We start from the raw sequence: 54,444 nt of genomic DNA, 5'->3' as shown, positions 1-54,444 counted from the left end.
CAGCCATCGCCATTTTCAACACCGCCGGCCGTATCATTTTGGGAGCACTATCGGATAAAGTTGGCCGCCTACGGGTTATCAGCTTTACCTTGCTGGTGACGACCTTAGCGGTATCGGTGCTGAGTTTTGTCCCACTGACGCACGCCCTGTTCTTCTTGTGTGTCGGTGCAATTGCTTTTTGTTTCGGCGGCAACATCACCGTGTTCCCGGCCATTGTTGGCGACTTCTTCGGCCTGAAAAATCACAGCAAAAACTACGGGATTATCTATCAAGGGTTTGGTTTGGGCGCACTGGCGGGGTCATTTATTGCGGCGCGACTAGGCGGATACCACGCGACCTTTATTGTTATCGCGGTGCTGTCCGTGCTTTCACTGCTGTTAACCCTAATAATCAAGCCGCCAAAAGGTGCCACTGCCGAAGTCGAAAACACAGCAACCGCCCCATCAAGGGTGGCGGCCAGCAGCCATGCATAATAGTTAATTTTGTCTAACCATAAAAAAAGCAGAGCCGTGGCTCTGCTTTTTTGTTTTACGGGCCTCAAGGATGCAAGGTATGCCCTAACTTCTGACGTAGATAAGCCCCCGCGCCCAGCAAACCGGGCTGCTGATGAGTAATCATGTAGACCGGAATGTCCTGTAAGAAATCTTTGAAGCGGCCTTTATCTTCAAAAGCACCGCGAAAACCAGATGCTCTAAAGAATTCCATAAAGCGGGGCACGATACCGCCGGCGATATATACACCACCAAAAGTGCTGAGATTCAAGGCCAGATTGCCACCAAAGCGCCCCATAATCACACAAAACAGTGATAATGCGCGGCGACAATCTGTGCAACTGTCTGCCAAAGCTCGCTCAGTCACATCTTTCGGGGCCAAGTTCTCAGGCAGTCGCCCATCAGAAATCACAATGGCCCGATATAAATTAAGCAGCCCCGGCCCAGAAAGCACTCGCTCAGCGGATACGTGGCCCAGTTCCTGACGTAATACTGCCAGAATCCGGTCTTCTTCTTCACTATTGGGGGCAAAATCCACATGCCCGCCCTCACCCGGCAAGCTTATCCAACGGCTATCCACATTGACTAAATGCGCCACACCCAAGCCAGTTCCTGCACCATAGACCGCAATCGGCTTACCTGGCTGCGGCGATGTGCCGCCAAATTGCAGTACATCTTGCGCGGACAACATCGGGATAGCCATTGATACAGCCGTGAAATCATTAATGATTTCTAAGTACTGCAACCCCAGATTCTGCTGCATTGCGGCAATAGAAAATGCCCATGTATGATTAGTCATGGCGACCCAATCACCCGTAATCGGACAAGCAATCGCAATACAGGCGTGCTCTACAGTAACCTTATGCTCTGATAAATATTGCTTAATGACAGCTTCCAGACTGTCGTAATCCAACCCTGAATATGTTTTTGCTTGTGATATTTCGCCCGTCGCCACAGCGCAAAGCGCCAAACGGGCATTAGTGCCGCCAACGTCACCCACCAGGGCATAGCTTGTCATCAGAAACTTCTCCGTTACAGGGATTCTTAACTTCAACTATGCTCACTGTAAAATCAGGTTAGGGAAACAACAATCTCAATGCTGGAAACCGTTTCGCTTTGGGATAAAGATCACATAAAAACGTTTCAGCAGCGGAATATTGCCGCTGCTGTTGGATAAAAACTGCGGGGAATATGCCCAATAATCAATTTGAGCCACGGCCTTTATTTACTGCTGGCGTCAATATTTCTGACTGACGTGAGCGGATAATTCGCGCCCGTAAACTGTCATAGGCCCAGTTATAAAACATGGTGTAAGGCAAGAAGAACAAGAAGAAACCAATCTCCAACATAAATGCCTGTAGCAGTGATATCCCCAATGCAAAGGCCGCAATCGGCAAACCAATCAGGATAAATCCACCTTCAAAACCTAACGCGTGGAATGCCCGCACACGTAGAGTCTTGGCCACCCGGCTCACTGGCCAGAAGTAGTCGAATAGACTGTTGTAAATAATATTCCACAGCATCGCCACTGAAGAGAGAAGAACGGACAATGCTCCCATTTGCAATAAGGAGCGATCGAGTAACCATGCCCCGACTGGCGCGCAAATTGCGACGGCAATCACTTCAAAACCAATAGCATGGATAACGCGCTCAAATAAAGATTTGCGATGAACTTGCATAAAAACCCACTTAATTAATCAATAACAGATTGTCGAAGGTGATTATCATCGTTTTTTAAGATAGATTAAAAATAGAACCCATCGATAAAATAGATATTTTATGCATTATTCTCCCGAAGCCCTGATAGCATTTGTCGAAGCCGCAGCACTTGGTTCTTTCTCCGCTGCGGCCCGTAAGCTGCGCAAAAGCCAGTCGACCATCAGCACAGCTATTGCCAATCTGGAAGCAGATTTGGGTTTGACATTATTTGACCGCCAAGCTCGGCTGCCCGTGTTAACTGACCATGGACGCCGCGCACTTTCTCATGTGCAGGAAATTCTGGCCGCCAGTGAACGGCTGGATAATCTATCAATCCGTTTGGCGGGCCAAGTTGAAACCCGGCTGACTTTTGTATTGTCTGATACCTATCAACCCACCCATCATGAAAGTCTGCTGCGCCGCTTTGAGCAGCGCTATCCTGATATCGAATTTGAGTGTTTGATTGCCGAAGATGACGATGTCATAGATTTGCTGCAACTGCGGCGGGCGCATATTGGGGTAGTGGAAGTTCAGCATCACTACCCGCCGGATATTGCTGCAAGCCGGTTATCTGCTCAAACTGAAATGGCGATATTTGTCAGATCTGACCATCCCCTGACACAATTGCCACACGTCCATCAGGAACAATTAGCAACAACCCGACAACTTCGCCTGAATACCTATAACCGTACCGAGCGCAATCAGTCACAAGGGCTGATGTGGTCAGCGCCCAGCTATTTGATGTTGCTGGAAATGGCGGAGCAAGGCTTCGGTTGGGCTATTCTGCCGCGTTGGCTGGTTGAGCAATATAGCCGAGAAAAACTGGTGTCTTTAGTGGTCGTTGGTTGGCCAAAAATGATCTCAATTGATGCTGTTTGGTCGAAGAAAAACCCACCGGGGCCGGCGGGTTATTGGCTGTTGGATCAGTTGACCGGTAATATAAATAGCAATCAGTGAGGTCAGATTGCGGCATTACGGGCCTGAAGAGATTTGGCGACATTGACCAATAATTCAGGGGCATCCATTGGTGGCAAGACCACCTCGATAAATGCCAACTGTTGGCAATTGCCCATTTGTAGCAATACCTGTTGCAGTTCATCTACCCGCGTGACACGACGTGTAAAGGTTTGTTTACCCAAAGCCAATGCCTGCGGTAAGTGCGTCCAATCCCACTGAGCAATATCGTTATAACGTTGATGTGGCCCATGAATAGCCCGCTCAACAGTATATCCTTGATTATTCAGTAAAAATATAATAGGAGTTAATCCGTCGCGTAACATCGACCCCAACTCTTGGACTGTCAATTGAGCTGCTCCGTCGCCGACCAGTAATATCACTCGCCGCTGAGGTTGCGCTACCTGCGCGCCATAAGCCGCCGGCAAACTAAAACCAATTGATCCCCATAATGATTGAGCGACAAACGTGCATCCGGCCGGTAAATTCAAACCTGCAGCACCAAAACAGGAAGTCCCTTGATCCGTAACCACGATATCACCGGGCAATAAAAACTGCTGGATGTGATGCCAAAATGCCTGTTGGCTAAGCAAACTATGTTGCACAACTTCCCTGATGGGATGAGTGATAACTGGCTGTTGCCATTCATTTTGTAAAACCTTACACAATTCATGTAATGCCTGTACCGCGACTACCATCGGGATTTGGTTGAAAACCTTGCGCCCGATACGCACTTGTTCCGGCTGGATATCAATACAATTATCTTGATTAATATGCTGGCTAAATCCGGCAGTAATGGTATCGATAAATTGCACCCCAACCATCACTAAAACATCAGCTTCTTCAATATATTCTTTGACTTTGATATCACTGGCCGCACCGGCATAAGTCCCAAGAAACAAAGGATGAGACTCATCCAACAGCCCTTTGCCCATCAGCAATGTTGAATGCGGCAGATTCACTTCTGTCAGCCAGTTATTGAGCGATTGGCGGGCACCAAATCGGTCGGCCAAAAAATCGGCTAATAGCGCCACGCGGTGTGCTGACTGCAATTTTTCACGGGCATCATCAATAAACGCCTGCAAAGAGGATGGGGATAAAATTGGTTGGGAGAGCGCTAAAATTCCCGAGTGCGTTACCACATCGGCTTCTGCAATATTGCTGGGGAGTTGGAGATAAACCGGGCGTCGCTGATATAGCGCAGCCACCAGCAAGCGGTCAATTTCAGCTACTGCATTTTCAGCCGTTAAACTGGTTTGTGCGCAGCTAATTTCTTTCGCCATGTGAGCAAAATGTCCAAAATCTCCATCACCTAATGAGTGGTGGATCAACTGACCAGCCTTTTGCGAAGATAATGCCGGAGTACCTACAATATGAATGACGGGAAGATATTCAGCATAACTGCCAGCAATACCATTGATAGCACTTAATTCGCCAACACCAACAGTGGTGAGCAATGCCGCAGCGGGCATGACTCGGGCATAGCCATCCGCGGCATAAGCGGCATTAAGCTCATTAGCACATCCCATCCATTGAATGACGGGGTGGCTAATGACATGGTCTAAAAAGTGAAGATTAAAATCACCCGGAACGCCGAAGAGATGTCGGATACCCACTTGTGCCAGTCGATCTAATAAATAATCAGCTACCTTATAGTTACTCTCCATCACGACACCACCTCAATGCTTATTATTGTCAAATAAGTATTAAGTAAATCATCAATAAATCTAATGTTTTTAAATTATTAATTAGCTTGCGTTGTGTAACTATTTTTTGACATCTCTTTTTCGCTACTATTGGATATAAGCTCTGTGATCCCACCCGCTTGCACCATAAGTGGAAACGTATACATTACAGTGTCGTTTACTTTTATTAATAAGGGGCATCATGGTCTATCAGGCAGCGTCCTCCCGCTATCAGGAGATGGAATATCACCGTTGTGGCCGGAGTGGATTAATGCTCCCGGCAATATCTCTGGGCCTGTGGCATAACTTTGGCGATAGCACGCTATATGAAAATAGCCGTAATTTGATTCGTCGCGCTTTTGACCATGGTATTACCCATTTTGATTTAGCCAATAACTACGGCCCGCCGCCCGGTTCTGCCGAGCTGAACTTTGGCCGAATCTTGCATCAAGACCTGCGCCCTTATCGCGACGAACTGATTATTTCGTCCAAAGCGGGCTATACCATGTGGCCCGGCCCTTATGGGGATTGGGGTTCCAAGAAGTATCTGGTTGCCAGCATCAATCAAAGCCTGCAACGTATGGGCCTGGATTATGTTGATATTTTTTATCACCATCGCCCTGACCCTAATACTCCGTTGGAAGAAACCATGGCTGCGCTGGATTTGCTGGTGCGCCAGGGAAAAGCGCTGTATATCGGCCTGTCTAACTACCCAGCAGCACAAATGCGTCAGGCCTGTGAAATCCTCGCGCAACTCGGCACCCCTTGCCTGATTCATCAGCCCAAATACTCAATGTTTGAGCGCTGGATTGAAGCAGACTTGCTGGATACGCTGGATGAATATGGCGTAGGATCTGTTGCCTTCTCACCATTGGCGGGCGGTTTGTTGACAGACCGCTATTTAGCGGGCATCCCACTGGACTCTCGGGCGGCCAGTGACAGTAAATTCCTTAATCCTGAACAACTTTCAGCAGAAAAGCTGGCTAAAGTTCGCCAATTAAATCAACTGGCGCTGGATCGTGGGCAGAAATTGTCACAGATGTCTTTAGCCTGGGTGTTACGGGGTGGCCGAGTGACGTCAGCACTGATTGGGGCCAGTAAAACGAGCCAAATTGATGATGCCGTCGGGATGTTGGCCAATACCGAATTCAGCGATGCAGAAATAAAAACTATTGAAAACATATTAGTGTAAACGCTTTCCTTCCTCCCTCAACAGGGGAGTCATGCCCCCTGTTGCTGCCTTTCATCAAATCAGCCCACAGATAAATCCTAAATCTATATTTTACAGTTTTATCCGAATCTCAGCCGTTAGCTTGCTGTTTAAGATAGCGCCATAGCCTATAAGGCCACGCAAGGATAAATAATGTTTAAATCGACGATGTTAAAGCTCAGTGTCGTGAGACCGAGAAGAATAAGGCCCCTGTTGCTGATAACCATATTAGCCTGGTTCCCTCTTATTCCCATGGCTAATGCCGAGAGTATTGAGTTACTACCCAGTGTTTCTTTACACATTGGCGAACAAGATCGCAGTGGTAATTATTGGGATGGTTATGACTGGCGCGACCGTCAATGGTGGCAAAATCATCAAGGGCGCGACTTAGGCGAGCGAAATCGTCATGGTCATTACTGGGATGGACACCGTTGGCAAGACAGAGATTGGTGGAAAAAGAACTATTACTATCGCGAAGGACGCTATTGGAAATATGACAAGCATTATGACAAACAAGGTAAAAAACATCATCGAGGCAAAAGTCACCATCATCACCATGACGACTAAATAAAATGCTCAGGCGGGTTTGTATCCTTAACCCGCCTGATTGATAAATTAAAGCAGACTAATTAGCAGATAAGCATTTAATCCAATCACTACCAGTACAATCAGTCGCCCCAAAATCTGAATCAGTTTTGAGTTAACCATATCTCCCATCAATTCTTTATTGCCCGTAAAGGCCAGCAATGGCACCAGTGCCAAAGCAATACCAAAACTCAGCAATACTTGGCTCATGACCAATATCCGTGTCGCATCCATTCCCATCAAAATAACAATAAAGGAAGGCAACATGGTCACCGAACGGCGCACCCAAATAGGAATGTAAAACCGGACAAAGCCCTGCATAACCACTTGACCCGCTAGCGTTCCAACCACAGTGGATGACAGCCCGGCAGCCACTAAGCTCAGGCCAAAAATGGTAGCCGCAGCATTACCCAGCAGTGGTTGTAAGGTTAAATAAGCTTGCTCAATCTCAGCAATACTGCCGTAGCCGTTGAAATGGAAAGCGGCCGCTGCGGTCGCCATCATCGCCAGATTAACGAAACCAGCAATCGTCATGGCAATAGCGACATCTAACTTGGTCGAGGCATAACGATCCGCTTTAGAATTTTCACCGGCAGTTTGCGTTAATGATGAATGCAAGTATATGACGTGCGGCATTATAGTGGCGCCCAATACCCCAGCGGCCAAAAATACTGCATCCCGATTAGGCAGGTCCGGGATGAGCATCCCTCTCCCTAATGCCGCCATTTCGGGGCGCGAGAAGACAAGCTCCACAATATAAGCCGCCGCGACAAACAGCAGTAATCCACCGATAACCAACTCTAGTGGTTTTTGTCCGCGTTTTTGCAGCATCAGAATAAGGAAAGTCGCGATACCGGTTAGCACCGCCCCCTCAAGTAGCGTCACTCCCAATAGCAATTTGAACCCAATCGCGGCCCCAATAAACTCAGCCAAGTCAGTTGCCATTGCAATGATTTCGGCTTGTACCCAATAAGCCCATACCGCAGGGCGAGGAAAGCGGTCACGGATATGTTCAGCCAGGTTTTTACCGGTGGCAATACCGAGCTTGGCGGAAAGGAGTTGGATAAGCATGGCCATAAAATTGGCCCAAACTACGACCCATAATAAGGTGTAGCCAAATGAAGCGCCGGCCTGAATATTGGTGGCGAAGTTACCGGGGTCGATATAGCCGATAGCCGCGATAAAAGCAGGCCCCATCAGGGAGAGTTTGATTCTCCTTGATGTACGGGAGGTCGTATCGACAACACGGCTATTCAACATTCAGTATTACCCTTGGAAAATTTACGGCTACTTATTATCGTCAATAATATCTAAATGATAATAATTATCAAGCGCATTTAGAGAGGTGAAACTTATCTCTCTGATAGCTAATACCGCATAATTTGCCGTACTGGCACCGTCAGTTGTTGGTTTCTGAAAAATTGAGCTAAAAGCGGCTTCGCAATTTTTGAGACCGAACGCTACAATTGTTCAAACTAGCATATTTACACTATCTCTGTAGCATATTATTAACATCCTGTTTTTTGTGATCAACTCCGCTAATTTGTTTGCATTTATGAAAGTGAATTTCTATATTTGCAGCCTATATCTCGTTTTTAATGTAGCCGTTACATAAAATGACCACCAAAATCTAGCCTGCCTCTAATTTGGAGCACACATGTCCCATATTCTACAGTTTGCGTTGGCCTTAGTCGTGGTGGCCATATTAGCTCTAGTGATCTGTAAGGATCGTAAAAGCATCCGCATTCGGTTTGTTATTCAATTATTGGTTATTGAGGTATTGTTAGCGTACTTCTTCCTCCATTCGGAAGTTGGATTAGGTTTTGTGAAAGGATTCGCCGGCTTATTCGACAAATTGCTTGGATTCGCTGCAACCGGTACTGATTTTGTCTTCGGCAATATGGGTGATAAAGGTCTCGCGTTCTTCTTCCTAAGAGTGCTGTGCCCTATCGTCTTCATTTCTGCCCTGATTGGTATTCTGCAATACATTAAAGTTCTGCCCGTCGTTATTCGTATCATTGGTACTTTACTGTCCAAAATTAACGGCATGGGTAAGCTGGAATCATTCAACGCAGTCAGTTCATTGATTCTGGGCCAGTCTGAAAACTTCATCGCCTATAAAGATATTTTGGGCAAAATGTCTGAAAAACGCATGTACACCATGGCAGCAACTGCAATGTCGACAGTTTCCATGTCGATTGTGGGTGCTTATATGTCAATGCTGGACGCGAAATTTGTGGTCGCAGCACTGGTGCTTAACATGTTCAGTACCTTTATCGTGTTGTCGTTAATCAACCCGTATAAAGCAGAAGATGAAGAAGAGTTACAACTGAGCAATCTGCATGAAGGCCAAAGCTTCTTTGAAATGCTGGGTGAATACATCCTGGCAGGTTTCAAAGTCGCCATTATCGTTGCGGCAATGTTGATTGGTTTCATTGCATTGATTGCTGCGATGAATGCGCTGTTCAGCTTGCTGTTTGGTATTAGCTTCCAGGGTATTTTGGGTTATGTCTTCTTCCCATTTGCATGGGTGATGGGCATTCCTGCTCACGAAGCCTTGCAAGTTGGCGGCATCATGGCAACCAAACTGGTTTCTAACGAATTTGTGGCAATGATGGACTTGCAGAAAGTAGCATCTGAATTGTCACCGCGCAGTGTGGGTATTTTGTCTGTATTCCTGGTTTCATTCGCTAACTTCTCTTCTATCGGTATCGTAGCCGGTGCGATTAAAGGCCTGAATGAACATCAAGGTAATGTGGTTTCTCGTTTTGGTCTGAAACTGCTGTACGGCTCTACACTGGTCAGTGTGCTGTCCGCCTCCATCGCGGGCCTGGTACTCTAAGTATCAGAAAAAAATCTCTAAAGAGGCGCTACGGCGCCTTTTTTTATGCCTGCAATTCGTGGCCGAACTATTCGTGGTAATGATATTTTCTGGGGAGTTAACAGACTGATATGTGATTTCAGAGTTTGGGGGAAGTTACTTAGGTACTGGATATAATGGTGGGTCGTGCGGGATAACTCGGCCGCTGGCCTCGCCCTTCGGGTCAACGCTGACGCGTTGCTGTCTCGCTCCGCTCGGCTCGAACCTGAACGCAGGATCTCACCCACACGATATTGTGCAGTATGCGGTTTCAGAGTTTGGGGGAAGTTACTTAGGTACTGGATATAATGGTGGGTCGTGCGGGATTCGAACCTGCGACCAATTGATTAAAAGTCAACTGCTCTACCAACTGAGCTAACGACCCATTATATAATACTGAAAGTATAGAAGTGGTGGGCGATACCAGATTCGAACTGATGACCCCCTCCGTGTAAAGGAGATGCTCTACCAACTGAGCTAATCGCCCACTTCATACTACTATTAATGCTTCAAAGCATGTATGACTTCAAAAATGAGTGATGAGTGGTGGGCGATACCAGATTCGAACTGATGACCCCCTCCGTGTAAAGGAGATGCTCTACCAACTGAGCTAATCGCCCTCATCTATCTCATTTAATGCTTTGTATTTCATATACTTTACAACACGTCGAGTTTGGTGGGCGATACCAGATTCGAACTGATGACCCCCTCCGTGTAAAGGAGATGCTCTACCAACTGAGCTAATCGCCCCGCCGTGTTGTTGGAGTCGCATTATAGGGATAGTTCGAAGTGAGTCAACGGTTTTTAAAACGAAAACAATCGTTCGCCGCAAATTTAAACAGGATGCGATATTTATCGCCGCTGTGGGCGCTTCTTTAGCCGGATCTATCAGTAATCATCAATTGCATGCCGGTAACATCGTTGAGGAATTACCTCAGGGTGGTAGAATGTCGCCTACTTTTTCGAATTTCGAGCAACAGCCAGTGTTTGCTGGCCGGCGTAGCGTAATAAGGCATCGAACCCAATGAAAATCAAAACCCGTTTTGCACCCAGTCCTACTGGCTATCTCCACGTAGGCGGCGCACGTACCGCATTGTATTCCTGGCTTTTCACCCGTCACTTAGGGGGTGAATTTATTTTGCGCATTGAAGATACCGATCTTGAACGTTCAACTCAGGAAGCCATCGACGCCATTATGGACGGTATGAACTGGCTAAATCTGGATTGGGATGAAGGCCCGTATTTCCAAACCAAACGTTTCGATCGCTACAATGCGGTGATTGACCAAATGTTAGAAAATGGCACCGCATATAGATGCTATTGCTCTAAAGAGCGTTTGGATGAATTACGCGAAGCCCAAATGGCCAATGGTGAAAAGCCTCGCTACGATGGCCGCTGCCGTGATAGCCAGTGTTCCCATGGTGCCGATGAACCTTCTGTAGTGCGTTTTCGTAACCCGCAGGAAGGCTCCGTTATTTTCGATGATAAAATCCGTGGCCCAATCGAATTTAGTAACCAAGAGCTGGATGATTTAATTATCCGCCGTACCGATGGTTCACCAACGTATAACTTCTGCGTAGTCGTTGATGACTGGGATATGGAAATCACCCATGTTATTCGTGGCGAAGACCATATCAACAATACCCCTCGCCAAATTAATATTCTGAAAGCGCTCGGCGCGCCGATTCCTGAATATGCGCATGTTTCAATGATTCTGGGCGATGATGGCAAAAAACTGTCTAAACGTCATGGTGCGGTCGGCGTGATGCAATACCGTGATGACGGCTATTTGCCAGAAGCACTGTTGAATTATCTGGTGCGCCTAGGTTGGTCTCATGGTGATCAGGAGATTTTCTCTGTTGCTGAAATGACCGAGTTATTCACCTTGGATGCCGTCAGCAAATCTGCCAGTGCTTTCAATACTGAAAAACTACAGTGGCTGAATCATCACTATATCAATAGCTTGCCAGCAGAACAGGTTGCCGTGCACCTATCGTGGCAGGTTGAGCAGTTGGGTATTGATACCCGTAATGGCCCTGAGCTGGCTGAAATAGTTAAACTGCTCGGTGAGCGCTGTAAGACACTAAAAGAAATGGCCGAGTCTTGCCGTTACTTCTATGAAGAGTTTGATGAGTTCGACGCAGATGCCGCGAAAAAACATTTGCGCCCTGTTGCACGCCAGCCACTTGAAGCCGTCAGAGCTAAACTTGCTGCTATCACTAACTGGACCACTGAAAACGTCCACAATGCCATTCAGGGCACTGCAGATGAGCTGGGTGTGGGTATGGGCAAAGTGGGCATGCCACTGCGCGTTGCTGTTACTGGTGCAGGCCAATCTCCAGGAATGGACGTAACTGTTCATGCCATCGGTCAAGCACGCTCACTGGCGCGTATTGATAAAGCTCTGGCCTTTATTGGCGAACGCGAAGCGCAGCAATAAAACCGAGTGTGTTATCAGGCGACTTATTAAAGTCGCCTTTTTTATGTGGTTGCTCACTGATTTGGCGGCTTTTTCAGCGCTTAACGTGAGAAATCGAATTAGCCGTTGACACTGTTTCAGGGGTTTCATATCATGCGCCCCGTTCACACGATTTATTATGTGCACATTGGGGCTATAGCTCAGCTGGGAGAGCGCTTGCATGGCATGCAAGAGGTCGACGGTTCGATCCCGTCTAGCTCCACCAAATTTCTTGTTTGATAAAGTTTTCAAACTCGATAAATGGATGGCATGATAGATAAATCAGTACGAACAACCACATTTGTGGGGCTATAGCTCAGCTGGGAGAGCGCTTGCATGGCATGCAAGAGGTCGACGGTTCGATCCCGTCTAGCTCCACCACTCTTTAAAAAACCGGCTTATAGCCGGTTTTTTGCTTTGCCCCATATGTCATTATTTCTCTCCAATTTATTATTTCCCACTGCTATGCTATTTGCTCTTCAAACATCTTGATTGCCGAGGAAATAGGCGATGAACCCGCAGCAACAAATCATTGAATGGTTACGCGCTGACCCCTACCGGATGCAAGCCCTGTCTATTGCCCGTGAACTTCGGTTAAACCAATGGTGTCTCGCGGCAGGATTTGTCCGTAATTTGGTGTGGGATAAGCTGCATGGGCACCTTTCCCCCACGCCACTTAATGATATTGATTTAGTCTATTTCGATGAGCAAGATGCCAGCGAGCAACATGATTTTCAGCTCGAAGAACAACTCAATCACACCACATCCGCCATGCATAAATCATTCCCGTGGTCAGTCAAAAACCAGGCCAGAATGCATCTTCGCAGTGGTCGATGGCCTTACACCAGCACGGAAGATGCCATCAGCTACTGGGTTGAAGTGGAGACGGCTATTGGTGCCAGCCTTAAAGATAATGGCGATATTGAACTGATAGCCCCGTTTGGCTTAAGTGCTTTATTGAGTAAAACGATTACGTTGAACAGCAAAAATGGCGAGATCGATACATACTACCAGCGGGTCAATAGCAAAGGTTGGCAACAACATTGGCCTGAATTGCAATTGGTGGTTTAGCCCTTCAAAACGCAAATTGTGTGGTCAAAAAAACACCAAGTGATAAGTAAGTGATAAGATTGCGTAAAGTCGCCCCTGAAAGTTAAAGGTTAATATCTGCCAGTCGATAAGCATTACTCCACTCACGTTTTCTAAGGAGTAATGATGTCGAATACAATCTCTACAGCTTCAGTCTCAGTGAGCAGTAGTAGCTCATCAGACAGCAGTACTGCGGCGCAGATTAAATCTCTTAATCAACAAATCCAAAAACTGACCGAAAAGTTAAGCACTTTAAAAGACTCTGGTTTGACCGCTGATGAATTACAAAAGCAACAGCAACAAATTCAGAGTCAAATTGCAGCACTCCAAGCCCAAGTTGCTCGTATTGAAGCGCAGGCAGCGGAGAAAGCCAAAGAGGGTGATGACACCAGTACCACCGCGAGTGCGCCAACCGGTGATGGGGTAAACCGCCCTTCCGCACAAAACCAGATTGACGTTTATATTTAATGAAGTTTATGCCTTATAAAACAAGGTAATGGCGACGATTAAATATTTTTCATCGCCATATTTCAGAATGCAAAATTAGCCGCGTTTAAGTGGCTTAACCAAACTATCCAGCCCCTCAATCTTAATGGCCAGAGTCATTTCCATCAGCATACCCAGCTTGCCTTGCGGAAATTCGCCCTTGCGCGCGAACCAAAGCAGATACTCTTCAGGAAGATCGATTAATACCCGCCCCTGATATTTACCAAAGGGCATACGGGTATTGGCGATCTCCACCAGATTCTCTTTTTCCACACATCCTCCGGCAGTAAGATTATTCACCAAGCAAACGGATCATTTCAGCCTCATCAATGACTGTTATCCCCAGTTCCTGCGCTTTGGCCAGTTTTGAACCTGCAGCTTCTCCCGCAATCACCAGATCAGTTTTTTTGGAAACACTGCCACTGACTTTTGCCCCCAATGCAGTCAGGCGATCTTTGGCTTCGTCCCGTGAAAGGATGGTCAGCGAGCCTGTCAGAACCACAGTTTTGCCCGCGAATGGGCTGTCTATCTCTTCGACAACAATTTGCTGCGGCTCAGGCCAACTGATCACTTTCTCCAGTGCTTCAATCACCTTCTGATTGTGTTCTTCACCAAGGAAGTTAAGTACATGTTTTGCCACCACTTCGCCGACATCTGGCACACTTTTTAATGCTTCAATATCAGCTGCGCGCAGATTTTCCAGATTACGGAAGTGAGCGGCCAAATTAGCGGCAGTTGCCTCACCGACTTCGCGAATGCCCAGCGCATAGAGGAAGCGCGCAAAAGTTGTCTGTTTCGCCTTTTCCAGCGCCACTATCAGGTTTTGGGCCGACTTTGGCCCCATCCGATCCAGCCCCGTCAGCTTACCCGCGGTCAATGTGAATAAGTCAGCCGGGTTTTCAACATACTGTTTTTCCACCAGTTGCTCGATAATTTTATCACCCAAACCCTCAACATCCAGCGCCCGGCGGGAGACAAAATGCTTTAGCGCTTCTTTACGTTGCGCCGCGCAGAATAACCCACCGGTACAGCGGGCGACCGCTTCGCCCTCAACCCGCTCAATATCAGAGCCGCACACCGGGCAGTGATCAGGGAAAGTAATTTCTTTAGCATCCTGTGGGCGTTGTTCCATTACCACACCGACCACCTGTGGAATCACATCCCCGGCACGGCGGACAATCACGGTATCACCAATGCGTAAACCTAAGCGCTCGATTTCATCAGCATTGTGCAAGGTGGCATTGCTGACTATCACCCCCGCCACCTGTACCGGCTCCAGCCGCGCGACAGGCGTAATTGCACCAGTACGCCCAACTTGAAATTCAACTTCACGGACCTGGGTTATCTGCTCTTGTGCCGGGAATTTAAATGCGGTTGCCCAGCGAGGTGCTCGCGCCACAAAGCCCAATTGCTCTTGTAAGTCGAGCGAATCAACTTTAATGACCACACCATCAATATCAAAACCTAAACCAGCACGGTCTTGTTCAATCTGACGATAGAAAGCAATCACCTGCTCGCTGCCCGTGCATAATTTGACCCGTTCACTGACCGGTAAGCCCCAGGACTTAAATGTCATTAGGCGCTGAATATGACTGCGGGGAAGTTCGCCGCCCTCCAGCAAACCGACGCCATAGCAGAAGAAAGTTAAGGGCCGTTTAGCCGTAATACGCGGGTCAAGCTGGCGCAATGAACCCGCCGCCGCATTACGTGGGTTGGCGAAAATTTTCCCCCCTTTGCGGCGCGCCTCTTCATTGAGTTGCTCAAAACCCGCTTGTGGCATAAAGACTTCGCCACGAACCTCGACTCGCAGTGGGATATTATCCCCTTGTAAACGCAGCGGAATTGCACGGATAGTGCGCACATTGGCGGTAATATTCTCGCCAGTTGTGCCATCACCACGGGTTGCCGCCCTGACCAGTTCGCCCTCTTCATACAATAAACTCACTGCCAATCCATCGAGTTTTAGCTCGCAGCAGAAGGTCAGCGGCTCCGCCGTTTTCAGCCGGTCATGCACTCTTTTGTCAAAAGCCAGATAACTTTCTTCATCGAAAACGTTATCCAGAGAGAGCATCGGAACTTCATGTTTAACCTGTTCAAATGCATCAAGCGGGGCGGCTCCCACTCGCTGTGTCGGCGAATCATTGGTAATCAGTTCAGGGTGTTGTGCTTCCAAATCGCGCAATTGCTGCATCAGGCGGTCATATTCAGCATCAGGGATCTCTGGTGCATCCAACACATGGTATTGATGTTCGTGATGGCGCAGTGAGGTTCTTAGTTGATTAATTTGCTGAATTATTGATTCCATGGCTCACCATCAAAGATAAAAAACCCCCGGCATGCGGGGGTTCGGGTTAATTCGATTCATTGCGAGGCAACATTATCAGGCGGTTGCGTTTGCATCCAACACTTCGCGGATGCGGGCCTTATATGTTTCCAATTTTTGCGGGGTCATCATGCGGCGCTCATCATCCAATACCACACCACCGACATCATCGGCAATGCGTTGAGCTGATTGCAGCATCAACTTGAAGTTTTGGTTAGCATCGCCATAAGACGGCACCATCATAAACATTGAGACACCCGGCGTTGAGAAGTCTGACATGGTCTCAGGGTCAAAAGAACCCGGTTTCACCATATTTGCCAAACTGAATAATACTGGGCCGCTGCCTGCAGGGCTAAGATGGCGATGGAAAATCCCCATTTCACCAAACTGGAAACCAGACTGAAGCACACTTTGCAGCAGAACTTCACCGCCAAGAGCACCACCGTGATGTGCAGCAACATGCAACACCAAAACGGTTTCTTTCAGTTTTTGCGGTTTCACCTCGGGAGCAGGAGCAACAAGCTCCGGTTGTGATTCCACATGCTGTGGGGCCACCCGTTCAGCCACATGCTGCGGTTCTTCGTGACGCGGTTGTGAATAAGGTTCTTCAACCGAGCCGAGCAAAGGATCACGCTGTGATTCATGCGGTGGTTGCTCAGCAGTTAGCCCACCCAAAAGAGGGTCGTCATAATCTGCTGGCACTGAAGCAAAAGGTTTCTGGCGAGGCTCCGCCTTGACCTGTACCGGTTTGGTTTCAGTATGCTGAATCACCGGTAATTCATCGTCGTCATCATCAATATGATTAAACGAAGGCTTCTCTTGTGGATGAGCAGTGCGGACGCGCACTTCTCCCACCCCTTCATCGAGACTCTCGATCGGGGTTTCAACACGTTCTTGTTTCGGACGTTTAACTGGGCGATCGCGAAAAAGTGATGAGCGTTCTTTACGGCTGGTCCATAAACCATGCAATAACAACGCTATTATGGCGATCGCGCCAACAACGATTAATATCAGACGCAAATCCTGCATCATTACTATCTCTGTTGTTCCAATACATTGCCACCGCGGCAAACATTCACCCTTTAACTCTATTTCCCAACGAACACAAGTGCAAGTCCGTGCTCAATTTTCTTCGAAGAAAGATGATTATGCTAGATGTTTCGCTCACTTTTCATACAATATGTGACTATGCAGTGGGAAATCATACCGATATGATATGCAGGTCAATAAGCTTATAGAGAACACAATGGCATGGCGTATACGCAAAAAGCGGTAAAAAAGGTCAGTGGTATCCATTATTTTGCCCAAGGGTGGCGGTTAATTTCCCGCCCGGGTATCCGGCGATTTGTGATTTTGCCTTTATTGGTGAATATTCTGCTAATGGGAGGGGCTTTCTGGTGGTTATTCAACCGGATAGGTGACTGGGTTCCCCAATTGATGAGTTATGTCCCTGACTGGTTACAGTGGCTCAGTTACCTATTGTGGCCCGTGATGGTGATTTCAGTGCTACTGGTATTCAGTTATCTATTTAGCACGCTGGCCAATTTTATCGCCGCTCCCTTTAACGGTTTGCTGGCCGAGCAGTTAGAAGCTAGCCTGACCGGGAAACCCTTGCCGGATACCGGTATTCTGGGGATTATGAAGGACTTACCGCGGATTATGGCACGTGAATGGCGTAAATTAACTTACTACTTGCCCCGAGCATTAGTGCTGCTGTTATTGTATTTTGTACCGGGTATCGGTCAAACACTGGCCCCAGTATTATGGTTCCTGTTCAGTGCCTGGATGCTGTCAATTCAATATTGTGACTATCCGTTTGATAATCACAAAGTGAGTTTTCAGCAAATGCGCAGCGCTTTGCGTCAAGATAAGGTAGATAACCTGCAATTTGGCGCACTGGTGAGTGTATTCACTATGATCCCATTCCTTAACTTGGTGATTATGCCAGTGGCAGTCTGCGGTGCGACCGCAATGTGGGTTGATCGCTATCGCGACCAGTTTATTCAACCATCACGATAATTTTGTAGGGGCGTGCCAGTTACGCCCTTGTTATTGGGATTAAAACTTATTTCCTAATAACATATCGATATACCAATTACTTAGATACACCAAAATCCAGCAACCATATGATTAATAAATGGTTATTGGCTTTTTTATTCATTGAAAACATTCAAATATGGGGTTTGTAATCTATTGATTATCAAGTAAAGAAAAATAGTTTTGCAGAAGGACTTTCCAACCGCGATGTAATTTAATACTGTATATATACACAGCAACCAGATAAGGCTAAATCATGGCAAGAAATCCTAAAGACGAGTTTACTGGGATGCGAGAGCTGACTTCTTTTGACACGGATCACAGCGCCTTTGGAGAGTTCATACTCATGCGATCGTCATTCACTGATACTCTCACTGGCTTTAGGCAAATTGAACCAGAGCATTATCCTGACCAGCAAGTCATGATCCGCTTGGATGCCGCCAAGAAGCTTATCCGTGAACTACAGAGGCGTGTGGATTACATCGAATCGGGTATTGAGGACATTAACACCAAAACCCGCTATCACAGTTGAGGAGGGATTAACTGTGCTTGGCGGGATGCCTGACGACAAAGAAGTGATTCAGGATATTTTGCAGGAAACGTGGGAAAGTGCTGATGATTGGTTGCAGGCTTAAGTCACTATTCAAAAACGTAGATAAATAGACCGGGCCATTAAGCCCGGTTTTGTATTTATTATTCTGGCGCCACTGGCCAATCAATCTCCGGTGCCGCGTCAATATCAACACGATTCAACAACACCCGATATTTCTTCCATGATTGAAGCGCCGTAACTTCATCAGCTTTAGCCATATTCAGATCAACTGCATCTTGCAGTGGCGCTATTTCACTATTTGCTTGAGACATCAATTCAGTCTTTTTATATTCAGCCTGCGCGATTAACTCAATTTTGGAGGGCGGTTGGACGTCAACCCAGCGCGGCATACCATCAGCGCCTGCTTTCCTTTCTTTGCCTGCCGGAGCCGTAATAAATTCTTGAAATAATTTATTGCTCACCTCTACAGCATCATCCGGCCAGTTTCCTGCTGCAACATATTGGTCATGTAGTTCATTTGGATAAAAGCTGTTGTCAATTGCACTGTAAAATACTTTCATTTTATTCTCCCTTAGTTAGTAGCCAATAGCCCAGCAAGAGTTTGAAGCCGTGCCCGGATAAGTGCTAGACACTGTCGCACCGGTACGACTTGCTGCCGAAATCGGCCCAATATTTGAGTATTTGCTGTCGCCTGATGAGTTTTCAGTCATGGCAAAATATGAGAGCGCTGCGTTGGGGAATGTGATCGGGAAATTCCATTGCGTACCAATCAAGGCCGCAGTAGTTGTTACGCGGCCCCACTGAAGGATCAATCCACCCGGCAATTTTTGATAACCACTCGCCCCGAATGATGCTCCAAAACTATTCATATCAGGTATCTGATTCGTTCCGGTCCCAACAGCGCGCGTTGCTGCTGTCCCTAGTTCGAGGCTATTTCGAGCTAAAGATTTGTCTGCAAGGTCGCTTAAATTATTTGACTTTTGGGCTGATCCATTAGCTTTGGTCACGACGTCGCTTAGATCAAGATTGGCAAGAGTTGCAGCAACCGCTGTTGCGCCTGCGTTCTTAATTTCAACCAGGTTGTTAGTTGTTTTTAAAAAACCACCGTCAGTGATTAATTTAGCGACGGCGGTTGCGACCTGATTGAACTTCGCGCGGTCTGGCGTGATCCCCGCCAGTGTCAACACACTAATCAATTCACGCTGAATGGTATTAAACCACTCTGCCGGTAATATCGTGGGTGGCACACCACCCGCAACATTGCCATCGGTAAACTCACCATTACTGTCTGCCCGTGTATTAGGAATATCGCCAATTTTTTGCATAGTAAATCCTCGCCAGATAAGGCGCTTAAAAATGAATAAAAGGGTAATGAGTTAGTTCACGTAGCCAAATTTTAGAAGGGTATGAGAGGGGTTTAATGCTGTTAACCGGCATTCAAGCTGTTTGTTGCCCCAAGTACGCAAGGGATCACCGCAATACGTTAAACCACACTGAGCATAATTGATGGTCGTTTCCGGTGCGGTAATCAAACTGGTAAAGGGCCAGTCCTCACCATTCAACGCATCGCCACAAACAGACATGCCTGCACACGCCTGTCGATACTGCGTAATAGAAATGGTGTAGCCCAGCGCCTCAGCAACCCGTATAAAATAAGCGACCGACTGGCCACCAATACCAAATAGCTTGGATACCACCGCCCGTTGCCGTTGAGCAATGCTGTCAATCTCGCCAATGGCGCACAAGTCGGGAAGCCCGAGGGCCGCCTCCCACTCAGGAAGCATGGCGGTGGCGGTGGACGGGAAAGCCGCAGCAAGCAGGTCGCGCGCATCCTCATCACTGCGTTGAAACGATCTTGCCAGTGCGCGTAACGTGCTGGTTTGTACTCCATTAAATCGCTGGGGCCAAACGAGTCCGCCGGGCATCAATGCTTGCAGTGCTGCGGTATATTCATCAACGGAGTATCGGCTCATAGATACGTCACCGTGCCCCGGACAGGCAGTGTACCGGTTTCGAGCTGAATATTGGTTGTTGGCGAATCAAGAATAAAGCCACGGGTGCCATCGACATCACCGATAGCCAGCAGCAGTGATGACAGCAAGATCCGCCCTCCCGGCTCACCCTCAGTGAACAACACTTCATCAATTGCCGCATTGACTGCCTGTAGGGTTGCACTGTCTGCCGCCGCCATTCCGCTAATCACAAAATTCACGGGAGCAGCTACCGGCGCACAGACATAAACTATGGCGATAATGGGCTGTAAGGGGTAGATGTGATCGGCTACCCGTCCTTGATCACCTGTCGCCTTCACCGCCCCCCACGCTTCTAATTGAGAGACCCCATCCGTGCCAACAGGAAAGCCGTCAGAGTCGTTGCCATCACACATGATGTAAACACCTACAGTACCGGCCCCCATCAGACGACGTTTAATCCAGCAGCGGGTTACGCCAGGAACAGCCAGCGCCCATGTTCGATAATCGGTATCGTTGCCACCTTGAGGTGTATTTTGATAAGCCAGCAACATGCGTGAACGAAAAGCATCCTCAGACTCAATATCAGCCCCGCCCGATATTTTCACCATAGCCGTGGAGACAGAAATGACACCATCAATTGCCACATCCAGAGTAAGCGAGGTACCGGCATCCGCATTCCCTGCAATGCCGCCACCAGAGACATCATCAAGAACGCTGGGGAGCACAGCAGTAATTGATCCCGATGCCGTGCCACCTACGGCGATGATGACTTCATCATCAAGGCGGTATTGATACCCATCAGCCCGATTTAAGAGGCTCCCCTCAGCAATGACTCGGTCTGCTGTGCCCGTGAATAACACTGTTGGGCAAGTGGCCGGATTGGCGGATTTTCGAAAGACATCTTTTAATGCTGCCCACGCCGCAAGGTATTCGTCAGTGGCATTGTAGGGCGTGGATTGGAGAGCAATATAATCCAGATAGCCGTAATGCAAATGCGCCATACCTGCGTCCGCATCACTGATAACGCCAATATTGGAAAACCGTAATAAATTTCCACCCGTTTTTAGTTCTGACTGAATATAAGATAAATTGCGCTGACGCAGTTCGCTTAGTGTGGGGCGATTAAATGGCATGAATTATGTCTCCCATACCCATGAATATCGAACAGAAGCCTGTGCCCGACCGGGTTGTTGATAGCTGATAATTAAATTCAGGCGGTTGGGATACACTATTTGCGCATCCGTACTGATGGCAGTAACCACACCATCATCACGTAACCAGTCCAGCGCTTCACTGGCATAGTCTTCAGCCTTTAGCGCAACTTTCGTCGTGAGTTTTTCCCGCCGAAGTAGCCACAAGCGGGAACCTATTGGATACTCTGACCCGGTATCTCCCCACCAACCGCGCCGATCGTCGCCATCGATAACATCATCAACACGGGCCAGCCGATCAGTGAACAGGCTAATTAAAATGGCGGTTTCTAAATCATTGCCATCCACCAGCCCGCCACCGCCGGTTTGCCAGTCACCCAATAACGAGTCCGGTTCCCAAACTGTTTTGATATCGGTTGTCATTTAACCACCTTACCAGTGATTTCACTGGTCAAGGTGGCGCTGCCACCCTGCACATTTTTAAGCTGATGATTGTGCGTGTTATAGGCTTCTCGCAGGGCTTTCAGCGTAGTGCTATTGCTGCCTGCGTTGTCCACAATGTCGCCGCTGATCTCCAGTAGCGGGGTGTTCATCCGCACTTTTTCCGAGGCGTTAATCGTCACCTCAGTCGCATTATTGACCGTCACCGGTTGACCATTAGCCTCAATCACAATGCCCGTCTCAGTGAGTTTGATGTATTGCCCCCACTGGGAGTAAATCACCGTTTCACCGGTATTGAGTCCTGAATGACGGAAAGACTGATGGTTAGTGCCAATAATGACCGCGCTTGACCTGTCGCCCCCCAGAAAACCAATAACCACATCGGTGCCGGCGGGCAGTCCGGATGAAAAGCCAAACTCAGCCAATCGCGGGGTATCATCACGTACCTCAAGCGGGGTCTGATATTGGACGGTTTGAACCGTGCCACCGTCATTGCTGCCAGTAACGCGCCCCACCCCAAGCATCATTTTTATTTGTCGGTATAATTTTGATAGCTGTCCTGATTCACTCATCGCTGGTTCAGCTCCATTACATTGGAATAAAATTCATAAGGTTGGACGGTAAAGGCTTCGGGTGGCATCAGAACCATTTGCGCGGCGGTGCCCTGGTCGTCTTTTAGGTAGGTCACTTCTGACAATAGCCAGAGTTCATCCTTTAAACCGAAGGCAGGTAAATCAATCGGGATCAGCGTGTTGGGTTCCCATAGCTTCCCGTCTTTATCGCGCCAGCTGTCAACCGTCACCAGCAGCTCTCTCGAACGGCCATAGCGACGGTTCATTTCCCAGTCAATACATCGCTGGGCCAGCTTTGGGGATTTCATGGTGCTTTCCACAATAATAATTCTATTGCGATAGCGCATGTGTGCCGCTTCGGGGTCACGACTCCGGGCCAACGTAACAGAGCCGTATCCCGCGTCCTGTACTTGCTCCTGAAGTTGGCTAACGGACATCGACACGCCAATGTAGTCAGAGAAGCGCTGATCCATACCGGAGTTATAGGCCGCATCTTCAATATTGACGCCCTGCGCCACACCACTGGCCGCTTTACGAGTGCCGACGCGGGTCAGTATTAAATTGCCATCCGGCAGGTCGTAATACAGCAATGCGGCCCAGCGGGTAATGCGGTCGATGATTTCCTGAGAGGATTCCCCCCAGTTCAAGGTAAATTGAGGAACAATATCCAGCTCAGTAACATCCGTAGACACGGTAATGCCGTAGGGCATCGCCAGCTTTTGGGCTATCTGTAGCGCGGTTGATTGACTGATCACATTGTTCGGCCATTCAGCGGAACAATCGACCAAATCCTGACACTTACTTCTGCCGGTTGCCCTGACTTCGCGGCGATTGCGGCTGATCATCGGTGCCCATCGGTCTATGTATCCCGTCAATACCACATCATCACCGAGATTAACCACGCAAGGGTCGCCCGGATTAACCCACTGTTGGTTATCGCTCCCTGGGTAGAGATCCATCAATGACAGACTAAAGTCACTGGGTAGCCGCTCAATGCTGCGAGTGACCCGAATGTTATCCCAGCCAGTAATAAGCTTATTACCGATGCGCAACGTCAAATCATCACTCATGAATTCAGTGCCTTAAATCGGGTAGGCATAAATGCCGGGTGAACCGGATCCGCCATTTTCACCAGGGCACCGCCGCGTCGGGCATCCTGATAAATACGATTGGCCAGATTCAGTGCGGGCAATGACCGGTTAAAGCTGACAACCCCTACGCGAGACAGGTTCGCTCCCGTCTGCTGCAATAGCGTCACAATAGAGCCGCGCAACGCCATTAATGCCTGGTACACCTCATCATCCCCTTGGTCAGCAGCAGAAAGTGCCGCACCGTCTACCGCATCACAAACCCGCGTCAGTATGTCTACCGCATCGTCATAGCTTTCGGGTTGGTATTGCGACGCTGCAAACACCATCGCGCCGGCGCACAACACAATAATGAGTTGATAACTGGCGGCAGCGGTAAGGCTATCGCTGGCATTAGGTCGAAAGGTATTGTCATTAATAACGGCTAATTCCTGCATCATCCGAATTAAATCCAGCGTGCTGGCACCACTGTCCAAGATGGCATTCACCACCGCAAGGGTGGCATTCGCATGAGATTCTACCGTTGAGGCTTGTTGCAACGTGTCTGTCGCGGCATTGACTGCGGCGCGTCCCTCAACTGATACCGCCATTTTTTGGGCCACTAACTCAGACAGATCAGTAGTGTCATTTTGTGCGCTAACGACGGCAGTGGCACCGGAAACACTCCCCCCCACCTCACCGTGGTTGAAGCGCCCATAACGGTCACGCCCAAGGGTAGAACGCAGAACGTTGCCAAGATTTGTGGCTTCACTGGTTGTCGAATCAACCATGTTGACCCAGAATGCTGCGGTGCTTTTCAGTGTCTTGATCGTCTGCGTGACCGCACGGATCTCGCCTTTTACTGTCGCAATAAAGGTCGCTACGCTTTTTGTGGCCAAACCAAACCATGAGGATTGAATGGATGACACGGCATCCGCTGAACTGGTGACAGAAAATACTCGCAAGCCAGATTCAATGATGGTGAGCGTAAACTCAAAAACACGTCCCGAATCGGCCCCCTCATTCAAACGAAGCCCACTTTCAGGGACACTGACCGTCATCTCTCCCAGCGTGGGGTGTACCAACGTTCCTGCGTCCAGCATTTCACAGGCCGCTATCAGAGAGTCACGCTGCGTCATGACATCCGGCGCGTTATACAGACCACTGCTTTGAATAAGAAAACCACGAAGCGTCAGCCGGCGAGTGGCGCGGCCTAAATCCTCAATCCACGCGGTATCACGGTAAGGGTACTCATGAATAGCCAGGCGGCGACCAAAAACCCCTTCCCCTGTCATAACAGCAAAGGGGACACCACGAAATGATGCCGGGTGAAGGTGTTCAGACCATTGCCAGCTATCACCGCCCGCCCCTAATAAGTCAGAAAGTGCATTACTGATCAGTGACATTTTTTGCCCCCATAAATGAAAAACCCAGCCATTGGCTGGGTCTATGAATCTAGCTATAGAATTATTGGAACTATGCTAAAGATTAAATCTAAGACTAGTTATTTATTTACCCAGTATTTATATCGTGAAATAAAATCATCTCTCACACTACTGGGTAGTTTATTTTTTAACACCTCGACATCCTTATTATACTTAGTTAGTAAGTTCATAGGATGAACGTTAGGGGATGATTTTTTGATATTTATAACCATATCTTTAACCATGCTATCGTTTATATGATAAGTAGCATTGTGTCTAGTGAAAAATGAGTCAGAAGGTAAGTCCAATACGCTGAAGTCCCTATCCAAAATCGCTGACTTCATATCTTTATTAATATCACTACCGCAATACCTGCACTTAATCGCTTCTTTCTTAATTATCTCAGCACAAAACGGACACTTAACCATACCTTGTTCTAGTTTTATTCTTTCAATCTCTTCATCATCTCTACTTATTAAAATAGAATGAATTAGTGCAACGATGAAAATTAAAGCCCCATATAGCCACCACAATCCAAATGATCGCCCTTTACTTTGTGCAATAAAGGCTGGTATTAATCCAAGAATAGCCGCAATAACTATAAAACTCATCATCTAATCTCCAGACGCAATATTTTGTAAACTATAGCATTAATGCCACAAAAAAATGGGCTCGTCCGAAAATCATAACTAATGATGGTTGATAAACACTTTACATCAGCTTGTGTAATTCATAGATGTTGATATTTTAGCCCCTCTTGGCGCTGTGATTTTTTGACGTTCACCTGTCTTATCAGTAATCAGCGTAATTTCAATTTCTGACTTATCCCCACCAATACCTTGAGTGATATCATTAATGTCTTTCCCGCTTTGTTGGGATGAATTAATCGATGCGGGAGGGGGCGTGTTGATATCAGAGAGGCCGTTAGTTAGCTCACTAGGCTGGGGATGAATGGCAGGTAACCCCGGCATAATCTTATTGAGATAATTGCGCGTTTCAGCTGGCGCTTTCCCTAAACCATACTTTTTGACATTCCCTTGCCCCCAGTTATAGGAGGCTACAGTTGCATTGACATCTCCATTAAAATCCTTGAGCAAGTCAGAAAGGTACTGCGCCGCAGCTTCACTGGATTTATTGAAGTCCATACGGTCTTCTGTGGTGTTTAATCCATAATCCCTGCCCGTTGGCGGCATAAATTGAAATGGGCCTTGGGCACCTTTGGGTGACAATAAATGCTTACCTCGCCCCGATTCCGCCTGATATACGCGGTCAAGGATCGTGGCTGGAAGATGATACTTTGTCTCCAACTGGGTTAGCCTGGCTTGCTGTTGATCTTCACCTGGGAGCATATAAGGCGTATTAACGGGCGTTATTGCCTTTTGTTTTTCTGCTTCAAGCCGTTTCTTTTCTTGCTCTTCCCAGGCTGCACCATATTGTTCATTTAGCTTTTGGGTAAAATCTTTATCCGGGTAGCCCAATGTCAGGTAGGTTTTTTCTTTAAACGATAATGTATCTTTAAATTTCTCATCCACCCGTGCGCGGTGAAGAATATCCTTTTCTTTATTACCATGAGCGAATGAATTTTCATCATCACCGACGTACTTCATGCTGTCCTGAAATGCGGCGGTTGCCGGATCTGCACTTAAGAGTTTTTGCGCAGCCCATGTTTTACCTTTCATCATCAGACCATCAAGCGCAGCGCTGGCTTCATTTAACTGCATGTTCAATTCAACTAATTGCGCGTTTGTTTCTGGATCAACCGTCAAGCCAAATGTATCCGACTGGGCCAATAACTCCTTGTACCTGGCACCCTCCCGCATTAATGCCAGCATAGTGGCATCAAACCCTAAAGCATCAGCCAACGTCTTTTGAGTTTGCGGCGAAAGTTTAGGAAATATTTTTGCCACGTTTTCCAGCGTCTTATACACATCTGCCGTGCCATCTTTGAGACGTTCAATGACAATGCCGTTCTGAGCCAGTAGCGCCTGCGTGGTGTCATTACGCGCCCAAAGTGGGTCATTAAACGTCTTATACAAACCCTCTACTGATTGCCGGGCTGAATCACTGTCCGTTCCCAATATCTGCATTGCGCCACTGACACGGCTAAAATTATCAACGGACATACCGGCATTTTTCGCCGCAACATCAAGTGAATAGGCATTGCCTGCTGCCGCTTTTAGGCCACTCGCCAACTGAGTGATGACATAGCCACCAGCAGCGAGTCCACCAAACTGAAGGGATTTGCTCCCTATTTCACCGACCATTTTTAATGGGGGCACCAGATCACCGATAAACTGAACGCCCTCACGCGCAAACTGCCCCATGCCTTTTAGTCGAGCATTCAAGTCATCAATGCCCTCGGCAGATTCTTGCCCACCCAGCTTGAGGCCTTCACGGGTTTTATCCAGATCGGGAACCAGATTTTTAACCGCCTCTTCGATACGCTGAATAGAAGCGGAGGCCTGATCTGTCGCGGTCAGTTCAAAATCAAATGCATTACCCATCTTTGCCCGCCTTAACCTTGTTAATTCTGACCGCCTGCTGATACCACCATTGCAATCGACTGTACGTCAGGGACAGAGCTTCGCCCGGCCCCCACCCGTAGTAATAGGTCACATCGGCAAGTTCGTTACCCCATTCCCCAGTGGCGGGGAGTAAGCTAAAAAACTCATCATATAGACCTCGCAGGCTTTATAGTCGCTGAAGGCCATTTTCTTGATGGCTTCACGCGGCACATTCGACACCAGCGAGATGAGTAACCCCATTGCACTTAGCGCCCCTGACTTAGCCTGCTCATCATAGAACTGCTGAACCTGAAGCAATATCGGCTCACTGAGGTCAATAGATTCATAGGTTGTTTTGGTGGCATCATGAGAAATGGGTTTAACAAGGGTAATGGTTTTGGTGCGTTCTAATTCCGACATTTTAGTTCTCCGTGACTGACACTGAACCACCTTCCCAACGAATGTCAGCCGTAGCTTCGGTACTGTCCACTTCCTGGGTATTCACCGACCACATACCGCTGCCGATAATCGTTTTCCCGTTAGCCAATTCGCAAACAATATTGACATTGGTTTGCTCATTAAAGTCACTGATCGACGTGCCGCCACTGTCGCGGATTTGGCAGGAAATAAACGGGGCGTTAAAGGATTCTTTATATCCGTGCACCCCATCCATGCCCGTGAGCGTTTCACGCTTAACTTTTGAGGGGCTGTATTTGAATTGTCCTGCCACCATGATAGTCAGGCCGTCAACCGTGACATAGGCTGTTCCGGCAAGACGGTTGGATGTATCACCCATGATAATGAGTCCTTATGCTGATGCCTGGAGGCGGAATTGGTTGAGTACTGCAAAGATGCGTAACTGATTAATCAGGACACCCGTCCACAGCACGTCTACACGGTTAGGGTTACTGGTGCTTTTCTCGACTTTTAGCCCCTTGGCAAAACCCTTGGCATCCTGCACATAGCCGTTAAATTCCAGCGCCTGGTACTGCGCTATCAATTCAGCGCGGATCACGTTTGGGGTAATGATGGCTGAACCCGGTGCAAAACGGGTACCGTCAGCCGCCAGCTTCATCCGGGCAAATTTTGACGTGACCTGAGTACGCAAGAAACGAGTGACAAACATCAGCAGAAACAAGGTTTCAATCTGCAAATAGCTGTCATCTTCTGCCCCGTATTTGTTCTTTTGATAGGTGGTAATGATATTTTCCACCTGCACCGTACCGTCATCAGTGACGGTCACCGTGGAGATCCCGCTGTGCAGCAGGTTATTACGTTCAGTCAGCGTAAAGCGGCTGGCCAGTGGGGGAGCCAGTACGCCACTGATAGCCAAAGTTTGTAATGGGCGGCCGGGGTCGTTACGCAGACTTTGCGCAATAGCACCAACATAAGCCGCTGACCAGATATAACTTGGCGTGGGCGAGCCATTGACCCCCAACAGAGAGGCATGCTGATCATTACGTAATTCCCCTGCGGCTGTCAGTTGGCCATAAGTGCCCGCCTGAGAAGCAAAACTGTGACCATACAATTGCTCGGCATAGCTCCAGCGACCGGTACTGTCTGACAGAAATTCTTTGATTTTATTCAGCGAGGCCGTATCTGTGTACGGATTGATAATGAAATCAAAGGTTCGGTCCTGCAAATTAGCCAGCGCATCATCCAGTTCAGGCGCACCCGCACCGCCCGCCATTGGGGTAAATGTCAGCACTAAACTGTCAGGCGTGGTTTCTCCGCCAGCGTTACCCAGGTAATTCAACCGTAAATCAAGGGTGTTTCCGTGTGCGCCTTTGTTTTTTGCCGTAAGTGTGATGACCCCAGCCGCTGCGGCAGCTGTAACGGGTAAGGCGGTTGCCGTATTGATAGCAGCGGTCAGGGCCGTAGCAATAGCCGTCACGTCATCAGTCGCCACCACCGCCACTTGGACACGAATTCCGGCGATATACAAAGAAATAACCCCGGTCGCTGATGCCTGTGTGGTGACGGTGATTTTGCCCGTGGCGGCAACCATCGATTCAACATCGCTTAACGGCAAAATGTAGATTTCACCGGCGGTATCATTCGCCAGATAAGCCGACATCTGGCCATGCAGCATTGAGCCTGCACCGCACTGACCGGCAACCGTGGCCGCAGAAGAAACCAGCACCGGAATATCCGCAGGTAGCGAGCCGGTAGCCAGCATCTGACCTATGATTAAGGTGCGCTGTGTCGTGGTCGCCGTGTTCGCCTGGGAGTTATCAAACTCAGCGAAGAAAAGCGGCGTCCGAAGATTGCTCGGAATGGTAGTGAATGGAATAGTCATTATTTGGTTTTCTCCGCCTTGGTGGTTTCTGGTGCGGGCTTAATCTCTGTAGGTTGTTCGCGCACCACATCACCGTCGCTTAAACGACGACGCCAAAATGAATTATCAGGAACCTCGGTACCGGATTCAGGCAAAAAGGTGCCCTTAACCGGGTCGCGTACAGTGCGACCGGCTACGGGTTTAACAATCATGGGATTTACTCCGAGAGGTTTATTGAAACCAAAGGTTCGGTGACACCATCAGGCATGGCGATAGTGACATCAATTCCCTCCAGCGTATCTGCAATGATGGGGTAGAAATCTTCCGGCCCCTGGTAATACTCGATATCCAGTTCCATCAATAATTGGGCCAGATGGCCTTCGCCACTGGAGTCCAGATCGATGGTTGAGCGCACTTTGGCAAACTGCTGTATCTGACGGGTGAGGTCATAACTGTTAATGACCGCCCGTTCAATTTGCTCCCGCAATCGCTCGAGTGCCAATTCTGCTTTGTCTGCACCATCGTCGGCATGTTCACCGTCCAGTTCCTGTACGCGACCAGTAATACGCACGGTGGTAATGGTGTTGAACTGCGGAGCATTGCGGCCTAATGACTGTTTTTCCTCAATGAGGGTTTGCACCAAAATAACCGGATACATGTCCTCAGTGGTTGGCCAGTCTCGCGGGGAATAGACACGCGTCTCTGCATCGGTATTCCCCTTGATGGCAGAGACAACCAACTGCCTTATTTGCGCTGTATTCATACTTTTACCCGATTAAGAATAAGCTTGCTTCCGCCATGACTGTCAGGCTGGACATCCGCTACCGCAAACAAGGTGTTGACCGCCGTCCCGCTGACGATACCAATAAATACCCGGTCGCCTTGCTTGGGTGGAGAACGAAACTCACTGTCCCTTACCCCTAAAACAGGGTTGGTGGTGTTAATGGTGCTGCCATCATCCAGCGTATCGATGGTCGTATATGCCCGATCAAAAATGCCACTGAGGGTATAGGTTGGTTTCCCCCCAGCAGGCCGGTAATCAACCTGGTCACCAAACACCGAATGCAAGGGCGCGAGAAGATGCTGATCCCAGTTGATACCCATCAGCTACCCCGATTTATCTTCACACCATCATCGACAGTGACGGAGGGGCCAATAGCACTAGCCGCCTGCTGCCGTAACGCTTTCACATCGGCTACCACACCCAGGTTAATCAGTCGCTCGGCATCACCATAAGGCAGAGATAAGAGACGGTCTTCCGTGTACGTTGTTCCGTTATGGCGCAGGGTCTGGCCTTTTTCGACAACAACTTCCAATTCGTCAGAGTCGTCAGAGTCGTCAGAGTCGTCAGAGTCGTCAGAGTCGTCAGAGTCGTCAGCAGGATTATCTCCCCCCCTTAAATTCTCTGTGTTTTTTTTCTGAACATCAGACTCAACAAGCGCTTTTTCCTCGGTTTGTTCCTGTTCGGTATCCGCTGCGAACTCGGGCGGCAAACCGCCCAGTTTATTGATGCTCGTTTGTTGCTTTGTTAGTTTTGCCATATCACACCACCGTCGCACAAAGTGAGGCATTCACTCGGCTTGGAATAACCAGCGGAGCCGATTGCATCAACAGATAACGTTGCGCGGGGTCAGGCATAATCCATGACTTGGGCGCAAAGGCTAAAGGCCCATAATTAAACGCCGGATCAAGAATGACACCAAAGGCACGCGTCCCCATCAGGTCAGCACCTGACATCAATACCGCGCCATCAGGGATCATTGGTTTTTCGATGCCATCAACCGGGTCAACAAACCAGTCGTTATACAGCCACAAATCAAAGTTGCCCCAGCGCCCTTTATAGACCGCACCTTTTGCGGCTCGCGGCCCCGCATCAACTTGATTACCAAACGGACTCAATGCCGGGAAGGTAATAGCATTGTCCTTAATGGTGGTATCGAGACGGAACGCTTTCCATGAGGAGGTTGTAAATACCAAGTCAGTAGCCACAGCCCCAGACTCTTTCAACATCAGCGTTTGCCAGTCTTCAATATCATCTGAAGGCTGGGTGTTTGTTGTGCCTGCGGCTACAGATAAAGGCCATTTATCTGATCCACTCAGCGTAATAGTCAAGTTACTGGAGCGACCAAAATCAATAACAGTTGTCGGGAAGCCTTCCCCCACTACCGTTATCTGTGATTTGGTTAGCGCACTGGCCGCCATCCATTCCAGGCGACGGTTGAGCATGTCGATCTGGTCTTCCATTTCAAACTGGATATTTAACATTTCGCGCTCTGCGGCGGTGTATTCCCCACCAATGCGCTCCCCCATCTGGCGGCGGATAGGTTTACGCAAATCAGGTGCGCGTTTGTCTTTGATATAAGCCGGTTTAAAGGTGTTGGTTTGGTACTTACGGCTCTCTACCAGCTTCCCTTCAACTAACGGAGAAACAAAAGGAGACATACGACGTTTACCAATATCAACGTCAATGGAAACCTCTTCGGTTTCATAGGCCACCACATTGGGAAAGAAGCGATCGAGTAACCAGTTCTGGCTTGTTTTCAGGTTGGGAACCAGACCCACCAGCACATTGGTATCGTAAATATTCATGTAGTATCTCTTTTAATTTGCTGGCAGCCACAGCCACCAGACAAAGATTGAAGACGAGCATGCCCCTACCAGATGAATGGCATTGGGTGCAAATCAGAAAATAAAGGGAGGTGTTAAACGGGTGCTTGAATACTGTCTTCGAGGAAGATTGAGTAAGGACGAAGCGCGGTTTTTAATTCAGCCAGCGTCCATGAATTATCATAAATGATACTATTCTGGTTAAATTGCCCCATCAGGTAAGCACCACCACGTTGAGCTGCTGCGGTCGAGTCCACATTATCAACAAGGATAGCAACAGGCGTCTCGCTGCCGTCCGTCGCGGTTTTAACCGATTTAATGTACTGGCCCGATGCCTTAATTTTCCCCAATACCGTACCGCGCAAAGAGAGAGTTGCGGCTTGTGCAATAACACCGGTATCCGTCACCAACTGCAACGGCCCTGACACTAACTGATCTGGCGTAAACAATGATGAGCGCATGCCCGGCTGGAAAGCATTTTGTCCAAAGTTATCCATTATTTTTTACCTTTTGCTGAGTCATAAAGACTGGCCATTTTCTGTACCACAGACATTCCCTTGGATGTCGTCGCGGCATCTTGTCCTGGTCGTGGGGTATTAGCCGCCTGCATACGTTCATCCAGTGTCCGTTTGCGGGAAGCTGAAGCCGGCGCTGCCGTGGCTGTGGTTGCCAGAATACGGATAGCAGCAGCAGAACTTATGCCTGAGTGAAGGGCCAGTGTTGCCGCCAAATCTATACGTCCAGCCGCATGTTGACTGCCAAAGATACGAGCACAGCGACTACGTTCGGCACTGCGGCCCTTTTTAACGTTACGGTCTTCTTTATCATCATCGCCGTCGTCGTCTTCTCCTTCTTCTGCGTCAGCATCATCGCTGTCATCATTGGCGTCAGGGTCTTTATTATCCTGATCATCAGGGTTATCGTTTTGGTCGTCATCGTTCTCTTCGGCATCAGGATCTTTTTCATCCTCTTCCGCCTGACGCCCCTTGGCTTTTTTGGACTTTTCCTTATCGTCTTCGGTCTCTTCTGATGCTTTGGTCCCACGACCAAACAGGTGTGAAAAACCTTTAATTTTCGCCATTACTTTTCTCCAACCAATGTTAATAAATCGCGGAATGCGACATCAGGCGAGGCCACTTGATCAGCCAGCCCCAGTTGCACACCATCAGCGGCCAGGAAACAGGCCGCCTCGGTGTCTCTGATGGTTCTCTCTGCTATCCCGCGATTGCGGGAAACCGTACTCACAAACAGGCGGCCCATCTCGTCAACGTCCGACTGAATGGCTTTTTTCGCCTCTTCGCTTAATGCTTCATAGGGATTTGATTCCGCCTTTCTGCTACCAAAAGTAATGATGGTGACCTGTACTCCGTCGCTTTTTATGCGTTGTGACCAGTCAACATGCATCACGATGACGCCAATCGAACCGACGCCCCCCGTTCGCGGGACAATAATCCGATCTGCGGCACTGGCCAGTGCATAAGCGGCTGAATACGCATTTTCGGACAAGATTGACCAAATGGGTTTAGCGCCTCGGGCAGCATAAATTTCATCAACCAAATCAAAACAGCCGGCGACTTCACCGCCCGGTGAATCGATATCAAAACAAATGCCCTTAACTGCGTCATCATTGAGCGCGGTTAAGAAGCTGGCCCTAATGCCGTCATAACCTGTCATGCCGCTATAAGGGCGCAGGGTGCCTAACTTTTGCACTAACGTGCCTTGAATCGGAATGACTGCCACACCCTCTATAACGTCATAGCCACAGTCACGCCCCTTACGTGAAAACGTATCGTCATCATCACAATCCCAATCGGAATTAGACTGAATGCGCGTTAAACCGAACCGGTCAGTCAATGCCGCCATAACTACTTCAGCCTTGTGTGGATGAAGTGCCAGCGGGGTGTTAAATAGCCGCTGGGCTAAATGTGGAAGGTTCACTGTGCCTCCGGTTTTTGTTGTTGGTCAGGTGCAAAGGTTTCTGCTTGCAACCAGGTAGGAATAGGCAATCCGCGCTCGATATAAGCCTCTCGTTCTCGCTGGCGCTGATCCAGCAATTCTTCCCAGTCTTCCCCCACGTTCTCAGCGGCTTCCATTTCGAGAGTAGATAACCCCGCCTCCATCCCGAGAATAGCCCCTTTCTTCTCAGCCACGGGATCAACCCAACCACGACCAGGCCCCATCCACTGAGCACGGCAATAGGCAGCTTTCGCCGCGAGAAAATCAGGCGCACCATCCGGCAAGGGAACCTCGCCTAAATCATGCAACTCTTCGATAAAGCACGACAAAATAGGTTGGGCGAAGCCTGTCGCAAAATCATCACGACGGCGGGTAAGGGTTTTCCAAGCTTCCAACATGGCAGAACGTGCTGAACTGTAGTTAACATCTGACCAGTCTTGGGTCAGTTGTTGGGTAGAAATACCCAGCGAAGCGGCAACGTTTCTTAATGCGGCACTTTCGAAGGCCACAAAGTTGCTAGTTGGTCTAACAGCATTTAGCGCAGTCATACTCTCGCCAGGTGCTAATATAGGAATACGGGCACCACTTTGTAATGAAAGGCGTTTTTCGTCGTGATATTCTCGACGCATTTTCTGATACTTAATCACATCATCACTAGTATCGAGAGATTCAGCAACCAGACCGGGGTCATAAGGCGACGTGATAAAAGCGGCAAAAATGGAGTTCAATATTGAAGATTGCAACTCCACTTCATCGTACTTAATCAGCATTTTCAGGCGCTGAACGATCGGGGTGAAAATACTGATACCCCGGTGTTGGGAGGCGCGGTCACTGTCAAAGTCATGAATGACAATCGGACGTCCCCAGTCTGTTTCACGTGGAATACGTTCCCACGTCATGGTTTCTTGCGCCGCCCACCAGTCCCCCATGTGCGCCTTGCGGATGTGGTAGGCTACTGGCACCCCGTCCTCATCAATTTCAACACCGCCGCGCACATTCAACATGTCGAACTTCTGTTGTGGATTACTCAATCTGTCCGGGTCAATAATTTGCATCGCCGTGGCATACTGCGCTTTACCGTAGCCAAGACGGTCAGGGCGATATTGCATGACACAAAGTGCATCACCGTCAGTCAGTTTGTGGCGAAAACCAAGCCGAAGCAGTTGGGCCACGGTTTTCTTTCTTTCCACATCACAATAACGATTGGGGTCATTGGCCCAAATTCGCCAGCCTGATTCAATGGCCCGTCCGTATTCATCAGCCCATTTCGCGTTAAATTTAGGATTGCCGGTCATCAATGCCAGCGTCCGATAATCGACTTTGGCCAGTGGGCGAAAAGACGCACCAACGGCATTATCCAAAATTCTGGTCACACTGCCCGAGGCCCAGCCATCATTACGCACCATGTCCCGAACACGGGCGACAACCTGATCGCGTGACGTATTGATTTCGTTATCTGGCGACCATAGAGATGGTTGCCAGTTAGCCATCGTGTCACTAAATTGATCAGCGGCATCATAGGGAAGGCCACTGGAGCCATTTAGCATCGATGCCCTTGATTGGGATGGCGGTAATGGGCGACCGTCCGGCCCTAAAATTCTCACTTCATTTTTCATCAGTAACGAAACCTTAGCGCCCTGCGCGGATGCTTAACAACGCCTAACTGAGCCTGAAGAAGCTGAATTAACCCCATGAGTGTCCCAATATCTGTTTGCTGATAGGTAACTGATCGGGTGCCATCTCCTTGTGCATAAGAGAACGAAACGCCCTTCGCACCGGACGATAATTCGATATAGGCTTGTTGTGCTCGGTTTAATGCCTCTTCTAATTGGGCGCGACTCATCGCACCGGCCAGCAGGCTGGTGTTTGCATTGAACATAGAAATCCTTATGCCAGCCGACTGGCGATGCTTTTTGTTACGGGAAGTTCAGATTCCTGAATAATGGCACCAGGTAGACGCAGACTGGTTTTCTCTTTCTGTTCAGGAGGAACAGGATGTAAAATTTTATCGGGTTCGGACTCGATCAGTATTGCGCGGGTATTTAATTTCAACCCCATATGAAACAGTCCGGCTAGTGCCGCGTAAGCGTAGACTCGACAGTCCAGCGCCTCGTTAGCCTTACCATGTGGCAGATCCCAAACGCTGTAACGCTGACCAGCCGCCTCTTTCATGATCAACCGCTCAGCCGTTAACTGGCTGAAATACCCCATATCCCGATCAGTTGAGAAGTGCATATATCCGGGACCGGGTTTATCAAGATGAAGACGGGCGCGAATAGAATCTTTTGCCGAGTTAACCCCAATAATGACCGGACGAAACTGCGACCGATTCTTTGATGTTGGCCGCTTGTTAGGCCAAATAGGAGAACGCTTACCGCCGGTGGCTGACTCTCCTTTAATGGCCCATATCCGACGACCTAAGCGTTCTTTGGCAAACTCATAGACCTTTTGCGTGTGGTTACCGCCGGAGTCATGACAAGCGGCCATGATGGTAAAACCACGTCCATCTGCCCGCCGCCATATCTGCTTCAGATAGGCATCAAGCCGAAGCCAAGGTTCTGCTGTTTCAAGATCTCCCTCAATGACATCAAACGCCACAGACCAACTCTCCTCATCCTTTCCCCAGCCAACCACTTCAATTTCTAACCGGTCGGCCTGAGTATCAATACCCGCCGTCAGGACGGCAACACCATCGGGAACCTCAGCATCAAAGACTTCTCTTCGTGATAGCAACTCATCCACTGGGAGGCGCTTACCGTAGTTGGGTCGATGAGGCAGGCCCATTTGAGTATTCCACCAAGCCAACTCTTTATCTGGATCACTCTTGGCTTTAAGGTATTTAGCCGCGATATCAGACGGTTTATCTTTCTGCCACGGGCTAAATAATTTGGATGCCTGGAAACCTGCGTGAATATTCTCTATCCCCAGCGCCCCACAGTCAGGACAAATAGCCAGATGAACAGCGTGGCGCTCAGACTTGGACCATCGCCACACAACACTGACAGCGGCCTGATCATCAACATGCCATGCCTGGTCATAATTATTCAGCGGAACATGACGCTGGCCGCAGCATTCAAACGGTTTGGTTTGGTGCCACTGAATAGTGCACAGCGCTCTTAGCCGGTCGCCCTCTGACCAACCGGAACCACAGCTTTCACAGTGGATCATGGCTAATTTTGTATTGTGCTTATCCCCCTCAGATGGCCAGTGAACATGCTTGAAGAAATCAGGAAATAGGCGATGGCCACAGTGCGGACATTCCATAGATGCCCGACGCTGATCTGATTCCTCGTAGCTTGCCGCAATGCGGCTTTCATCTTCAACGGTCGGAGAACAGGCGCGAACAGATAACCAGTTCAAGCCAAACGTTGCGGTGCGCTCTTCTGCCAGGGTTATTGGGTCTCCTTCACGGGTAATTGGATATTTATCCACCTCATCTGCCAGCAGCACACGGATCGGACGCCGGGCAAGGTTATCGGGGCTACCCGCCCCAGCCAGCGCCATAAATCCCCCCGTAAAGGATTTGTACAGTAGCGTCTCTTTCGAGTTTTTTTGCTTATTGCCACCTATGATCTGACGCAGAACCGGGGTTACTCGCACCATAGGTGTAATTCGTTCTTTAGAGAACTGCTCTGCCGCATCCTCTTTAGGTTGCAATAACAACATAGGACAAGGATCAAGATGGGCGAAGTAACCAAACAGATTTTCAAGTAATGCGGTCTTCATCAACTGGGTACAGCACATCACGGTAATAATATGAACGCCGGATTCCGTCGCCGCCAGCATAGGGCCTCGGGCAATCTCTACGGTTGAGGTGTCCCAGTCACCGGATGTACTGCCAGCTTCTTTTGCCAGTTTACGGTACCTATCAGCCCAATCGGGCACGCTAATACGGGGTGGTGGTGTCCAGCCCTTACGAACGCTGCGGAGTAGTTTGTCATGTTTGCTCTGCGTTAAACTCAGGTTCGCCGAGGCCAGAGATGTGTTTATGGACATATTCTAATAACACCTCGGTCATTCTATCGGCTGGAACATCCAAGTCAGCCGCCATCAAGGGAGCCACCCTCGACGGCCAGTTCATCCAGGCGTCGCGCTGAGCACGAAAAGCATCAAACAAAATACCCTCTGCGACTGTTAGCTCCACCAGCTGCCCGTCTTCTTTTTCAAACTCCAACTTGGTCAGTAACGCTAGGTAATTCTCTTTTACCCTTGCGGCCTCTTCCCGCGTCATTTTAACACCTGTCGCCAACATGATTTCTTTAACAGTCGCATCAGTACTGTCATCCATATCAGCGGCTTTCACTTTGACTGATTTACTTTTGCTGGCGTTTTTAGTCCGGGGATCTTTGCCGTCTCGTAAAGTCGCTACCGCTTTATCACTTTCCTCAACGTTGACAAGATCACCATCAAGAACAATATATTTTCCGGCCTTGATCCAGCGGCTCACCGTCTTCCGATCAACGCCAGCATGTTTGGCGTAGTCAACCTGCGTCATCGTGCTCATGGTGAAAATTGCCTCTGTGGGACATGGGACATTTACGTGGGACATTTTTTTGTGTCCCATCCACAATGTCCCACGCAGAAAAAGAGCTAAAGCCCCACAGCGCAAGGGCTGTGGATTGTGGTTGCATAACTATGCACATGGGGCATGGGACACAAAATGAAAAATTTATAGCTGGTAAAACTGCACGGCGCGCAATGCCCGTACATTAGAAAAGTCGCAGGAAGGACCCATTTTTTCTGGATGATAATGGTTATCATATAACTGATTACTTTGCTGTCTTCAGTGCCTGTCCTATTGCCAGACTCAATGCTCCTGGCATTAAAGCCTGTGCCATTGCGTTTGATCGGTCGAAGTAACCCAGCGTTGGTTTAACCGCCAGAGCCTCACCAAACTGAATTAGCAGCTTAGGTGCCCTTTGCTTCTCTCTGGCGCGATGCACACCATTAGGTGAGCGCTTCTGGCGTTTCTTAGCCTTTTTACTTTTCTTTGATTTCTTTCGTTGGAAGAAACCACTTACACCATTCACCTCACCTACGAAGACATTCTCTTTAGCTTTTAGCTGTTGAGTTTTGTTACGGGCTAAGTTGCCGAACTTATTTAGCTTTATATTTTTAGGGTTGAGTAGCGCTTGGCCATTGAGCTTGTGTTGGCCTCCAAACTCGAACGGTTCGAGATAACTGGCAGCAATATCACGCACAAATACCTTGGCCTGCAGGCGGTCTTTACGGGCACCAAATGAGCCAACAGAATTAACCGTGAATGGTGTTGGGTTATCCAGATTGCGTTGCATCCCAATCTTCTGAGCGGCGGCAATCTGACGAGCAACGCTTGTTAGCGCCTGAGCAGCAGCAAAGGGAATCTGCTTTTTAATCTGCTGAAGCTGATTGGATAAATCCTTAAGAGTTGCCATGATCTATCCCTAAATAGAAAGCCACCGACTTATTAGGCAGTGGCTTAGATTATGGCTCATCAGTGCTACTGATGTTGACGACCTCGTCAGTTTTATCTTACTTTTCAATGTATTGACAATAAACAAATGCAGTATATGCTTACATTTCGCATACAGTAAATGAACTCACTCCCAAGATCATTAATAAAAGGAAAGCATATAAATGAGTACCCAAGAAACTAAAGAATTTTTATTCACGCAGACCTGTAACGTTATTGCTGGCCACTTAGCGTCGGGTAATATACCAGTTACTAACCAGTACATTGCTGAAAGCTTCGAAGGTATTTTTCTTGCCCTTCAGAATGAATACAACAAAAACGTTAAGAGAAAACCAACACCCCTTAAGGAAATTCTCGGGAAATAAAGCGACTTAAAAAACTCTGATCTATGTTAAGAATCTGGTGGGATGGGACGCCTACCATTTTATAACCCCTTATCACTTTCCCGAGCGTTCTGCCGCCAGCTAATGACTTCATCCAACCGCCCTTTGCAGATCCGCAGTTCACGCTTCAATGCCAATGCATATAGCCCGCTATCACCCCATGTAGTGCCGACGAACTCCGGCACCTCGCATTCAGTGAGTGCTGATTTAGGGGGCCACAACTGGATTAATTCAGCTGACTTATGCGCGGGGCTATTCTTGCAAGATGCTAATGCTAGCGTTAGACAGAGGCTTGATAGAACAATCATCACCCTCTGCCGCAGCTTTGAACCGCCTGAGCCGTTCGTCACTTTCATTGCGTAGTCTCCTTTCGTTATCTAGCTGGCGGGTTGTGGCTGCTCGGTTAGCGGCATCATTCGCCTGGTATGCATCGATGATGTTGCCCAGAGCAACGTTAGTAGCCTGTTCGGTCACCAACTCCGCTTCCGTCTTATCCACCTTGTTTGCCAGATGGTTACGATTCAGAAGTAGTAAAAGGGAAGCAGTAGAGACTAATGTCACTAGAGCAGCGCGCCACGTAGTCATAGCTGTAACTCTTGCTTCGCCAGTTCAAACCGCGCCTTGCGGTCATTAATCCCGTTATTACCGCCATTAATAAGCTGAGTGACACGCTGAATATCATCAGCATATTGACCGCAATTACGGGATTGCCAGAACCAGGCAGCAGAACGAACAGCGTTAACATCGCTTTGCAACTGATCGGGGTTGCTGATTAAATCCAGTTTCAGCGCGGTACCACATGCCCGATAGTTATCTAAGCCGGTAATCTGAATCAAACCACGACCACGGTATTTCCAACCATCATCTACAGCTTTATTACCCATACGGCCTGAATAGACTAGATTTGCAATGGCTCGCTGCCGGTTTACGGGTACAGACTTCTCACCCGGCTGGCGACCTAATGCCGAAGCCTGATCCGCAGACAATCTTTTGCCGAATGTCGCTAGCAAACCGTTAATGCTGTAATTGAACGACTCCACCAGCAGCGTGAAACTGGCCGACTCATGGCCTACTTGAGCAATAAACATTGCCTGTTGTACTGGAGTAGTAATGCCAAATTCTTTCATTGCCAGAGTGATAGGCAGAATCCAGCGCGCAGAAAGCTCGGCGCTTATATTAGCCGCCATTCTGAATTGATAAGGGGTCATTGTCTGAGTCTCACCGGTTTAGCAAAGCGCATGACATTCCCACCAGCAGCAACAATTGCCACGGCCATGCTGATATTAATAAGAGTTTCCGACCAGTCGGCGTGGTGGTAATCGCCAGTCAACACTCGGATAGTAACGGAGGCACTGGCGACCATCAGCCCATAAGCAAAAATTGAAGCTATTGGTCGATAAGTCGCACCATGCCGGCGGTAAGCAAATAAACGAACAGCTATCACCGCACAAGCAATAGCATCAAGCGTCAGCAGATAATCATTCATCTGGCCTTCCCCCACCACTTCTAAAGCGGTCGATTATGTTGCCGGGGTTCTTTGACTCTTTGTTTGCCCACATCAATAGGCGTATGACAACAGCACCAGCAACCATTGCGCCCACCGGTTCGGCGGCTTTAACTTCGCTAGGCGTCAGGAAATTAATAAACGATGTAATAAATGGGGCAGATAAAACGCCTGTACCCCATGAAAGACCAAACAAAAATAGTTTCTTAAATAAAGTAAAGTCCGAGGCAGATAGCACGAATACAGCAGCACCTGCAAAAGCGCCCACGACAACACCAGCATCCAGCCCCGATAACAGCCCGATGAAAGTAACGCCAGTTATAGTTGCAGTGGCGGCTCCGGTGCTGGTGATCGGTTCCGACATGATAGTTTCCTTATGTGTGGGAATTTAGCCCACCAGTGCAGCCACTCATCAGTTAAAAGTGTGTGTGGAGTTGATTGGGTGTCTGGTGGGCTAAAACGAAAAAGGCCCACCGAAGTGAGCCTTAAAATTAAAGGGTTTACTGATTATTCAATTGATAACTCTAAACACTTGCCCAGGGCAGCCAAAGCCGCCTCGATTGTATCAATCTTTGTGTTATGCCCTAACGTGACAATCCTCTGAACTTCCTGCGGCTTAAGCCCCATTCGGCGTGCTAATTCAGCGTTAGTTATTCCAGTCTCCAACATTGCATTGAGCAGTAATACTTTCGCCCACACACTGGCTGGTACTGACACAAAGTCATCACCCAGACCGCTCGGAAGTGGAACCGGGCGGTTATCTTCAAAGTAAAATTCAAACGCAGTCACCAGAGCATCACGCGCCATCTCTAACGCTTCTTCTCTGGTATCGCCTTGAGTTAAGGCCTCAGGTATATCAGGGAAACTAACAAAGTACCCATCACCTTCTTTCTGTAATTTTACTGGATATCGCATATTTAACACGATGAACCTTTGCGAGTAACCAGCCCCTAAGGGCCGGTTTATTATTTGATGCCTAACTGTTTGATTATCGCTTTCCTTAGCGTTTCCCCTATCTCTTTACCGGGGTGTCTCGGCATCACTGACTGTCTGCCTTGGTAGTAGAGTTTCAAGTGGTTGGTGCCATTCTTGAACTCTACCCCTTGAGCTTCGAGCCACCTTCGAAACTCGCTCTGCTTCACCGCCTCCTCCTGTTTGTTTAACTTGAAACTATTATAAGCATTTTTGTTTATAACAACAAGCTAAATATAAACATTTTTGTTTATTTTTTCAGGAGGCATTCGGCTGAGCACCAACCATTGCTGCAACAATGTCCTGAATAGATTGGGATATAAACCCGTTATTCAGTGATGCTCAGGCGAATGTAGGAAAATCACCACTTTTCGCAGTGGCCGCGCTCATGCCTTTGAGTCTCGACGCCTCAGCCGCTAATAACCGGTGCGCATCTGGCGTGTGCGCTGCTTTGCCGGAGCTTATTTTGATATAAGACCTTGACCCGTCACTACACAGGCTCGCGCAACTTTGCGACTCAGGGCAGCATCATTACTGCTGCATTGCCTTTCGGCTGCGGTCTAACCGTTTAGCTACAGCATTTTTCAGTCCTCCATAAATGACAAAACCCCGCCGAAGCGAGGTTATAAATTAAATTAGTGACAACTTATCAAATATGCTCTAAATATGGCTTACTTTGTTCACTTTTGCAAGTATCACGTCGCTAAATGTTGCTATCTTCCTGATTTGTGATTTACAACGCAATTCAGAGAATCCGCATCTAATACTTCAGCCAGCCTTAATAGTGATTCCCAATGCGGCGCATAGTGCATTGTCCAGTTATTACGCTGAACCCCCACTAATCCCGCTAGCTCTGAATATGAATACTCTTTCCCATGTAACAAGTGGCCCACACCAGCCGTTTGTTGCACTGCCAGCCATACAAGGCTTTCAACTCTCCTCCGTACTTTTGCTGTTACTGGTTTTTGTGATAAGTGCGGCTGATACTCATTCCATATATAGCGACATATCTCAACCTGATAATCAAATGTCAGATCGAAGGAATAACAATAGCGAATCCATGCAGCCTGATGAGGCTTTAACTTGAATACCGCCCTACGCCATGCACTGGTGCAATACGTTAGCGGATCTATAGGGGTAACCTGGCTTTTACTAGAGCGGGTTTCTGTGCAACGCACTGGCTCCGTTTCTTGACAAACTCTACGACCACCAACCTCAATACTCCTAATCCTCTGACGCTTAAATCGTGTAGTTCTGGCTAACGCCGCACCATCAAACGCCTCTAATTGTCCCTTGCTGCTTCCGCATATATCAGTAAGGGCAACAGACAATACACCTCGAACATACTGGAGATATTGTTGGTTCATTGTTCTACTCCACACATTAAGACCATCAGGCCATTGCCCCGATCGAGATAGACCGATCCATAAAATGAAACCACAACACTATTTGGCTTCCATGCTCCGCTTCCCACGCCCGCATATCCGCATGCAGTGAATCGTGGCAACCACGACAAAGAGGAATAGTGAAAAGGTCGTGGGCCTTGGTACCCATACCGCCCTGCCCGTGACCAATGATGTGATGAGCGTCGCCAGCTGAGCCACCGCAACCAGAGCAAGCCTGAGATTTAACCCATGTCAGCCACTTGCGGCTTTCCCACCGGTACCGCTTTGGGATGCGCATAAAACTGGCGGGTGGCTCATCATCAATTTTCAGCGCCAGCACCCTCTTAACCTGCTCCACCTTGGATTCAATGATTTGTGTCGGATTTGGCTTCCAAGTGATATCACTTTCCTTTGTTGGTCCGGGCTTGCTCACTTCTGGCAGCATCCGCAGACTCGCCCGAGCAATTGAATCAGGCAATAGGTCGGCAACCTCGTTAACAACTGCCCACCAACATAATTCCGGCATGGTTAGCTGGTGGCCCTCTGGAAAACGGAAATGACTGCATACTGTCGATATGAGCCACGTTATCAAGTTATTCGTCGCCAACGCATTTAGGCGGGAGGTTATATGGTCCCTCAATTTATTATCGTGGTGCCAGCACAGGCAAATTGACCGCTGTCCATAACGCAATATTGTGAGATTACGGTCATGAGTATCATCCGGGCTATGCCATTGGCACTCTTTCAACCGTTTAACCCATGCCTCTAATACTCGAGGCCCACCAGCGACATTGAGAACCCTTTCGTGCTCAAAGAATGGCAATAGGCGCGGATCATTGGCTAATAGCTGATCAGTAACCGGCAACAAGCCAGCGGGTAGAGATTTAAACTCTTCTGGCTCAGTGGCCACCAGCAAACGCCCGGACAAATAAGGCAGCAGATCAGCACCTGGCTTCAATATGACAACACCAAGTTCTTGCTGGATGAATGGGGTTAACAATGCCCTCATGCGGCACCTTTCTTTGCAAGATACTCAGACCATAAACCCCCTATCCACTTAACGCCTTTCGGAGTGAATCTGGCTTGGGTGAATGCGTGATTATTTACGCTGTTAGTACCCGTCTTAACTTCAAATCGCCCTAAATCACTGTGCGGCTGGCGTGGCGTTAATGTGCCATTCAAGCGGTACATGACGTGGTTATCTTGTAGGAAACAGATAAATTCATGCTCTTTAGCATTCAGCAGCTTTGCAACCTGACGGAACGTCATTGAACCATTAGCCTTAACGTAGCGATCGACAAACTCAACTTTTGGCGCAGCAATAGAAAGCTGGTTTTCAAGTTGTTGCTTTTCTTCCGCTAGATCGGCAGCAAGGCGTAAAGCTTCGGGGAGGGTTTGAGGGACTGACGTTTTGTTTTCCAACTCACGAAGGCGGCGAATAACCTTCATACGTAATAACGAGCTATACCCAACAAGCAAACACTCTACGTGATCGCGATCTAAGCAAAACTCTCGATATATCTGGCCGTTTTGGGGGTGTGTCCAATTATGGATATACTGGTCAGCACTTTCATTCAGCTCTTCCAGCATTTTTTCGACATCACGACAAACGTGACCATGTTGCTTTTGGGTTAACTCAGCCACTTCACGGCTGCTCATAGTCACAACAGATTTAGATACGGGGATGCCTACGACAGTTGTCATACGTTTATACTCCACACATTAGCCTTCTCAAGCCTCTCCAATCTAATTTCCGCATAATTAGAGAGGCGATTAACTGCGCAACCACTGTACATTAATACAGAATTAAAGGTGAGCATTTATATTCACCTCGCTGATCTGTATCTCAATCTTTCCTCCCTTGATGATTGGCCCCCATTCAAGCGCCATCTTTTTCACCTGGTTATCATCGACCCAAACACCCGCATGAGTAAGGGCATCCAAGGGCGTTTTCAGATAGTTGTCCATATCCCTGATGCGTTGATCTGGTGGGTAGAAATTAATGGTTACTGCAACATGGCCAGTAATCGATTTTGGTACCCGCCGTAATTGCTCCAGAATGCAGGCTAAAGCCTCAGTTCTGAACTGACGGCCCTTAGCGCTGATAAGATGCTGACCAGCAAGCGGCCCCTTGTTTGGGGCGCGACAGTAGCTGTTTACAGAGGGCGGGAATGGCAGGGTTAGTTTCAAGCCGCCACCTCTTTACGTTCGATACACATTTCAGGCAGATTTGCCCGCACAAGCGCCTCGGCAAACGGTGGTGGTACCGCATTACCACAGCGAGCTACTTGTTTATCTTTCGCGTATTTCGTGCCGGTGTAATCACGGTCGATGATGTACCAGCTCGGGAAGCCCTGCGCGGCGTACAGTTCATGGGGTTGTAGCATACGCATGCCGATATCGACGATTTGATAATCAATCCCTTCAACTGTCACCAGGCCAAAGCGATCATTAGTGGTTACGGTATGTAATGGATCACTGAGGCTTACCCCCTCTTTCTCGTTACCATAATATTTAAGCAAGAAAGCCCGAACCTCTCCGACATGCAGACCACCAGCGGTAATGGTTGGCATCGGCTGAGTTACTGGCTGACCATCTTTGCATGTGCCGCGCAACTTAATCAGATTGGAAGTCACTAGTGCATGATGATCAACCGTTGTCACCGTATGGGCTGGCTGGTCTAGATCTGCGCCGGGGCCGGTATAGTTACCGCCGAAGTGTTTAGCCAGGAACGCAGACACCAACTGAGATTTACCACCACCGCCAGCCGTTACCGTGCCGTTAGGTTTCTCAACACTATGGCCTACGCTGTTCCCAAACTGGCGGGCAATAATCGGGGCGACCAACAGATGTTCAGCCTTGCTTGTGACTGTAGTTAGCGGTTTGCCTGCCTCATATGCCATACGGTCGCCGCCGAAGCCGGTTTGTCCAATGCGGGCAATTACTGGACTAATCAAGGAATATCCGTGGGTTTTAGTGATCGTCTGTAATGGCTGATCCAGAGATTGACCTCGGAAACAGTCGTAAGAAGTCTTATTGCTAGTGTGGTTACACTTCACGATAAATGGCGTGGGGTTATCCATAACAAACCGCTGAATACCGCGCGCAATACGTTTCAGTGTGTTCTCTGCCAGCGGTTTCTTGCGCTCGAAAATACTTGGGCAAGGAATTGACCAGTCAATACACTCGGCTGCTGTTCGCCACGGTTCGCGGTGACCGCTTTGAACATCCAGTGACTTAGGATCACCGTGAGTTGGCTCCGGCCACACCGCCGGTTGCCCGTCACAGCGCATAACCATAAAGAACCGTTTACGAATAGTTGGCGCACCGTAATCACTGGCCCGAAGCTCTCTATGTTCCACAACATAGCCCAAACCAGACTGCAGTCGTTTAGCGTCTATGCTGCTGATATCAAAACCTAATACCTCACAACATTCCAATAGCGCTGGGTGCCCGGCATCAATCCCCGTGGTCAACATGCCAACGAATGCCGCGAATGTCTCACCAGAGCGGGCGGGATCAGGATGTTCGGTACCATCTTCAGCCGTGAGCAGCGGCCCCCACGTTTTAAACTCTTCGACATTTTCCAACATCATTACCCGAGGCTTTTTCGCCAAGGCCCAACGAACAACAATCCACGCTAAACCACGGATCTCTTTTTTAACCGGCTTGCGGCCTTTGGCTTTACTGAAATGACGGCAATCAGGGCTGAACCACGCCAGCCCAACAGGTCGGCCGGCAGTCGCCGCTACAGGATCAATATCGAATACCGATTCACAATAATGCAGCGTATCGGGGTGATTAGTGGTGTGCATGGCGATAGCATTTGGGTCATGGTTAATTGCAATATCAACACTGCGCCCGGTTGCCATTTCGATCCCAGTAGAAGCCCCACCGCCACCGGCAAAATTATCGACAATGATTTCTTTCATGCTGTTGCTCCCATAGCGGCAGTAAGTGTTGTGGCGGCGGCAATAATGGCATCAGACGGTATCCCATCTAATTTCATGCGATTAATGTTGCCTAAGATTTTATGTTGCAGGTCAGTTGGCAATTCGGTGGAACCTGGCACTTGGCTGAAATACAGATTTACTTCAACTGGCCACACTGTGTTGCCGGTTTCCGGTACCGAAATAATTTCAGCAATATTTTGCTGCTGGTTTTGTCGGGCGGTCTGAATGTTGCCGGGGATTAATTCCAGACTATTAATGCACTCGTTACCCCAACTATCCCAGCCCTCAGCCTGTGTTCTGGCAAACAGCTCTATGCGCGGAACATCGCCCAGCAACTGAACCAGCAGATCACGGAAAATATCAGGCTTCGCACTGTGCTCGCCGCGTGGCGCGGTCTGGTGCTGACAAATGGCGGCATTTAGCCGTTCAGGTAACCGACCTTTTACTGCAAATAACATATCTTCACTGTTGGAGCGGGTCATATGGCCCATACCGATCGCGCTATTGCCCTTGTTCTTATTGGTTTTGTGCCAGGTGAAGCCCTTCATGGTCATTAGCCTAAAACCCCAAGCCTCAACAACCTTTAATGCCTCAAGTGGTTGAGTTGGCACCCACCACATTGCCAATAAGCAACTATCACCCGCCAGCTCCCACACAGGCGATCGGCAGATGTCAGCAAGGCTCATGGTCTGATATTTGAAATCAACGCCACGGTTGCCACTCTGGGCTTTATCCCGATATGACCACGGAGGATCAGCGTAAATAATTTGGTAGGTCATGATGCAAGCCTCCGGAGTTCGCTCTCACTGACCAGATCAAGTGCCTTGGCCCAGATTCCGTTCCATTCAATTCGTGCTGAGGTTTCATTCATGCGACCAAGACCGCCAGCCATGGAAAGTGCTGTTTTCTCTACGGTGTTTTGTGCCTTGCCGTGACGTAATATCAGGCGGTCAAACGCTTCTTGTCTGGTCACCGTGTCCATCTTCGGCACTTTTGGCAGGTCGTCTGCTCGCACTTCTTTGACGGCCAGATAGCATTTTTCAGTGATCAGATAATCAAAGTTCTTGCGGCGCCACGTCTTACCCGATGAAGTGTCAGGACGGTCCTCCAGCATCCAACGGCATTTCTTTGAGATGTAGCGCAGATAGGCAGACCATTTTTCCAGATTGAGGTCGTATTTTTTCCAGAGAGTACGGAGCTTTGTTTGACGGTCTTTCGTCATATCCAGCACTCCTGGCATTTCAGGCAGCGTTGCGTGGTAAACCTCCAACACCGCTGAATAATCGATTTGTAAAGAATCAACTGGCTGCGGGTCGGTTGCCGCAGGCGACTGACCAATAGTCTTTTTGATCTGTAAGTAGTGATCTGTGTACTGATCTGTATAGAGATAAGATTCGGCTTCATTGCCGTTTCCGAGTGGCTTTTCTACCGAATCAATTTGGCTGTTCTGCCGTTTTGATTCGTCGATACTGCCGTTTCCATTCGGCAATACTGCCACTTCCACTGCTGGCGGGAATATCTTGGCAATTAATACATCACCATCAAGGCGATAATGTTTCTTTGGGGTACCGTTTACCTTACGAGTTGCAGTTTCGATAACGCCAGGGAGGTAGTTGCTGATGAGTTTGTTTGTTGCCTTACGAACCTGATCAGCAGTAACCCCTCTAATCTCTCCAGCTAATTCGTCATAGCTCTTATAAAACCAACCATCGTTGAGGCTAGATGGTATGCCAGACCAATACACCAACTGGTTCAAAATTGCCCCTAACATGTGGGCCTGCTGATCACCTTTGAAAAAGTCCAAATAAGGTGCAGGAATGACAATGACATTCTTTTGCCCTGAGAGAGCCTGAATAACATCAAATATCCGGCTCATATCACGGCCTTTGGCGCTGGCAGAGCAAGATAACGGAATGTATCCACAACATAATCAGCCGCGCTGTGGGTGACACATATCCAAAGGCCGGGTATTCTCATCACATAACGAAATGACTCTCTCCCAGTAACAGGCAAGCAACGTAGTTGCAGGGATGAGCGTTTAGCCGCTACAATGTTCATGCGTTAATTACTCCACACGTTTAGTTAATGCACCCGACGCCCCGGAACCGCATTCTGGGGCGTCACCCCAAAGCAACTCTGATACCGCAATAATTTCTGCAATAATCGACTGTGCTCTGTAACCTTTCGCTTTTAACCTCTTGCTCTCATCACGATCCAAAACGCCATCAGCAGTAAACTCGTTATGCGCCCTGCCAAATTCACCCAAGGCCACCAGCAATTCGTTAAATTTGATAAGCAATTCTTCATTGCCGATATCATTCACTTCAGGCAACTTCACGAACACGCCACCAGCTCGCTTGCACATAGCTTCGGTAATGTCAGAACGGCCAGAGATTGACTCCATCTCTACCGCCATTCCCAATGGCACCACCTGCCCTGCCAACTGGCGCACCCGGTTACGTAATGCATTCTCGGTACCGGACAGCGGACATAACTGTTTGGCCATGGCGTCATACTTACCCGCCGTTTGGGTGATCAACTGGTGTATCGCATCGCTGATATCCGGTTGAGTTGGAAAGTCTTTGTTATCCACAATGTTTCTCTCTCTTTGGTGGTTTAATTTAGGCTGATGGCAAGATAGGATTTATGTTGTTGGGCTTTTCTGGGTTATCAGGGTTTGCCTCCCCCAAAAGCCAAGCAGCCGTGAATTTTCCACCAGAAGCGCTAGCTAGTTGTTCTGCGTAACTTGTTTTTTTTGTATATTCCGTTCGCGGTAAACACCCATTTTTTACCCACTTATGGATAGCAACAGGAGATTTACCACAGATTTTTGCGGCGACAGTTTGTCCGCCGACTGCCTCCACTGCGAATTCAACAGGGTTCATTAATGTTCCTTAAATTATAAAATTAACCACAAGTTAATATTAATAATTAACTGACAGTAAAGTCAAGTTCTTGGATATTTAACCAATGGTTAAAAGAGATGAATCAAAAGAATCCTTCACGTCCAGATTATTGAAGGCTTGCCAACTGGCGGGTTTAACTGGTCATGGAAAAAATAAGCGGCTCGCAGACGCCCTGAAAAAAATAGGGGTGAGAGTATCTGTACCTGGGGTTTGGAAGTGGTTTAACGCTCAGGCTATTCCAGACACAACCAACATATTGGCATTAAGCAAAGTTCTTGGTGTGCGGGCGGAATGGCTTGAATATGGTGTGGGCGAACCTACCGAAAGTGGTGGGGGGAAAAGCATGGTTTCTTCTGAAATGGATGTTTTCCGTATTGAAGTATTAGATTTATTAGTCAGCGCCGGTCCAGGTAGCTTCATGATCTCCGATTATGTCGAAGTTCTGCATGCAATAGAATTCACCACTGAGCATGCACGGTCACTATTTGGTAACAGAAGCCCTGCTGAAGTCAAAGTTATGACGGTGAATGGAGATAGCATGACTCCTACCTTAGTCTCTGGTGATCGATTGTTTGTAGATATTTCCGTTCGCCACTTCCAAACTGATGGTGTTTACTCCTTCGTATTTGGTAAGACATTTCATGTAAAACGCCTGCAGATGCAAGGTAACAAGCTTGCCGTTCTCTCAGATAATCCAGTTTATGAAAAGTGGTACATCGATCAGGGTACGCAGGATCAGCTTTACATTATGGGTAAGGCTTTGATTCATGAGTCAATTAAATATAATAGACTTTAATGGCGGTAGAGAATGGCTAGTGTTCAAGGCTTTGAAATAATTAGTTTTGATACATTTATTGCATTTCTTGATGCAAAAGGGGCTAGCCTTAAGTGCAACCTCTGTGAAAAAGAACAATTAACAATTCCGCAAGTCTCAGCCTCTTGTTCTATGCCGGTTGGAATGGCGCTAGGGACTTATGTTAATGTTTTCAAAGAAAATAGTATTTATGGTGAGGTTGCTAATAGGTACTATATATCACTTATTTGCAAAAACTGTGGGCACATCATGAAAATTGATGCTCACACTGTTTTGTTGTGGGCTAAAGATTATTACATCTCCATTCAGGAAGGAGAAAAAAATGTCAACTCATGATAGTAATGTTGTACCATTTACCAAAGATGTCCCCCCTCCATCAGCAAGGCATGGTGGAAGTAACGGCGGAGGTGATAATATGCTTGAGGAAAGAGTAAAGCGGATTGAAGAGTCTCTAACTGAAATTCGGACAGATATAGCTGTAATAAAGTCCAATTACGCGACCAAAGAAGATATTGCATCCGTTCGTATCGAAGTCCATCAATCAATCGCCGCTCAAACAAAGTGGCTTGCCGCCACAATGATAGCTATAGCAGGCATCTCCATGGCTGTAGCAAAACTAATTTTCTGACCCGGTCTAGCCCTCCGGGTCTTGCCTTACTTTACATTCCCTATAATATCCTTGCTGCTGACCCCCTTAATATCTTACCCACTAGACCAAAATCTCCTAACACCCAGTAAAAATAAATATCATTTTAATTCAATACATTACGGTACATTAGTAAAATAATTAACCATTGGTTATTTACAAAAATAAATCAATGGTTAATTATATATCCATCAACAACGAAAGGCAGGCCGCCCGAGGCGCAAGAAAATCGGGATGATTCGCTTTATAGGGTTAACAGTGTGGAGTTATAGGCATGAAAGGATACAAATACCAAGGTGACACCATAGGCTTAACAATAGGCAAAATGCGCGTCTTAATGTGCCTAGAAGGTGAAGAGCAAGCAGTACGGGAAGCCGCCGTTAAGTTCGACAAAATCTTCTCGCCAGCTGGTTATGAAGAAAGCCAAAAGCCCGGTGAACTGACCGTATTCTATGTCCCTTTCGTGAAGTATGAAGCTGAATTTATCAAGATGGCACAGGAAATTGATGGCAAACATTGATGGGTTGCAGCGGCGCATCCCTTAACCGGTGACCTAATAATTAGGGCAATCCGCAAAGACCGTGGCCACGGAACTGAGCGCGAGGAATACGGGTGTAACAGTTGGGCCGATGAGAGTCGGGAAAGACCGACACAGTAAGCATCATTTAGCGTCAAGGCTAACTAATGCTGGACTGTTCTGACAAATGAGTAAACAGCATCTATTAAACCTAAGCGATTTGTCTGACGGCCGGGAAAGACCGGCACACAATCGCATGAGCATTACACCGGATATATGGACAGCAGCCGTGTTACCACCGCTGGCGACAAGGTAGTTAGGTCGCAGAGTCTGCGTAACGGCCCACGCGTCGTAAGGTGGTCAAATGTAGTGCTCAGCCGATTGTGGTTTGCCAAAGAGCTGGTCTGCGCAATTGCAGCAGCCGGAGATAAGCGCCGGAAACCACAACCTTGTTCCATTGCTGTGTCTTTAGCGGCTGCGCCAGCCAACACCAGCCGCCCTTTTCACACAGAGAGAAGCACACCGGTCGGGTTATCCCTTTTAACCTGTACAGTATAAAGACCCCGGCTCGGTGTTCTTCTCTGTGTGGAGTAACTAACTAACCTGCAGCGTAAGCTGCATAACAGAGGATCACCCCGATGAGCGAAGAAAGAAAAACCGTGGTGCCGGAATTTCTTGGTGAGCTGGATGCCGGTATTTTCGAAAACAAGTTTTCAGCTGCTTTAAATGCTGCCGCGTTAGGCGTTCTAAATAATGGCGGCAAAGGCAAAGTAACCATTGAATTTGATCTATCTCGCATGAGTAATTCAATGGATGAAAAGCGCGTCATGATCAGCCATAAGCTGAAATTCACTACTCCTACTCCGCGCGGGAAGTCCTCCGAAGAAGATACAACCGAAACGCCTATGTATGTTGGCAAAGGCGGCAAGTTGGCAATTATGCAAGAAGATCAGGGCCAGCTATTTACGATTAAAGGTGAGACGGACGGTAAATTAAAAACCGTTAATTAATTACTCATCACTCGGTAATAATTTATTTATATTCTTAAGGGCTTTATATGTCTCAACAATTAGATTCATCAGCCATCACCGAAATTCGCGACATGGTTTTAACTTCAATAATTGAAAAACAATTAACTGGCATGGCTTGCGATACAATTGCTTTGCCTGCCGGTGTAGTAATTAAAAGCCTAGAACAGTTCCAACTTGAGCGTTATCGCTTTCGTGGTTCTATGGAAACCAGCAGTATTGATGAGTATGTGAAATATTCATCTGGCTATGCTGGTAACGGTGTTCGCTGTTTTATTGATGCTGATGAAATGCGCGCACAAACTATCTTCAATATTGGCACGTTGTCTAGCCCCGGACATGCGGATAACACTGCCAGTCTGTCACTTAAGAAAACAGCTCCATTCCGCGAACTGCTTAATATTGATGGTCGTAAGCAGACTCAAAAAGAACTTGCTGAATGGCTGGAAGATTATCGTGAGTTCTTACTGGTATTTGATGCT

At 48.1% G+C, this 54,444-nt stretch carries 67 protein-coding genes, 6 tRNA genes, 1 other RNA gene and 1 pseudogene (2 of these 75 cut by a window edge); 20 read left to right on the top strand and 55 right to left on the bottom strand.

Annotated features, from left to right (window positions below; translation table 11 throughout):
• Positions 1-473 carry the 3' portion of an L-lactate MFS transporter gene (locus F0T03_RS06775; protein WP_159677533.1) on the top strand. 772 nt of this gene lie to the left of the window's left edge, so 473 of the gene's 1,245 nt are visible here — the last part of the coding sequence; its start codon lies beyond the left edge, outside the window; its stop codon occupies positions 471-473.
• 64 nt (positions 474-537) lie between these two features.
• Here F0T03_RS06775 and glk read toward each other — a convergent pair whose 3' ends face one another.
• On the bottom strand, positions 538-1,509 hold the full coding sequence (gene glk, locus F0T03_RS06770; RefSeq protein ID WP_159677532.1) for a glucokinase: 972 nt from the start codon (positions 1,507-1,509) through the stop codon (positions 538-540).
• A 184-nt stretch (positions 1,510-1,693) separates the two neighbouring features.
• Positions 1,694-2,170, bottom strand: a complete 477-nt coding sequence (locus F0T03_RS06765; protein WP_145554939.1) for a multidrug/biocide efflux PACE transporter — start codon at positions 2,168-2,170, stop codon at positions 1,694-1,696.
• Between the two features lie 100 nt (positions 2,171-2,270).
• Here F0T03_RS06765 and F0T03_RS06760 point away from each other — a divergent pair, with 100 nt between their 5' ends.
• Positions 2,271-3,146, top strand: a complete 876-nt coding sequence (locus tag F0T03_RS06760) for a LysR family transcriptional regulator (protein WP_145554940.1) — start codon at positions 2,271-2,273, stop codon at positions 3,144-3,146.
• A 2-nt stretch (positions 3,147-3,148) separates the two neighbouring features.
• On the opposite strand, the gene F0T03_RS06755 is transcribed toward F0T03_RS06760, so the two are convergent.
• Complete coding sequence (locus F0T03_RS06755) at positions 3,149-4,810, bottom strand: alpha-keto acid decarboxylase family protein (protein WP_162526897.1); 1,662 nt, start codon at positions 4,808-4,810, stop codon at positions 3,149-3,151.
• A gap of 220 nt (positions 4,811-5,030) precedes the next feature.
• Here F0T03_RS06755 and F0T03_RS06750 point away from each other — a divergent pair, with 220 nt between their 5' ends.
• Both F0T03_RS06750 and F0T03_RS06745 read left to right on the top strand, forming a co-directional pair.
• Complete coding sequence (locus F0T03_RS06750) at positions 5,031-6,020, top strand: aldo/keto reductase (RefSeq protein ID WP_159677530.1); 990 nt, start codon at positions 5,031-5,033, stop codon at positions 6,018-6,020.
• Between the two features lie 171 nt (positions 6,021-6,191).
• Positions 6,192-6,605 (top strand): DUF2502 domain-containing protein, encoded by a 414-nt coding sequence (locus F0T03_RS06745; protein ID WP_145554943.1) that lies wholly within the window; start codon positions 6,192-6,194, stop codon positions 6,603-6,605.
• A 48-nt stretch (positions 6,606-6,653) separates the two neighbouring features.
• On the opposite strand, the gene F0T03_RS06740 is transcribed toward F0T03_RS06745, so the two are convergent.
• Positions 6,654-7,883: an Nramp family divalent metal transporter gene (locus F0T03_RS06740; protein WP_159677529.1), complete on the bottom strand. Its 1,230-nt coding sequence runs from the start codon at positions 7,881-7,883 to the stop codon at positions 6,654-6,656.
• Positions 7,884-8,280: 397 nt separating this feature from the next.
• Here F0T03_RS06740 and F0T03_RS06735 point away from each other — a divergent pair, with 397 nt between their 5' ends.
• Positions 8,281-9,465 carry a NupC/NupG family nucleoside CNT transporter gene (locus F0T03_RS06735; RefSeq protein WP_019081724.1) on the top strand — a complete coding sequence of 395 codons (1,185 nt, stop codon included), beginning with the start codon at positions 8,281-8,283 and terminating at the stop codon, positions 9,463-9,465.
• Between the two features lie 156 nt (positions 9,466-9,621).
• Here F0T03_RS06735 and F0T03_RS06730 read toward each other — a convergent pair.
• From F0T03_RS06730 to F0T03_RS06710, 5 genes are all read right to left on the bottom strand, one after another.
• Positions 9,622-9,747, bottom strand: a non-coding RNA gene (locus tag F0T03_RS06730) — RtT sRNA.
• A gap of 45 nt (positions 9,748-9,792) precedes the next feature.
• Positions 9,793-9,868 (bottom strand) — tRNA-Lys (locus F0T03_RS06725).
• 26 nt (positions 9,869-9,894) lie between these two features.
• Positions 9,895-9,970: transfer RNA gene (locus F0T03_RS06720), tRNA-Val, on the bottom strand.
• 57 nt (positions 9,971-10,027) lie between these two features.
• Positions 10,028-10,103 (bottom strand) — tRNA-Val (locus F0T03_RS06715).
• A 54-nt stretch (positions 10,104-10,157) separates the two neighbouring features.
• A tRNA-Val gene (locus tag F0T03_RS06710) sits at positions 10,158-10,233 on the bottom strand.
• Between the two features lie 274 nt (positions 10,234-10,507).
• Here F0T03_RS06710 and gltX point away from each other — a divergent pair.
• The 5 genes from gltX to F0T03_RS06685 all read left to right on the top strand — a co-directional run bounded on the left by gltX (position 10,508) and on the right by F0T03_RS06685 (position 13,498).
• A complete protein-coding gene (gltX, locus tag F0T03_RS06705) occupies positions 10,508-11,923 on the top strand; it encodes a glutamate--tRNA ligase (RefSeq protein WP_159677528.1) in 1,416 nt (471 codons plus the stop codon).
• A 168-nt stretch (positions 11,924-12,091) separates the two neighbouring features.
• Positions 12,092-12,167: transfer RNA gene (locus F0T03_RS06700), tRNA-Ala, on the top strand.
• A gap of 79 nt (positions 12,168-12,246) precedes the next feature.
• A tRNA-Ala gene (locus F0T03_RS06695) sits at positions 12,247-12,322 on the top strand.
• A 129-nt stretch (positions 12,323-12,451) separates the two neighbouring features.
• On the top strand, positions 12,452-13,012 hold the full coding sequence (locus F0T03_RS06690) for a nucleotidyltransferase family protein (RefSeq protein WP_159677527.1): 561 nt from the start codon (positions 12,452-12,454) through the stop codon (positions 13,010-13,012).
• Between the two features lie 144 nt (positions 13,013-13,156).
• Positions 13,157-13,498 (top strand): FlxA-like family protein, encoded by a 342-nt coding sequence (locus tag F0T03_RS06685; protein ID WP_159680743.1) that lies wholly within the window; start codon positions 13,157-13,159, stop codon positions 13,496-13,498.
• Positions 13,499-13,573: 75 nt separating this feature from the next.
• On the opposite strand, the gene F0T03_RS06680 is transcribed toward F0T03_RS06685, so the two are convergent.
• From F0T03_RS06680 to zipA, 3 genes are all read right to left on the bottom strand, one after another.
• The gene (locus F0T03_RS06680; protein ID WP_004703771.1) at positions 13,574-13,789 is read right to left on the bottom strand and encodes a DUF3820 family protein; all 216 of its coding nucleotides are present in this window, start codon (positions 13,787-13,789) and stop codon (positions 13,574-13,576) included.
• 19 nt (positions 13,790-13,808) lie between these two features.
• Positions 13,809-15,821: an NAD-dependent DNA ligase LigA gene (gene ligA, locus F0T03_RS06675; RefSeq protein ID WP_159677526.1), complete on the bottom strand. Its 2,013-nt coding sequence runs from the start codon at positions 15,819-15,821 to the stop codon at positions 13,809-13,811.
• 75 nt (positions 15,822-15,896) lie between these two features.
• Entirely contained in the window at positions 15,897-16,871 is a 975-nt protein-coding gene (zipA, locus tag F0T03_RS06670; protein WP_159677525.1) for a cell division protein ZipA, read from the bottom strand.
• A gap of 219 nt (positions 16,872-17,090) precedes the next feature.
• Here zipA and cysZ point away from each other — a divergent pair, with 219 nt between their 5' ends.
• The 3 genes from cysZ to F0T03_RS21670 all read left to right on the top strand — a co-directional run bounded on the left by cysZ (position 17,091) and on the right by F0T03_RS21670 (position 18,511).
• Positions 17,091-17,858 carry a sulfate transporter CysZ gene (gene cysZ, locus F0T03_RS06665; RefSeq protein WP_145554653.1) on the top strand — a complete coding sequence of 256 codons (768 nt, stop codon included), beginning with the start codon at positions 17,091-17,093 and terminating at the stop codon, positions 17,856-17,858.
• Positions 17,859-18,222: 364 nt separating this feature from the next.
• The gene (locus F0T03_RS06660; RefSeq protein ID WP_231718390.1) at positions 18,223-18,408 is read left to right on the top strand and encodes a hypothetical protein; all 186 of its coding nucleotides are present in this window, start codon (positions 18,223-18,225) and stop codon (positions 18,406-18,408) included.
• 13 nt (positions 18,409-18,421) lie between these two features.
• Positions 18,422-18,511 (top strand): DinI-like family protein, encoded by a 90-nt coding sequence (locus tag F0T03_RS21670; protein WP_425511049.1) that lies wholly within the window; start codon positions 18,422-18,424, stop codon positions 18,509-18,511.
• A gap of 58 nt (positions 18,512-18,569) precedes the next feature.
• Here F0T03_RS21670 and F0T03_RS06650 read toward each other — a convergent pair whose 3' ends face one another.
• From F0T03_RS06650 to F0T03_RS06525, 26 genes are all read right to left on the bottom strand, one after another.
• Positions 18,570-18,989, bottom strand: a complete 420-nt coding sequence (locus F0T03_RS06650) for a tail fiber assembly protein (RefSeq protein ID WP_159677523.1) — start codon at positions 18,987-18,989, stop codon at positions 18,570-18,572.
• Positions 18,990-19,004: 15 nt separating this feature from the next.
• Complete coding sequence (locus F0T03_RS21830) at positions 19,005-19,754, bottom strand: gp53-like domain-containing protein (protein WP_343032874.1); 750 nt, start codon at positions 19,752-19,754, stop codon at positions 19,005-19,007.
• 51 nt (positions 19,755-19,805) lie between these two features.
• On the bottom strand, positions 19,806-20,402 hold the full coding sequence (locus F0T03_RS06640; RefSeq protein ID WP_145490354.1) for a YmfQ family protein: 597 nt from the start codon (positions 20,400-20,402) through the stop codon (positions 19,806-19,808).
• Complete coding sequence (locus F0T03_RS06635) at positions 20,399-21,535, bottom strand: baseplate J/gp47 family protein (protein ID WP_159677522.1); 1,137 nt, start codon at positions 21,533-21,535, stop codon at positions 20,399-20,401. The genes F0T03_RS06640 and F0T03_RS06635 overlap by 4 nt, the downstream gene beginning before the upstream one ends.
• Before the next feature lie 3 nt (positions 21,536-21,538).
• The gene (locus F0T03_RS06630) at positions 21,539-21,976 is read right to left on the bottom strand and encodes a phage GP46 family protein (RefSeq protein ID WP_159677521.1); all 438 of its coding nucleotides are present in this window, start codon (positions 21,974-21,976) and stop codon (positions 21,539-21,541) included.
• Positions 21,973-22,566: a phage baseplate assembly protein domain-containing protein gene (locus tag F0T03_RS06625; RefSeq protein ID WP_145490362.1), complete on the bottom strand. Its 594-nt coding sequence runs from the start codon at positions 22,564-22,566 to the stop codon at positions 21,973-21,975. Before F0T03_RS06625 ends, F0T03_RS06630 begins: the two co-directional genes overlap by 4 nt.
• Positions 22,563-23,636 (bottom strand): phage baseplate assembly protein, encoded by a 1,074-nt coding sequence (locus tag F0T03_RS06620; RefSeq protein WP_159677520.1) that lies wholly within the window; start codon positions 23,634-23,636, stop codon positions 22,563-22,565. The genes F0T03_RS06625 and F0T03_RS06620 overlap by 4 nt, the downstream gene beginning before the upstream one ends.
• Positions 23,633-25,039: a DNA circularization protein gene (locus tag F0T03_RS06615; protein ID WP_159677519.1), complete on the bottom strand. Its 1,407-nt coding sequence runs from the start codon at positions 25,037-25,039 to the stop codon at positions 23,633-23,635. The genes F0T03_RS06620 and F0T03_RS06615 overlap by 4 nt, the downstream gene beginning before the upstream one ends.
• Positions 25,040-25,137: 98 nt before the next feature.
• Positions 25,138-25,671, bottom strand: a complete 534-nt coding sequence (locus F0T03_RS06610; RefSeq protein ID WP_246169935.1) for a zinc ribbon domain-containing protein — start codon at positions 25,669-25,671, stop codon at positions 25,138-25,140.
• A 102-nt stretch (positions 25,672-25,773) separates the two neighbouring features.
• Positions 25,774-27,561, bottom strand: coding sequence for a lytic transglycosylase domain-containing protein (locus tag F0T03_RS06605; RefSeq protein WP_159677518.1), 1,788 nt, complete (start codon positions 27,559-27,561; stop codon positions 25,774-25,776).
• A 108-nt stretch (positions 27,562-27,669) separates the two neighbouring features.
• On the bottom strand, positions 27,670-27,981 hold the full coding sequence (locus F0T03_RS06600; RefSeq protein ID WP_159677517.1) for a phage tail assembly protein: 312 nt from the start codon (positions 27,979-27,981) through the stop codon (positions 27,670-27,672).
• 1 nt (position 27,982) lies between these two features.
• The gene (locus tag F0T03_RS06595) at positions 27,983-28,357 is read right to left on the bottom strand and encodes a phage tail tube protein (RefSeq protein WP_159677516.1); all 375 of its coding nucleotides are present in this window, start codon (positions 28,355-28,357) and stop codon (positions 27,983-27,985) included.
• 12 nt (positions 28,358-28,369) lie between these two features.
• Positions 28,370-29,860 carry a phage tail sheath subtilisin-like domain-containing protein gene (locus tag F0T03_RS06590; RefSeq protein WP_159677515.1) on the bottom strand — a complete coding sequence of 497 codons (1,491 nt, stop codon included), beginning with the start codon at positions 29,858-29,860 and terminating at the stop codon, positions 28,370-28,372.
• Complete coding sequence (locus F0T03_RS06585; protein WP_159677514.1) at positions 29,860-30,051, bottom strand: DUF2635 domain-containing protein; 192 nt, start codon at positions 30,049-30,051, stop codon at positions 29,860-29,862. Before F0T03_RS06585 ends, F0T03_RS06590 begins: the two co-directional genes overlap by 1 nt.
• 5 nt (positions 30,052-30,056) lie before the next feature.
• Complete coding sequence (locus F0T03_RS06580) at positions 30,057-30,602, bottom strand: ATP-binding protein (protein WP_159677513.1); 546 nt, start codon at positions 30,600-30,602, stop codon at positions 30,057-30,059.
• Entirely contained in the window at positions 30,599-30,943 is a 345-nt protein-coding gene (locus F0T03_RS06575; RefSeq protein WP_159677512.1) for a head-tail joining protein, read from the bottom strand. Before F0T03_RS06575 ends, F0T03_RS06580 begins: the two co-directional genes overlap by 4 nt.
• Positions 30,943-31,380 (bottom strand): hypothetical protein, encoded by a 438-nt coding sequence (locus F0T03_RS06570; RefSeq protein ID WP_159677511.1) that lies wholly within the window; start codon positions 31,378-31,380, stop codon positions 30,943-30,945. The genes F0T03_RS06575 and F0T03_RS06570 overlap by 1 nt, the downstream gene beginning before the upstream one ends.
• Position 31,381: 1 nt before the next feature.
• Positions 31,382-32,428, bottom strand: coding sequence for a major capsid protein (locus F0T03_RS06565; RefSeq protein WP_159677510.1), 1,047 nt, complete (start codon positions 32,426-32,428; stop codon positions 31,382-31,384).
• Between the two features lie 113 nt (positions 32,429-32,541).
• Positions 32,542-32,943 carry a head decoration protein gene (locus tag F0T03_RS06560; RefSeq protein ID WP_159677509.1) on the bottom strand — a complete coding sequence of 134 codons (402 nt, stop codon included), beginning with the start codon at positions 32,941-32,943 and terminating at the stop codon, positions 32,542-32,544.
• Positions 32,943-33,527, bottom strand: a complete 585-nt coding sequence (locus F0T03_RS06555; protein ID WP_159677508.1) for a DNA primase — start codon at positions 33,525-33,527, stop codon at positions 32,943-32,945. The genes F0T03_RS06560 and F0T03_RS06555 overlap by 1 nt, the downstream gene beginning before the upstream one ends.
• Positions 33,527-34,384 carry a S49 family peptidase gene (locus F0T03_RS06550; RefSeq protein WP_159677507.1) on the bottom strand — a complete coding sequence of 286 codons (858 nt, stop codon included), beginning with the start codon at positions 34,382-34,384 and terminating at the stop codon, positions 33,527-33,529. The genes F0T03_RS06555 and F0T03_RS06550 overlap by 1 nt, the downstream gene beginning before the upstream one ends.
• Entirely contained in the window at positions 34,381-36,018 is a 1,638-nt protein-coding gene (locus tag F0T03_RS06545; RefSeq protein ID WP_246169934.1) for a phage portal protein, read from the bottom strand. Before F0T03_RS06545 ends, F0T03_RS06550 begins: the two co-directional genes overlap by 4 nt.
• Positions 36,018-36,281, bottom strand: coding sequence for a gpW family head-tail joining protein (gpW, locus tag F0T03_RS06540; protein WP_159677506.1), 264 nt, complete (start codon positions 36,279-36,281; stop codon positions 36,018-36,020). Before gpW ends, F0T03_RS06545 begins: the two co-directional genes overlap by 1 nt.
• 8 nt (positions 36,282-36,289) lie before the next feature.
• Positions 36,290-38,398, bottom strand: coding sequence for a phage terminase large subunit family protein (locus F0T03_RS06535; RefSeq protein ID WP_159677505.1), 2,109 nt, complete (start codon positions 38,396-38,398; stop codon positions 36,290-36,292).
• Complete coding sequence (locus tag F0T03_RS06530; RefSeq protein ID WP_159677504.1) at positions 38,340-38,906, bottom strand: hypothetical protein; 567 nt, start codon at positions 38,904-38,906, stop codon at positions 38,340-38,342. Before F0T03_RS06530 ends, F0T03_RS06535 begins: the two co-directional genes overlap by 59 nt.
• A gap of 265 nt (positions 38,907-39,171) precedes the next feature.
• On the bottom strand, positions 39,172-39,816 hold the full coding sequence (locus F0T03_RS06525; protein WP_159677503.1) for a hypothetical protein: 645 nt from the start codon (positions 39,814-39,816) through the stop codon (positions 39,172-39,174).
• Between the two features lie 202 nt (positions 39,817-40,018).
• Here F0T03_RS06525 and F0T03_RS06520 point away from each other — a divergent pair, with 202 nt between their 5' ends.
• On the top strand, positions 40,019-40,219 hold the full coding sequence (locus tag F0T03_RS06520; RefSeq protein ID WP_159677502.1) for a hypothetical protein: 201 nt from the start codon (positions 40,019-40,021) through the stop codon (positions 40,217-40,219).
• Between the two features lie 59 nt (positions 40,220-40,278).
• Here F0T03_RS06520 and lysC read toward each other — a convergent pair whose 3' ends face one another.
• The 16 genes and pseudogenes from lysC to F0T03_RS06445 form a co-directional block, all read right to left on the bottom strand.
• Positions 40,279-40,545, bottom strand: coding sequence for an Rz1-like lysis system protein LysC (gene lysC, locus F0T03_RS21885; RefSeq protein WP_425511048.1), 267 nt, complete (start codon positions 40,543-40,545; stop codon positions 40,279-40,281).
• A complete protein-coding gene (locus F0T03_RS06515; RefSeq protein WP_159677501.1) occupies positions 40,490-40,822 on the bottom strand; it encodes a DUF2570 domain-containing protein in 333 nt (110 codons plus the stop codon). The genes lysC and F0T03_RS06515 overlap by 56 nt, the downstream gene beginning before the upstream one ends.
• Positions 40,819-41,445 carry a glycoside hydrolase family 19 protein gene (locus F0T03_RS06510; RefSeq protein ID WP_159677500.1) on the bottom strand — a complete coding sequence of 209 codons (627 nt, stop codon included), beginning with the start codon at positions 41,443-41,445 and terminating at the stop codon, positions 40,819-40,821. Before F0T03_RS06510 ends, F0T03_RS06515 begins: the two co-directional genes overlap by 4 nt.
• Entirely contained in the window at positions 41,442-41,723 is a 282-nt protein-coding gene (locus F0T03_RS06505; protein WP_159677499.1) for a phage holin family protein, read from the bottom strand. Before F0T03_RS06505 ends, F0T03_RS06510 begins: the two co-directional genes overlap by 4 nt.
• Positions 41,716-42,105 carry a phage holin family protein gene (locus F0T03_RS06500; protein WP_159677498.1) on the bottom strand — a complete coding sequence of 130 codons (390 nt, stop codon included), beginning with the start codon at positions 42,103-42,105 and terminating at the stop codon, positions 41,716-41,718. The genes F0T03_RS06505 and F0T03_RS06500 overlap by 8 nt, the downstream gene beginning before the upstream one ends.
• 143 nt (positions 42,106-42,248) lie before the next feature.
• Positions 42,249-42,656 (bottom strand): type II toxin-antitoxin system HicB family antitoxin, encoded by a 408-nt coding sequence (locus tag F0T03_RS06495; RefSeq protein WP_159680737.1) that lies wholly within the window; start codon positions 42,654-42,656, stop codon positions 42,249-42,251.
• A gap of 50 nt (positions 42,657-42,706) precedes the next feature.
• A complete protein-coding gene (locus F0T03_RS06490) occupies positions 42,707-42,883 on the bottom strand; it encodes a type II toxin-antitoxin system HicA family toxin (RefSeq protein WP_159677497.1) in 177 nt (58 codons plus the stop codon).
• 543 nt (positions 42,884-43,426) lie between these two features.
• Complete coding sequence (locus tag F0T03_RS06485) at positions 43,427-44,080, bottom strand: bacteriophage antitermination protein Q (protein WP_159677496.1); 654 nt, start codon at positions 44,078-44,080, stop codon at positions 43,427-43,429.
• A gap of 25 nt (positions 44,081-44,105) precedes the next feature.
• Complete coding sequence (locus tag F0T03_RS06480) at positions 44,106-45,107, bottom strand: DUF968 domain-containing protein (protein WP_159677495.1); 1,002 nt, start codon at positions 45,105-45,107, stop codon at positions 44,106-44,108.
• A complete protein-coding gene (locus F0T03_RS06475; protein ID WP_159677494.1) occupies positions 45,104-45,802 on the bottom strand; it encodes a phage antirepressor KilAC domain-containing protein in 699 nt (232 codons plus the stop codon). Before F0T03_RS06475 ends, F0T03_RS06480 begins: the two co-directional genes overlap by 4 nt.
• A gap of 102 nt (positions 45,803-45,904) precedes the next feature.
• Positions 45,905-46,288 (bottom strand): RusA family crossover junction endodeoxyribonuclease, encoded by a 384-nt coding sequence (locus F0T03_RS06470; RefSeq protein WP_159677493.1) that lies wholly within the window; start codon positions 46,286-46,288, stop codon positions 45,905-45,907.
• On the bottom strand, positions 46,285-48,030 hold the full coding sequence (locus F0T03_RS06465; RefSeq protein ID WP_159677492.1) for a DNA cytosine methyltransferase: 1,746 nt from the start codon (positions 48,028-48,030) through the stop codon (positions 46,285-46,287). Before F0T03_RS06465 ends, F0T03_RS06470 begins: the two co-directional genes overlap by 4 nt.
• Before the next feature lie 251 nt (positions 48,031-48,281).
• A pseudogene (locus F0T03_RS06460) lies at positions 48,282-48,830 on the bottom strand (MT-A70 family methyltransferase); the annotation flags it as partial.
• Positions 48,827-49,927, bottom strand: coding sequence for a hypothetical protein (locus F0T03_RS06455; protein ID WP_159677491.1), 1,101 nt, complete (start codon positions 49,925-49,927; stop codon positions 48,827-48,829). The pseudogene F0T03_RS06460 and the gene F0T03_RS06455, both read right to left, overlap by 4 nt.
• A 189-nt stretch (positions 49,928-50,116) precedes the next feature.
• Complete coding sequence (locus tag F0T03_RS06450) at positions 50,117-50,644, bottom strand: YmfL family putative regulatory protein (RefSeq protein WP_159677490.1); 528 nt, start codon at positions 50,642-50,644, stop codon at positions 50,117-50,119.
• A gap of 28 nt (positions 50,645-50,672) precedes the next feature.
• The gene (locus F0T03_RS06445; RefSeq protein ID WP_159677489.1) at positions 50,673-50,936 is read right to left on the bottom strand and encodes a helix-turn-helix domain-containing protein; all 264 of its coding nucleotides are present in this window, start codon (positions 50,934-50,936) and stop codon (positions 50,673-50,675) included.
• An 85-nt stretch (positions 50,937-51,021) separates the two neighbouring features.
• Here F0T03_RS06445 and F0T03_RS06440 point away from each other — a divergent pair, with 85 nt between their 5' ends.
• The 4 genes from F0T03_RS06440 (at position 51,022) to F0T03_RS06425 (ending at position 52,937) form a co-directional block, all read left to right on the top strand.
• Positions 51,022-51,753 carry a LexA family transcriptional regulator gene (locus F0T03_RS06440; protein WP_246169933.1) on the top strand — a complete coding sequence of 244 codons (732 nt, stop codon included), beginning with the start codon at positions 51,022-51,024 and terminating at the stop codon, positions 51,751-51,753.
• 12 nt (positions 51,754-51,765) lie between these two features.
• Positions 51,766-52,107, top strand: coding sequence for a hypothetical protein (locus F0T03_RS06435; RefSeq protein ID WP_159677488.1), 342 nt, complete (start codon positions 51,766-51,768; stop codon positions 52,105-52,107).
• A complete protein-coding gene (locus F0T03_RS06430; RefSeq protein ID WP_246169932.1) occupies positions 52,094-52,399 on the top strand; it encodes a hemolysin XhlA in 306 nt (101 codons plus the stop codon). The genes F0T03_RS06435 and F0T03_RS06430 overlap by 14 nt, the downstream gene beginning before the upstream one ends.
• Before the next feature lie 292 nt (positions 52,400-52,691).
• Positions 52,692-52,937, top strand: a complete 246-nt coding sequence (locus F0T03_RS06425; protein WP_159677487.1) for a hypothetical protein — start codon at positions 52,692-52,694, stop codon at positions 52,935-52,937.
• A gap of 260 nt (positions 52,938-53,197) precedes the next feature.
• Here the strand turns inward: F0T03_RS06425 and F0T03_RS06420 are convergent, their stop codons facing one another.
• Positions 53,198-53,425 carry a hypothetical protein gene (locus tag F0T03_RS06420; RefSeq protein WP_159677486.1) on the bottom strand — a complete coding sequence of 76 codons (228 nt, stop codon included), beginning with the start codon at positions 53,423-53,425 and terminating at the stop codon, positions 53,198-53,200.
• A gap of 147 nt (positions 53,426-53,572) precedes the next feature.
• On the opposite strand from F0T03_RS06420, the gene F0T03_RS06415 reads away from it, so the two are divergent.
• Together F0T03_RS06415 and F0T03_RS06410 are read left to right on the top strand one after the other, a co-directional pair.
• Entirely contained in the window at positions 53,573-53,944 is a 372-nt protein-coding gene (locus F0T03_RS06415; protein WP_159677485.1) for a hypothetical protein, read from the top strand.
• Positions 53,945-53,991: 47 nt separating this feature from the next.
• Positions 53,992-54,444: the 5' portion of a YfdQ family protein gene (locus F0T03_RS06410; RefSeq protein WP_159677484.1), read on the top strand. Its footprint extends 375 nt past the window's final position; only the first 453 of its 828 coding nucleotides appear in the window; it begins with the start codon at positions 53,992-53,994; its stop codon lies off the right edge, out of view.

The sequence above is a fragment of the Yersinia canariae genome (assembly GCF_009831415.1).
Lineage (GTDB): Bacteria > Pseudomonadota > Gammaproteobacteria > Enterobacterales > Enterobacteriaceae > Yersinia > Yersinia canariae.
This window is presented reverse-complemented; position numbering and strand designations above follow the sequence as displayed.

What these genes read in the sequence shown, in the direction of transcription:
- F0T03_RS06495 (WP_159680737.1), bottom strand. Translation starts at nt 42,656, where the DNA reads ATGCGATATCCAGTAAAATTACAGAAAGAAGGTGATGGGTACTTTGTT.
- F0T03_RS06650 (WP_159677523.1), bottom strand. Translation starts at nt 18,989, where the DNA reads ATGAAAGTATTTTACAGTGCAATTGACAACAGCTTTTATCCAAATGAA.
- cysZ (WP_145554653.1), top strand. Translation starts at nt 17,091, where the DNA reads ATGGCGTATACGCAAAAAGCGGTAAAAAAGGTCAGTGGTATCCATTAT.
- gltX (WP_159677528.1), top strand. Translation starts at nt 10,508, where the DNA reads ATGAAAATCAAAACCCGTTTTGCACCCAGTCCTACTGGCTATCTCCAC.
- F0T03_RS06580 (WP_159677513.1), bottom strand. Translation starts at nt 30,602, where the DNA reads ATGAATACAGCGCAAATAAGGCAGTTGGTTGTCTCTGCCATCAAGGGG.
- F0T03_RS06585 (WP_159677514.1), bottom strand. Translation starts at nt 30,051, where the DNA reads ATGATTGTTAAACCCGTAGCCGGTCGCACTGTACGCGACCCGGTTAAG.
- F0T03_RS06435 (WP_159677488.1), top strand. Translation starts at nt 51,766, where the DNA reads ATGGCTAGTGTTCAAGGCTTTGAAATAATTAGTTTTGATACATTTATT.
- gpW (WP_159677506.1), bottom strand. Translation starts at nt 36,281, where the DNA reads ATGTTCAATGCAAACACCAGCCTGCTGGCCGGTGCGATGAGTCGCGCC.
- F0T03_RS06620 (WP_159677520.1), bottom strand. Translation starts at nt 23,636, where the DNA reads ATGAGTGATGATTTGACGTTGCGCATCGGTAATAAGCTTATTACTGGC.
- F0T03_RS06750 (WP_159677530.1), top strand. Translation starts at nt 5,031, where the DNA reads ATGGTCTATCAGGCAGCGTCCTCCCGCTATCAGGAGATGGAATATCAC.
- F0T03_RS06440 (WP_246169933.1), top strand. Translation starts at nt 51,022, where the DNA reads ATGGTTAAAAGAGATGAATCAAAAGAATCCTTCACGTCCAGATTATTG.
- glk (WP_159677532.1), bottom strand. Translation starts at nt 1,509, where the DNA reads ATGACAAGCTATGCCCTGGTGGGTGACGTTGGCGGCACTAATGCCCGT.
- F0T03_RS06745 (WP_145554943.1), top strand. Translation starts at nt 6,192, where the DNA reads ATGTTTAAATCGACGATGTTAAAGCTCAGTGTCGTGAGACCGAGAAGA.
- F0T03_RS06510 (WP_159677500.1), bottom strand. Translation starts at nt 41,445, where the DNA reads ATGACCCCTTATCAATTCAGAATGGCGGCTAATATAAGCGCCGAGCTT.
- F0T03_RS06690 (WP_159677527.1), top strand. Translation starts at nt 12,452, where the DNA reads ATGAACCCGCAGCAACAAATCATTGAATGGTTACGCGCTGACCCCTAC.
- F0T03_RS06560 (WP_159677509.1), bottom strand. Translation starts at nt 32,943, where the DNA reads ATGGATAACTTTGGACAAAATGCTTTCCAGCCGGGCATGCGCTCATCA.
- F0T03_RS06430 (WP_246169932.1), top strand. Translation starts at nt 52,094, where the DNA reads ATGTCAACTCATGATAGTAATGTTGTACCATTTACCAAAGATGTCCCC.
- F0T03_RS06530 (WP_159677504.1), bottom strand. Translation starts at nt 38,906, where the DNA reads ATGAGCACGATGACGCAGGTTGACTACGCCAAACATGCTGGCGTTGAT.
- F0T03_RS06660 (WP_231718390.1), top strand. Translation starts at nt 18,223, where the DNA reads ATGCGATCGTCATTCACTGATACTCTCACTGGCTTTAGGCAAATTGAA.
- F0T03_RS06740 (WP_159677529.1), bottom strand. Translation starts at nt 7,883, where the DNA reads ATGTTGAATAGCCGTGTTGTCGATACGACCTCCCGTACATCAAGGAGA.
- F0T03_RS06565 (WP_159677510.1), bottom strand. Translation starts at nt 32,428, where the DNA reads ATGAATATTTACGATACCAATGTGCTGGTGGGTCTGGTTCCCAACCTG.
- F0T03_RS06765 (WP_145554939.1), bottom strand. Translation starts at nt 2,170, where the DNA reads ATGCAAGTTCATCGCAAATCTTTATTTGAGCGCGTTATCCATGCTATT.
- zipA (WP_159677525.1), bottom strand. Translation starts at nt 16,871, where the DNA reads ATGATGCAGGATTTGCGTCTGATATTAATCGTTGTTGGCGCGATCGCC.
- F0T03_RS06570 (WP_159677511.1), bottom strand. Translation starts at nt 31,380, where the DNA reads ATGGCAAAACTAACAAAGCAACAAACGAGCATCAATAAACTGGGCGGT.
- F0T03_RS06640 (WP_145490354.1), bottom strand. Translation starts at nt 20,402, where the DNA reads ATGAGCCGATACTCCGTTGATGAATATACCGCAGCACTGCAAGCATTG.
- F0T03_RS06425 (WP_159677487.1), top strand. Translation starts at nt 52,692, where the DNA reads ATGAAAGGATACAAATACCAAGGTGACACCATAGGCTTAACAATAGGC.
- F0T03_RS06575 (WP_159677512.1), bottom strand. Translation starts at nt 30,943, where the DNA reads ATGGGTATCAACTGGGATCAGCATCTTCTCGCGCCCTTGCATTCGGTG.
- F0T03_RS06515 (WP_159677501.1), bottom strand. Translation starts at nt 40,822, where the DNA reads ATGACTACGTGGCGCGCTGCTCTAGTGACATTAGTCTCTACTGCTTCC.
- F0T03_RS06485 (WP_159677496.1), bottom strand. Translation starts at nt 44,080, where the DNA reads ATGAACCAACAATATCTCCAGTATGTTCGAGGTGTATTGTCTGTTGCC.
- F0T03_RS06500 (WP_159677498.1), bottom strand. Translation starts at nt 42,105, where the DNA reads ATGTCGGAACCGATCACCAGCACCGGAGCCGCCACTGCAACTATAACT.
- F0T03_RS06735 (WP_019081724.1), top strand. Translation starts at nt 8,281, where the DNA reads ATGTCCCATATTCTACAGTTTGCGTTGGCCTTAGTCGTGGTGGCCATA.
- ligA (WP_159677526.1), bottom strand. Translation starts at nt 15,821, where the DNA reads ATGGAATCAATAATTCAGCAAATTAATCAACTAAGAACCTCACTGCGC.
- F0T03_RS06600 (WP_159677517.1), bottom strand. Translation starts at nt 27,981, where the DNA reads ATGTCGGAATTAGAACGCACCAAAACCATTACCCTTGTTAAACCCATT.
- F0T03_RS06475 (WP_159677494.1), bottom strand. Translation starts at nt 45,802, where the DNA reads ATGACAACTGTCGTAGGCATCCCCGTATCTAAATCTGTTGTGACTATG.
- F0T03_RS06630 (WP_159677521.1), bottom strand. Translation starts at nt 21,976, where the DNA reads ATGACAACCGATATCAAAACAGTTTGGGAACCGGACTCGTTATTGGGT.
- F0T03_RS06610 (WP_246169935.1), bottom strand. Translation starts at nt 25,671, where the DNA reads ATGATGAGTTTTATAGTTATTGCGGCTATTCTTGGATTAATACCAGCC.
- F0T03_RS06535 (WP_159677505.1), bottom strand. Translation starts at nt 38,398, where the DNA reads ATGTCCATAAACACATCTCTGGCCTCGGCGAACCTGAGTTTAACGCAG.
- F0T03_RS06455 (WP_159677491.1), bottom strand. Translation starts at nt 49,927, where the DNA reads ATGAGCCGGATATTTGATGTTATTCAGGCTCTCTCAGGGCAAAAGAAT.
- F0T03_RS06545 (WP_246169934.1), bottom strand. Translation starts at nt 36,018, where the DNA reads ATGAAAAATGAAGTGAGAATTTTAGGGCCGGACGGTCGCCCATTACCG.
- F0T03_RS06505 (WP_159677499.1), bottom strand. Translation starts at nt 41,723, where the DNA reads ATGAATGATTATCTGCTGACGCTTGATGCTATTGCTTGTGCGGTGATA.
- F0T03_RS06615 (WP_159677519.1), bottom strand. Translation starts at nt 25,039, where the DNA reads ATGTCACTGATCAGTAATGCACTTTCTGACTTATTAGGGGCGGGCGGT.
- F0T03_RS06465 (WP_159677492.1), bottom strand. Translation starts at nt 48,030, where the DNA reads ATGAAAGAAATCATTGTCGATAATTTTGCCGGTGGCGGTGGGGCTTCT.
- F0T03_RS06595 (WP_159677516.1), bottom strand. Translation starts at nt 28,357, where the DNA reads ATGGGTGATACATCCAACCGTCTTGCCGGAACAGCCTATGTCACGGTT.
- F0T03_RS06755 (WP_162526897.1), bottom strand. Translation starts at nt 4,810, where the DNA reads ATGGAGAGTAACTATAAGGTAGCTGATTATTTATTAGATCGACTGGCA.
- F0T03_RS06415 (WP_159677485.1), top strand. Translation starts at nt 53,573, where the DNA reads ATGAGCGAAGAAAGAAAAACCGTGGTGCCGGAATTTCTTGGTGAGCTG.
- F0T03_RS06525 (WP_159677503.1), bottom strand. Translation starts at nt 39,816, where the DNA reads ATGGCAACTCTTAAGGATTTATCCAATCAGCTTCAGCAGATTAAAAAG.
- F0T03_RS06520 (WP_159677502.1), top strand. Translation starts at nt 40,019, where the DNA reads ATGAGTACCCAAGAAACTAAAGAATTTTTATTCACGCAGACCTGTAAC.
- F0T03_RS06635 (WP_159677522.1), bottom strand. Translation starts at nt 21,535, where the DNA reads ATGCCATTTAATCGCCCCACACTAAGCGAACTGCGTCAGCGCAATTTA.
- F0T03_RS06445 (WP_159677489.1), bottom strand. Translation starts at nt 50,936, where the DNA reads ATGAACCCTGTTGAATTCGCAGTGGAGGCAGTCGGCGGACAAACTGTC.
- F0T03_RS06555 (WP_159677508.1), bottom strand. Translation starts at nt 33,527, where the DNA reads ATGGCGAAAATTAAAGGTTTTTCACACCTGTTTGGTCGTGGGACCAAA.
- F0T03_RS21830 (WP_343032874.1), bottom strand. Translation starts at nt 19,754, where the DNA reads ATGCAAAAAATTGGCGATATTCCTAATACACGGGCAGACAGTAATGGT.
- lysC (WP_425511048.1), bottom strand. Translation starts at nt 40,545, where the DNA reads ATGATTGTTCTATCAAGCCTCTGTCTAACGCTAGCATTAGCATCTTGC.
- F0T03_RS06480 (WP_159677495.1), bottom strand. Translation starts at nt 45,107, where the DNA reads ATGAGGGCATTGTTAACCCCATTCATCCAGCAAGAACTTGGTGTTGTC.
- F0T03_RS06685 (WP_159680743.1), top strand. Translation starts at nt 13,157, where the DNA reads ATGTCGAATACAATCTCTACAGCTTCAGTCTCAGTGAGCAGTAGTAGC.
- F0T03_RS06625 (WP_145490362.1), bottom strand. Translation starts at nt 22,566, where the DNA reads ATGAGTGAATCAGGACAGCTATCAAAATTATACCGACAAATAAAAATG.
- F0T03_RS06605 (WP_159677518.1), bottom strand. Translation starts at nt 27,561, where the DNA reads ATGGGTAATGCATTTGATTTTGAACTGACCGCGACAGATCAGGCCTCC.
- F0T03_RS06760 (WP_145554940.1), top strand. Translation starts at nt 2,271, where the DNA reads ATGCATTATTCTCCCGAAGCCCTGATAGCATTTGTCGAAGCCGCAGCA.
- F0T03_RS06590 (WP_159677515.1), bottom strand. Translation starts at nt 29,860, where the DNA reads ATGACTATTCCATTCACTACCATTCCGAGCAATCTTCGGACGCCGCTT.